Annotated in this window: 50 protein-coding genes and 2 tRNA genes (1 of these 52 only partly in view); 35 read left to right on the top strand and 17 right to left on the bottom strand. The window is 67.3% G+C overall.

Annotated features, from left to right (window positions below):
• The first annotated feature begins 40 nt into the window (after nt 1–40).
• The 19 genes from tolQ to ASG62_RS18260 all read left to right on the top strand — a co-directional run bounded on the left by tolQ (nt 41) and on the right by ASG62_RS18260 (nt 23627).
• Nucleotides 41–745 carry a protein TolQ gene (tolQ, locus tag ASG62_RS18170; protein WP_156382255.1) on the top strand — a complete coding sequence of 235 codons (705 nt, stop codon included), beginning with the start codon at nt 41–43 and terminating at the stop codon, nt 743–745.
• 39 nt (nt 746–784) lie between these two features.
• Complete coding sequence (gene tolR, locus ASG62_RS18175) at nt 785–1234, top strand: protein TolR (protein WP_056696923.1); 450 nt, start codon at nt 785–787, stop codon at nt 1232–1234.
• A 13-nt stretch (nt 1235–1247) separates the two neighbouring features.
• Entirely contained in the window at nt 1248–2369 is a 1122-nt protein-coding gene (locus tag ASG62_RS18180) for an energy transducer TonB (protein WP_056696925.1), read from the top strand.
• 50 nt (nt 2370–2419) lie between these two features.
• On the top strand, nt 2420–3733 hold the full coding sequence (gene tolB / locus ASG62_RS18185; protein ID WP_056696927.1) for a Tol-Pal system beta propeller repeat protein TolB: 1314 nt from the start codon (nt 2420–2422) through the stop codon (nt 3731–3733).
• A gap of 252 nt (nt 3734–3985) precedes the next feature.
• Entirely contained in the window at nt 3986–4534 is a 549-nt protein-coding gene (gene pal / locus ASG62_RS18190; protein ID WP_056696930.1) for a peptidoglycan-associated lipoprotein Pal, read from the top strand.
• Between the two features lie 211 nt (nt 4535–4745).
• Nucleotides 4746–5702, top strand: a complete 957-nt coding sequence (gene ybgF / locus ASG62_RS18195) for a tol-pal system protein YbgF (RefSeq protein ID WP_162246030.1) — start codon at nt 4746–4748, stop codon at nt 5700–5702.
• A 69-nt stretch (nt 5703–5771) separates the two neighbouring features.
• The gene (gene tilS, locus ASG62_RS18200; RefSeq protein ID WP_056696935.1) at nt 5772–7106 is read left to right on the top strand and encodes a tRNA lysidine(34) synthetase TilS; all 1335 of its coding nucleotides are present in this window, start codon (nt 5772–5774) and stop codon (nt 7104–7106) included.
• A 129-nt stretch (nt 7107–7235) separates the two neighbouring features.
• On the top strand, nt 7236–9164 hold the full coding sequence (ftsH, locus tag ASG62_RS18205) for an ATP-dependent zinc metalloprotease FtsH (protein ID WP_056696937.1): 1929 nt from the start codon (nt 7236–7238) through the stop codon (nt 9162–9164).
• 188 nt (nt 9165–9352) lie between these two features.
• Nucleotides 9353–10699: a phosphoglucosamine mutase gene (gene glmM / locus ASG62_RS18210; RefSeq protein WP_056696939.1), complete on the top strand. Its 1347-nt coding sequence runs from the start codon at nt 9353–9355 to the stop codon at nt 10697–10699.
• A gap of 99 nt (nt 10700–10798) precedes the next feature.
• Complete coding sequence (locus tag ASG62_RS18215) at nt 10799–11659, top strand: outer membrane protein (protein WP_056696940.1); 861 nt, start codon at nt 10799–10801, stop codon at nt 11657–11659.
• Nucleotides 11660–11867: 208 nt separating this feature from the next.
• Nucleotides 11868–12740: an outer membrane protein gene (locus ASG62_RS18220; RefSeq protein WP_056696943.1), complete on the top strand. Its 873-nt coding sequence runs from the start codon at nt 11868–11870 to the stop codon at nt 12738–12740.
• Nucleotides 12741–12939: 199 nt separating this feature from the next.
• The gene (locus ASG62_RS18225) at nt 12940–14115 is read left to right on the top strand and encodes a phosphoserine transaminase (protein ID WP_056696945.1); all 1176 of its coding nucleotides are present in this window, start codon (nt 12940–12942) and stop codon (nt 14113–14115) included.
• Nucleotides 14116–14338: 223 nt separating this feature from the next.
• On the top strand, nt 14339–15931 hold the full coding sequence (gene serA, locus ASG62_RS18230; protein WP_056696947.1) for a phosphoglycerate dehydrogenase: 1593 nt from the start codon (nt 14339–14341) through the stop codon (nt 15929–15931).
• A gap of 249 nt (nt 15932–16180) precedes the next feature.
• A complete protein-coding gene (locus ASG62_RS18235; protein WP_056696949.1) occupies nt 16181–16480 on the top strand; it encodes a hypothetical protein in 300 nt (99 codons plus the stop codon).
• A gap of 237 nt (nt 16481–16717) precedes the next feature.
• Nucleotides 16718–18457, top strand: coding sequence for a sensor histidine kinase (locus ASG62_RS18240; protein WP_162246031.1), 1740 nt, complete (start codon nt 16718–16720; stop codon nt 18455–18457).
• A complete protein-coding gene (locus ASG62_RS18245; protein ID WP_056696950.1) occupies nt 18454–19176 on the top strand; it encodes a response regulator in 723 nt (240 codons plus the stop codon). The genes ASG62_RS18240 and ASG62_RS18245 overlap by 4 nt, the downstream gene beginning before the upstream one ends.
• Before the next feature lie 140 nt (nt 19177–19316).
• Nucleotides 19317–21677, top strand: coding sequence for a sensor histidine kinase (locus ASG62_RS18250; RefSeq protein ID WP_056696952.1), 2361 nt, complete (start codon nt 19317–19319; stop codon nt 21675–21677).
• Between the two features lie 10 nt (nt 21678–21687).
• On the top strand, nt 21688–23301 hold the full coding sequence (locus tag ASG62_RS18255; RefSeq protein ID WP_056696955.1) for an ABC transporter substrate-binding protein: 1614 nt from the start codon (nt 21688–21690) through the stop codon (nt 23299–23301).
• Nucleotides 23298–23627, top strand: a complete 330-nt coding sequence (locus ASG62_RS18260) for a hypothetical protein (RefSeq protein ID WP_056696956.1) — start codon at nt 23298–23300, stop codon at nt 23625–23627. The genes ASG62_RS18255 and ASG62_RS18260 overlap by 4 nt, the downstream gene beginning before the upstream one ends.
• Nucleotides 23628–23705: 78 nt before the next feature.
• Here the strand turns inward: ASG62_RS18260 and ASG62_RS18265 are convergent.
• Together ASG62_RS18265 and ASG62_RS26690 are read right to left on the bottom strand one after the other, a co-directional pair.
• A tRNA-Glu gene (locus ASG62_RS18265) sits at nt 23706–23780 on the bottom strand.
• Between the two features lie 79 nt (nt 23781–23859).
• Nucleotides 23860–24321, bottom strand: a complete 462-nt coding sequence (locus tag ASG62_RS26690; protein ID WP_200944748.1) for a fimbrial protein — start codon at nt 24319–24321, stop codon at nt 23860–23862.
• 21 nt (nt 24322–24342) lie between these two features.
• Here ASG62_RS26690 and ASG62_RS18270 point away from each other — a divergent pair, with 21 nt between their 5' ends.
• Nucleotides 24343–25377: an RluA family pseudouridine synthase gene (locus tag ASG62_RS18270; RefSeq protein ID WP_056697342.1), complete on the top strand. Its 1035-nt coding sequence runs from the start codon at nt 24343–24345 to the stop codon at nt 25375–25377.
• 203 nt (nt 25378–25580) lie between these two features.
• Nucleotides 25581–26486: an RNA polymerase sigma factor RpoH gene (gene rpoH, locus ASG62_RS18275; RefSeq protein ID WP_056696958.1), complete on the top strand. Its 906-nt coding sequence runs from the start codon at nt 25581–25583 to the stop codon at nt 26484–26486.
• 198 nt (nt 26487–26684) lie between these two features.
• Here the strand turns inward: rpoH and ASG62_RS18280 are convergent, their stop codons facing one another.
• Both ASG62_RS18280 and ASG62_RS18285 read right to left on the bottom strand, forming a co-directional pair.
• Nucleotides 26685–28454 (bottom strand): hypothetical protein, encoded by a 1770-nt coding sequence (locus tag ASG62_RS18280; RefSeq protein ID WP_056696960.1) that lies wholly within the window; start codon nt 28452–28454, stop codon nt 26685–26687.
• 221 nt (nt 28455–28675) lie between these two features.
• Nucleotides 28676–29968 (bottom strand): adenylosuccinate synthase, encoded by a 1293-nt coding sequence (locus ASG62_RS18285; RefSeq protein WP_056697349.1) that lies wholly within the window; start codon nt 29966–29968, stop codon nt 28676–28678.
• 295 nt (nt 29969–30263) lie between these two features.
• On the opposite strand from ASG62_RS18285, the gene ASG62_RS18290 reads away from it, so the two are divergent.
• Nucleotides 30264–31181, top strand: a complete 918-nt coding sequence (locus ASG62_RS18290; protein WP_056696962.1) for a DMT family transporter — start codon at nt 30264–30266, stop codon at nt 31179–31181.
• 59 nt (nt 31182–31240) lie between these two features.
• Here ASG62_RS18290 and ASG62_RS18295 read toward each other — a convergent pair whose 3' ends face one another.
• On the bottom strand, nt 31241–31699 hold the full coding sequence (locus tag ASG62_RS18295) for a hypothetical protein (protein ID WP_056696963.1): 459 nt from the start codon (nt 31697–31699) through the stop codon (nt 31241–31243).
• A gap of 71 nt (nt 31700–31770) precedes the next feature.
• Here ASG62_RS18295 and ASG62_RS18300 point away from each other — a divergent pair, with 71 nt between their 5' ends.
• Nucleotides 31771–32625: a TrmH family RNA methyltransferase gene (locus ASG62_RS18300; protein ID WP_244487637.1), complete on the top strand. Its 855-nt coding sequence runs from the start codon at nt 31771–31773 to the stop codon at nt 32623–32625.
• 39 nt (nt 32626–32664) lie between these two features.
• On the opposite strand, the gene ASG62_RS18305 is transcribed toward ASG62_RS18300, so the two are convergent.
• Complete coding sequence (locus ASG62_RS18305; RefSeq protein WP_056696965.1) at nt 32665–33729, bottom strand: hypothetical protein; 1065 nt, start codon at nt 33727–33729, stop codon at nt 32665–32667.
• A gap of 140 nt (nt 33730–33869) precedes the next feature.
• A complete protein-coding gene (locus ASG62_RS18310; RefSeq protein ID WP_056696967.1) occupies nt 33870–34451 on the bottom strand; it encodes a DUF1134 domain-containing protein in 582 nt (193 codons plus the stop codon).
• 231 nt (nt 34452–34682) lie between these two features.
• Between ASG62_RS18310 and chpT the strand changes: the two genes are divergently transcribed.
• Together chpT and ASG62_RS18320 are read left to right on the top strand one after the other, a co-directional pair.
• Nucleotides 34683–35411 carry a histidine phosphotransferase ChpT gene (chpT, locus tag ASG62_RS18315; protein ID WP_082537374.1) on the top strand — a complete coding sequence of 243 codons (729 nt, stop codon included), beginning with the start codon at nt 34683–34685 and terminating at the stop codon, nt 35409–35411.
• Between the two features lie 170 nt (nt 35412–35581).
• A complete protein-coding gene (locus ASG62_RS18320; RefSeq protein WP_056696969.1) occupies nt 35582–35959 on the top strand; it encodes a response regulator in 378 nt (125 codons plus the stop codon).
• A 136-nt stretch (nt 35960–36095) separates the two neighbouring features.
• Here the strand turns inward: ASG62_RS18320 and ctrA are convergent, their stop codons facing one another.
• Entirely contained in the window at nt 36096–36791 is a 696-nt protein-coding gene (ctrA, locus tag ASG62_RS18325) for a response regulator transcription factor CtrA (RefSeq protein ID WP_056499452.1), read from the bottom strand.
• Nucleotides 36792–37169: 378 nt separating this feature from the next.
• Here ctrA and ASG62_RS18330 point away from each other — a divergent pair, with 378 nt between their 5' ends.
• On the top strand, nt 37170–37529 hold the full coding sequence (locus ASG62_RS18330) for a flagellar export protein FliJ (RefSeq protein ID WP_156382256.1): 360 nt from the start codon (nt 37170–37172) through the stop codon (nt 37527–37529).
• A gap of 220 nt (nt 37530–37749) precedes the next feature.
• Here the strand turns inward: ASG62_RS18330 and ASG62_RS18335 are convergent, their stop codons facing one another.
• Entirely contained in the window at nt 37750–38043 is a 294-nt protein-coding gene (locus tag ASG62_RS18335) for a DUF1153 domain-containing protein (protein WP_056499450.1), read from the bottom strand.
• Nucleotides 38044–38340: 297 nt separating this feature from the next.
• Here ASG62_RS18335 and mnmA point away from each other — a divergent pair, with 297 nt between their 5' ends.
• Nucleotides 38341–39519 carry a tRNA 2-thiouridine(34) synthase MnmA gene (gene mnmA / locus ASG62_RS18340; RefSeq protein WP_056697364.1) on the top strand — a complete coding sequence of 393 codons (1179 nt, stop codon included), beginning with the start codon at nt 38341–38343 and terminating at the stop codon, nt 39517–39519.
• A gap of 99 nt (nt 39520–39618) precedes the next feature.
• Here mnmA and ASG62_RS18345 read toward each other — a convergent pair whose 3' ends face one another.
• Nucleotides 39619–40563 (bottom strand): Gfo/Idh/MocA family protein, encoded by a 945-nt coding sequence (locus ASG62_RS18345; protein ID WP_056697366.1) that lies wholly within the window; start codon nt 40561–40563, stop codon nt 39619–39621.
• Between the two features lie 200 nt (nt 40564–40763).
• Between ASG62_RS18345 and ASG62_RS18350 the strand changes: the two genes are divergently transcribed.
• From ASG62_RS18350 to ASG62_RS18380, 8 genes are all read left to right on the top strand, one after another.
• Nucleotides 40764–40840: transfer RNA gene (locus tag ASG62_RS18350), tRNA-Met, on the top strand.
• A 552-nt stretch (nt 40841–41392) separates the two neighbouring features.
• Complete coding sequence (locus ASG62_RS26695) at nt 41393–41533, top strand: hypothetical protein (protein WP_156382237.1); 141 nt, start codon at nt 41393–41395, stop codon at nt 41531–41533.
• Between the two features lie 175 nt (nt 41534–41708).
• Nucleotides 41709–42182: a molybdopterin-dependent oxidoreductase gene (locus ASG62_RS18355; protein WP_056696973.1), complete on the top strand. Its 474-nt coding sequence runs from the start codon at nt 41709–41711 to the stop codon at nt 42180–42182.
• 26 nt (nt 42183–42208) lie between these two features.
• Nucleotides 42209–44440, top strand: coding sequence for an ATP-binding protein (locus ASG62_RS18360; protein WP_056696975.1), 2232 nt, complete (start codon nt 42209–42211; stop codon nt 44438–44440).
• Entirely contained in the window at nt 44437–45531 is a 1095-nt protein-coding gene (locus ASG62_RS18365; protein ID WP_156382238.1) for an HD domain-containing phosphohydrolase, read from the top strand. The genes ASG62_RS18360 and ASG62_RS18365 overlap by 4 nt, the downstream gene beginning before the upstream one ends.
• Before the next feature lie 123 nt (nt 45532–45654).
• Nucleotides 45655–47619 (top strand): PAS domain S-box protein, encoded by a 1965-nt coding sequence (locus ASG62_RS18370; RefSeq protein ID WP_056696977.1) that lies wholly within the window; start codon nt 45655–45657, stop codon nt 47617–47619.
• The gene (locus tag ASG62_RS18375; RefSeq protein ID WP_056696979.1) at nt 47609–48214 is read left to right on the top strand and encodes a response regulator transcription factor; all 606 of its coding nucleotides are present in this window, start codon (nt 47609–47611) and stop codon (nt 48212–48214) included. The genes ASG62_RS18370 and ASG62_RS18375 overlap by 11 nt, the downstream gene beginning before the upstream one ends.
• 312 nt (nt 48215–48526) lie before the next feature.
• Nucleotides 48527–48940, top strand: coding sequence for a DUF2721 domain-containing protein (locus tag ASG62_RS18380; protein ID WP_056696982.1), 414 nt, complete (start codon nt 48527–48529; stop codon nt 48938–48940).
• Nucleotides 48941–49023: 83 nt separating this feature from the next.
• Here the strand turns inward: ASG62_RS18380 and adhP are convergent, their stop codons facing one another.
• The 7 genes from adhP to ccoG form a co-directional block, all read right to left on the bottom strand.
• Nucleotides 49024–50109 carry an alcohol dehydrogenase AdhP gene (adhP, locus tag ASG62_RS18385; protein WP_056696983.1) on the bottom strand — a complete coding sequence of 362 codons (1086 nt, stop codon included), beginning with the start codon at nt 50107–50109 and terminating at the stop codon, nt 49024–49026.
• Nucleotides 50110–50364: 255 nt separating this feature from the next.
• Nucleotides 50365–52074, bottom strand: a complete 1710-nt coding sequence (locus ASG62_RS18390; RefSeq protein WP_244487638.1) for a methyl-accepting chemotaxis protein — start codon at nt 52072–52074, stop codon at nt 50365–50367.
• 599 nt (nt 52075–52673) lie between these two features.
• Entirely contained in the window at nt 52674–53096 is a 423-nt protein-coding gene (locus tag ASG62_RS18395; RefSeq protein ID WP_056696985.1) for a hypothetical protein, read from the bottom strand.
• Nucleotides 53089–53268 carry a cbb3-type cytochrome oxidase assembly protein CcoS gene (gene ccoS / locus ASG62_RS18400; protein ID WP_056696988.1) on the bottom strand — a complete coding sequence of 60 codons (180 nt, stop codon included), beginning with the start codon at nt 53266–53268 and terminating at the stop codon, nt 53089–53091. Before ccoS ends, ASG62_RS18395 begins: the two co-directional genes overlap by 8 nt.
• Nucleotides 53265–55544: a heavy metal translocating P-type ATPase gene (locus ASG62_RS18405; protein ID WP_082537376.1), complete on the bottom strand. Its 2280-nt coding sequence runs from the start codon at nt 55542–55544 to the stop codon at nt 53265–53267. Before ASG62_RS18405 ends, ccoS begins: the two co-directional genes overlap by 4 nt.
• A gap of 10 nt (nt 55545–55554) precedes the next feature.
• Nucleotides 55555–56037, bottom strand: coding sequence for a FixH family protein (locus ASG62_RS18410; RefSeq protein ID WP_057180548.1), 483 nt, complete (start codon nt 56035–56037; stop codon nt 55555–55557).
• Nucleotides 56034–57023, bottom strand: partial view of a cytochrome c oxidase accessory protein CcoG gene (gene ccoG / locus ASG62_RS18415; RefSeq protein ID WP_082537377.1) — the 3' portion only. The gene runs 573 nt beyond the window's last position; only the last 990 of its 1563 coding nucleotides appear in the window; the start codon falls outside the window, past its right edge — the gene reads right to left on this strand; its stop codon occupies nt 56034–56036. The genes ASG62_RS18410 and ccoG overlap by 4 nt, the downstream gene beginning before the upstream one ends.

Genomic DNA, 57023 nt, shown 5'->3' on the forward strand with positions numbered 1-57023 from the left:
CCGGCTCCGATTTCGAGGGTCTGAAGACAACATGAACGAGATCGCGCAAGGCGCCCTGGCCGCTCCGGATCACGGTGTCTCTCTTCTGGGACTGTTCTGGCAGGCCGGCTTCATCGTGAAGATGGTCATGCTCGGCCTGCTCGCGGCTTCGGTCTGGAGCTGGGCGATCATCGTCGACAAGACCATGCGCTACGGCGCCTTCCGGCGCCAGCTGAACACGTTCGAGAACAATTTCTGGTCCGGCCAGTCGCTGGAGGAGCTCTATCACACGCTCTCCGAGCGCAAGACGAACGGCATGGGTGCGCTCTTCGTGGCCGCCATGCGCGAGTGGAAGAAGTCGTTCGAGAAGGGCGCCCGCTCGCCGATCGGCCTCCACACGCGGATCGAGAAGGCGATGGACGTGACGCTCGCCCGCGAGATGGACCACCTGGAATCGCGCCTCGGCTTCCTTGCCACGATCGGCTCGGCGGCGCCCTTCATCGGCCTCTTCGGCACGGTCGTCGGCATCATGACCTCGTTCCAGGCGATCGCCGCCTCCAAGCAGACGAACCTTGCCGTCGTCGCACCCGGCATCGCGGAAGCGCTGCTTGCGACCGCCATCGGCCTCGTCGCCGCCATTCCGGCCGTCATCGCCTACAACAAGCTGTCCGCCGATGCCGGCAAGCTCGGCATGCGGCTCGAAGCCTTCGCGGACGAGTTCTCGGCCATCCTGTCCCGGCAGATCGATGAGAAGGCCGCGCGCTGAGCTTATCGGGCTTCGTGAGCTAGAGCTGAAGGAACTGACATGGGCATGTCCACGGGCGGAGGAGGCGGCGGCGGATCGCGGCGGGGCCGCAGGTCGCGTCGCGCGCCGATGAGCGAGATCAACGTGACGCCGATGGTCGACGTCATGCTGGTGTTGCTCATCATCTTCATGGTGGCCGCGCCCATGCTGACCGTCGGCGTGCCGCTCGATCTGCCGGAAACGCAGGCCAAGGCTCTCAATGCCGAGACGCAGCCCATCGAGATCTCGGTGAAGGCCGATGGAAACATCTTCATCGGCGAGAACCCGATCGAGATCGAGGACGTCGTGACCCAGCTGACGGCCGTCGCCAAGACCGGCTACAAGGAGCGCATCTTCGTCAAGGGCGACAAGGCCGCCGACTACGGGCGCGTCGCGCAGGTGATGGCGCTGATCTCGACGGCGGGCTTTACCAATATTGGCCTCGTCACCGCACCCGAAACCACGGGCTGACCGGCGCTAGCTCATGAAATCCGGCATCGTCGTCTCTTCCGGCATCCATCTCGTGGTCCTCACCTGGGGACTATGGGCGTTTTCGTCGCCGCCTCCGCTCGAGGTCGCCTATAGCGAGGCGCTGCCCGTCGAGATCGTCATGGCCGAGAGCTTCCAGGGCGTGAAGGGCGAGAAGGACGCGCCCAAGTCCGAGAAGCCTGCGCCCAAGCCGACGACCAAGCCCGAAAAGCTGCCGATGCCGGCGCAGAATGTCGGCGAGAACGAGACCGATCTCGACACGCCGCCGACGCCGGACAAGACGCGCAACCAGACGCCGCAGACGGGCGCGCCCAAGCCCTCCGCCCGGCCCGAGGCCGAGCCGGCGCCCGCCAAGGAGACGCCGAAGGTGGCCGAGGCCAAGCCGCCGGAGCCGACGCCCCCCGAGCCCAAGCCCGAGCCGGTGAAGGACGTGCCGAAGCCGGTGCCGCCCAAGGAGACGGCCGAGAAGATCGATCCGCTGGCCGAGATGATCGCCGAGGACAAGACCGAGCCGGTGCCGGAGCCCGTGAAGGAACCCGCGCCGAAGAAGGTGCCGACGCCGGCCGTCAAGCCGAAGCCCGCCGAGCCCGTGAAGGTCGCCGAGGCCAAGCCCGAGAAGCCGAAGACCGAGACGAAGAAGCCGGCGCCCAAGCCCCAGAAGCCTGCCAAGGCCGACACGTCCAACGAGGACGCGCCGGACAGCGACATGGATTTCGAGGCCATGGCGGCCGCGGCGATCAACAAGCAGAAGGCGGCTGGCGGCGGCGCGAAGCGCTCGCAGGAGGTCGCCTCGCTCGGCTCGAAGAAGACGACTGGCACCACCTTGTCGCGCGGCGAGACGGATGCGCTGCGCGATCAGCTTTCGGGCTGCTGGAGCATTCCGGCGGGCATCGAAGACGGTGCGGGCCTGAAGGTTTCCGTGCGGTTCAACCTCAATAGCGGCGGCAAACTCGACGGCCGCCCCGTTGTGGACACGTCGAGCGGCAATCGTGTCTTCGACGAAAGCGCCGTGCGCGCCGTACAGAAATGCGACCGCGAAGGCTTCAGCCTGCCACAGGACAAGGCGGACGTCTGGGCGGAGGTCGTCGTGAATTTCGATCCGAGCGAGATGTTCTGAGCCTACGGCCGGATCACGCTCCCTATGAAGATGCCAAGAGGCTCATTCGAATGAAGCATTTCACCAAGACGCTCGTCATGGCCTGTCTGGTTTTCGCAGGCGGGGCATTGCTGCAGGCGCCCGCGGCCCAGGCGGTTGTCCAGATCGACGTGACCAAGGGCAACGTCCAGCCGCTGCCGATCGCCATCACCAAGTTCCAGACGCAGAACCCGGTCGGCCGGCAGATCACGGACGTCGTCACTGCCGACCTTAAGCGCTCCGGCCTCTTCGCGCCGATCGATCCGGCGGCCTTCGTGCAGAAGGACATCAGCCCGGACGTCGCGCCGCGCTTCGCCGACTGGACGGTGATCAACGCGCAGGCCCTCGTCACCGGCAAGGTCACGCCGGAGGCGGATGGGCGGCTGCGCGTGGAGTTCCGCCTCTGGGACAGCTTCGCCGGCCAGCAGCTGGACGGCCAACAGTTCTACACGACGCCGGAGAACTGGCGCCGCGTCGCCCATATCATCGCCGACGCGATCTACGAGCGGCTGACCGGCGAGAAGGGCTATTTCGACACGCGCGTCGTCTTCGTCTCGGAAACCGGCGCCAAGCAGAGCCGCGTGAAGCGTCTGGCGATCATGGATCAGGACGGCGCCAACGTGAACTATCTCTCGGACGGCAGCGACCTCGTGCTGACGCCGCGCTTCTCGCCGAACCGGCAGGAAATCACCTATATGTCCTTCGGCAAGGGCGAGCCGCGGGTCTATCTCCTGCAGCTCGAGACAGGCCAGCGCGAGGTCGTCGGCAATTTCCCCGGCATGACCTTCTCGCCGCGCTTCTCGCCGGACGGGCAGAAGGTGGTGATGAGCCTCCAGCAGGACGGCAACGCCAATATCTACGCGATGGACCTTCGCTCGCGCGCCACGACGCGCCTGACCTCGACGGCGGCCATCGACACCTCGCCCTCCTTCTCCCCCGACGGCGCGCGGATCGTCTTCGAAAGCGATCGCGGCGGGCGTCCGCAGCTCTACACGATGGGAGCGGACGGCTCGGGCCAGAACCGCATCTCCTTCGGCGACGGTTCCTACTCGACGCCGGTGTGGTCGCCCCGCGGCGACCTCATCGCCTTCACCAAGCAGACGGGCGGCCAGTTCCAGATCGGCGTCATGCGGCCGGACGGCTCGGGCGAGCGCATCCTCACCTCGGGCTTCCACAACGAGGGGCCGACCTGGGCGCCGAACGGGCGGGTGATCATGTTCTTCCGCGACCAGCGCGGCGGCGGCGGCCCGCAGCTCTTCTCGATCGACCTCACGGGCACGAACGAGCAGCGGGTTGCGACGCCGGGCTTCGCATCCGACCCGGCCTGGTCGCCGGCGCGCGAATAGTCGATCTCGCTGCAACGACCTGGGGCGATTTCGCCACAGGTCGACGGGGAAGTTCGAGAGGCGCGCTCCGGGACCGGGGCGCGCCTCTTTCGCGACTCAATCCCGGCCGAGGCGAAGCTTCGGAAAACATTGTCGTTCCGATGTCGCAGCCGGAGCCCGACGCTCGTTTCGGCCGATATGTTTACTCGGCTTTAAGTCTGAGCAGGGTAAACGTCGCCTTACGGAATTCATTCGAAATCGAAGGAGCTGGCCATGCGCCGGATGTCTGTTTTGGCTCATAGCCGTATCGCTCTCGCTCTCGTCGCCGCCATGGCGGTCGCCGGTTGCGCGAAGAAGAACAACGCACTGCCCGACAATGCGGCCGGCCTCGGCCTCGGCGGCGCGGGTGGCCTCGGCGGCGCCGGCGGCGCGGGCGGTGCCGGAAGCGCGGCTCCGGGCACGAGCCAGGACTTCACCGTCAATGTCGGCGACCGCATCTTCTTCGACACGGACTCCTCGGTCGTGCGCGCCGACGCGCAGCAGACCCTCTCCGCGCAGGCCCAGTGGCTGAACCAGTATTCGCAGTATTCGATCACGGTCGAGGGCCATGCCGACGAGCGCGGCACCCGCGAGTACAACCTCGCGCTCGGCGCCCGCCGCGCCGCCGCCACCCGCGAATTCCTGGCCTCGCGCGGCGTCGCCTCCGGCCGGATGCGCACGATTTCCTACGGCAAGGAACGCCCCGTCGCGGTCTGCGACGACATTTCCTGCTGGTCGCAGAACCGCCGCGCGGTCACCGTGCTCAACGGCGCCGGCAGCTGATCGACCGATCCCGTTCGAGACTTCGGAAAAGGCGGCCCCGCGAACGGGCCGCCTTTTTTCGTTCGCGCTGATCGTTTTCGTCCGCGCTTGTCTTCGCATCTGCGAACGAGCAGTTGACGGCCCCAATTTGGCCGAGGAATCTGCTAAGGCCATGGCAGCGGACCGGCGCTGCCGGCCGCTTGGGGTATCGGAAGACGAAAGAGGAATGACCATGGCACTTTCCGCCCGCTGGACGGCCGCCGCTGCGATGCTGCTGGCGATCACCGCGCCCGCTTCGGCGCTGAACCTGCCATTCGGGCTCGGGCAGGAGACGGCGCGCCCGGCGCCGAGCCGCGAGCCGGCACCCGTGCGGATGGCCCAGGCGAGCGACGCCGGCCAGCGGGTGATGCAGCTCGAAGAGGAGAACCGCCGGCTGAACGGCAAGGTGGAGGAACTGTCCTTCCAGATGCTCCAGATCCAGGAGCAGATGCGCAAGATGCAGGAGGACAACGACTTCCGCTTCCAGGAGCTGGAAGGCGCGGCCTCCGCGGGCGGCGGAGCCGGCAAGAAGCGCTCGGAGGCGGCACCTGCGACGGCTGCGCCGGGCACTGCTGCCTCCGCCGCGCCCGGCAGCGGCGATGCCGAGTACAGCGCGGCCGCGCCGTCTTCGACCGCGACGCCGCCGGCCGCCGGCGGCGACGAGATCGGCAGCCTTCTCGGCGGCGGTCAGCTCGACGTCGGGTCGATCTCCTCCGCGCCGGCTGCGCCCTCGTCGGGTTCGGGAACCGTGGCGAGCGTGCTGCCGAAGGGCGCGGGCGATCTCTACGCGCTCGCCTACAACTATCTCCTGGCGGGCGACTACCAGCTGGCGGAGAACTCCTTCCGCCAATATGCGCAGACCTATCCTGACGCGAAGGACGTGCCGGACGCCCAGTACTGGCTTGGCGAGAGCCTCTTCGCACAGGCGAAATATGCCGATGCGGCCGAGACCTTCCTCAATGCGCAGAAGGCCCATCCCAAGAGCGGCAAGGCGCCCGAGATGATGCTGAAGCTCGGCATGTCCCTATCCAAGCTCGACAATCGCGAGACGGCCTGCGTGACCTTCAAGGAAGTGGCCCGCCGCTATCCGCAGATGAGTGCCAATGTGAAGCGCAAGCTCGACGCCGAGACCAAGGCCACCAGCTGCTGAACGGGACGCCTTTGACGCTCCCCCGACCCCGCCATGTCGGCATGGCCTGAAGCTCCTATCGAGACCCGCGTGCTGACGCCCGGCGATGCTCGGCCGATCGCCCTCGAAGAGGCGCTTGCGCTCTGGGTCCGAGCTTTCCGCTGCGCTTCTCATCCGCCGATCACCGGCCCCGTCGTGCTCGCCGTGTCGGGCGGACCGGACTCCATGGCGATGCTCTGGCTCGCCGCAGAGAACAAGGTCGAGCTTTCCCGGCTCGGCATCGAACTCCACGTTGCGACCATCGACCACGGGCTGCGCGAAGCGGCCATTCACGAAGCCGAAGAGGTGGCGCGTGTCTGCGGCGCTCTCGGGCTCCCGCACCGCACGCTTCGATGGGAGGGCGAGAAGCCCGCCTCGAACCTGCAGGGCGCCGCGCGCCGCGCGCGCTATCGGCTGCTCGAAGCGGCGGCGGAGGCTGTCGGCGCCGCGGCTGTTCTGACGGCGCATCATCAGGACGACCAGATCGAGACGCATCTCCTGGCCCGCGGGCGCCATGCCGGCGACCGGGGCCTCGCCGCCATGCGGCCGCGCCGGGCGCTGGCGCCGGGGCTCGATCTCTTGCGCCCTTTTCTCGCCCTGCCCGGCCGCCGCATGCGCTTGACCGCCGAGGCGTCGGGGCTCCCCTTTTTCGACGATCCCAGCAACGACGACGACCGCTTCGATCGCGTCCGCTTGCGTGGCCGTGTTCGCTCGATGGGGGAGGGCGAACGCACGGGACGGATGGCCGAGATCGCAGGCCATCGCCGGGCGACGGATCGCGCGGACCAACTCGTTGCGGAGGTGTTGAAGGAGAGCTTGGCGAGCGTCGACGATTTCGGCCGTGTTCGACTGGAGGCCGAGCGATTTCGCGATCGGCCCTTCGATGTTTGCGCCGAGACCCTTGGGCGTGTTCTCGCAGCCGTCTCCGGTGGCGAGCACATGCCGGAGCGGGCAGCCCTGGAGCGGTTGTGCCGAGAGCTGGCGAGGACGGGCGCGGGTGCCTTGACGCTCGGCGGCGTGCGGGTCGAGCCCGGTCCGACTCTGGTCTTCGCTCGGGAATATGGTCGCACGGGGCCGTCGATCGTTCCCTTCAACCGACAGAAGGCTCGCGCGCTCTTCGACGGGCGGTTCGACGTGTCGCTCGGGGAGGGGGGAGGACTCGGCGAACCGGGCCTCGAAGGCGCCCATCTCGTGCCGTTCGGCCGGCTCGGCCGAGGCAATGCGGCCGAGCGGACACTTCCGATCTTGATGGGGGAGGGCGAGACGGTGCTGGCAGCGCCGGCCCTCCTTGCGGACAAGTTGCCCGATGTTTCCAGGCGACTCGTGATCGCCGGCCGGGTTTCCTGGCGGCTCTGGGCCGATTTGCCGCGCGGTCGAAGATCATGACGGCAGGTTAACCGCCCGACCCCTTATTGCCGCAAAAGCGTGCGAGATGGTTGGCAAGGAATATAGAGGCACCTATCTTCGGCGCATGCGCCGAGAGAGTGACGTGGTCGCTCGTATGCAGGACAACCTATGAACCAGAATTTTCGCAACTTCGCGCTCTGGGCGATCATCGCGCTTCTGCTCATCGCCCTGTTCCAGCTCTTTTCCAGCGGGACCCAGGGCGCCGCATCGCGGGAGATCCCCTATTCGCAGTTCCTGTCGGACGTCGACTCCGGCCGGGTGCGGGCGGTGACGATCCAGGGTCCGCGAATCACGGGCAACTATTCCGACGGCTCGAACGGTTTCCAGACCTATTCGCCGGGCGATCCGAACGTCGTCTCGCGCCTCGAAGGCAAGGGCGTCACCATCACGGCGAGCCCGCCTTCCGACAATTCGAACCCGATCTGGTCGATGCTGCTCTCCTTCGGGCCCATCCTCCTCATCCTCGGCGTCTGGATCTTCCTGATGCGCCAGATGCAGGGCGGCGCGGGCGGCAAGGCGATGGGCTTCGGCAAGTCCAAGGCCAAGCTTCTGACCGAGGCGCATGGCCGCGTCACCTTCGGCGACGTCGCCGGCGTCGACGAGGCCAAGCAGGATCTGGAAGAGATCGTGGAATTCCTGCGCGAGCCGCAGAAGTTCCAGCGCCTCGGCGGCAAGATCCCGCGCGGCGTGCTCCTCGTCGGACCTCCCGGCACCGGTAAGACGCTGCTCGCGCGATCCGTCGCGGGAGAGGCGAACGTGCCCTTCTTCACGATCTCGGGTTCCGACTTCGTCGAGATGTTCGTCGGCGTCGGCGCCAGCCGCGTGCGCGACATGTTCGAGCAGGCCAAGAAGAACAGCCCCTGCATCATCTTCATCGACGAAATCGACGCGGTCGGTCGCCATCGCGGCGCGGGCCTCGGCGGCGGCAACGACGAGCGCGAGCAGACGCTGAACCAGCTTCTCGTCGAGATGGACGGGTTCGAGGCGAACGAGGGCATCATCCTCATCGCCGCGACCAACCGTCCGGACGTGCTCGATCCCGCGCTCCTGCGCCCGGGCCGCTTCGACCGTCAGGTCATGGTGCCGAACCCGGACGTCGGCGGTCGCGAGAAGATCCTGAAGGTTCACGTCCGCAACGTTCCGCTGGCGCCGAACGTCGATCTGAAGACGATCGCGCGGGGAACGCCGGGCTTCTCGGGCGCCGATCTCGCCAACCTCGTCAACGAGGCGGCCCTCATGGCCGCGCGTCGCTCCAAGCGGCTCGTCACGATGCTGGAGTTCGAGGATGCCAAGGACAAGGTCATGATGGGCGCCGAGCGCCGGTCGATGGCCATGACCGAGGACGAGAAGGCTCTGACCGCCTATCACGAGGCCGGTCACGCCCTGGTCGGCATTCACGAGCCCTTCAACGATCCGCTGCACAAGGTCACGATCATTCCGCGCGGTCGTGCGCTGGGCGTCACGATGAACCTGCCGGAGCGCGATCGCTACGGCATGCGCAAGAACGAGATGGAAGCCCGCCTCGTCATGATCTTCGGCGGCCGCGCCGCGGAAGAGATCATCTACGGCCTCGACAACGTAACGACGGGTGCTTCCAACGACATCCAGCAGGCCACCAACATGGCCCGCGCGATGGTCATGGAATACGGCATGAGCGACAAGCTCGGCCGCCTTCGCTACCGCCAGAACCAGGAGGAGATCTTCCTCGGCCATTCGGTCTCGCAGCAGCAGAACATGTCGGAAGACACGGCCCGACTGATCGATTCCGAAGTGCGCGGCATCGTCGAGGTCGCCGAGAACAAGGCGCGCAAGATTCTGAACGAGCGGATCGACGAGCTTCACATCGTTGCCAAGGGTCTGCTCGAATACGAGACCCTGTCGGGCGACGAAGTGCGCGATCTCATCGCCGGCAAGACGCTGGCCCGCGACATGGGCGACGACACGCCGCCCTCGCGCGGCTCGGCCGTGCCGAAGACCGGGTCGATCAAGCCTTCGGGTTCGCAGGAAGGCGGCCTGGAGCCGCAGCCCTCCGTCTGAGGCAGGACGCTCTTCGACTGAACACAAAAAAGGGCGGCCCCGTCGGGTCGCCCTTTTCGTTTGTGCGAGCCTGTGACAAGGGACATGCCGAAATGCGGTCCGCGGCAGGGCCGGACGAGATGGTCTTCGCATTCTCGTGCGCGTGCCGGCCGCCCGAGCCCAATCTCCATCGCCTGCGGGGAAACGCCATGGCCAAGAAGTTCTTCGGCACCGACGGTATTCGCGGGCGCGCCAACACCTATCCGATGACGGCCGAGATCGCGATGAAGGTCGGCATGGCCGCCGGCCTGTCCTTCCAGCGCGGCGACTATCGCCACCGGGTCGTGATCGGCAAGGACACGCGCCTGTCCAGCTACATGATCGAGAATGCGATGGTGGCGGGCTTCACCTCCGCCGGGATGGACGTATTCCTGCTCGGGCCGATGCCGACCCCGGCCGTCGCGATGCTGACGCGCTCATTGCGCGCCGATATCGGCGTCATGATCTCGGCCTCGCACAATCCCTTCGAGGACAACGGCATCAAGCTCTTCGGCCCCGACGGCTACAAGCTCTCCGACGAGAACGAGGCCGAGATCGAGTCGCTGATCGAGCAGGATCTGTCGCGGCGTCTGGCGGATTCCGGCAAGCTCGGACGCGCCAAGCGCGTCGACGGCGTCCACGACCGCTACATCGAGTTCGCCAAGCGCACGCTGCCGCGCGCTCTGTCGCTGGAGGGCATGCGCATTGCCATCGATTGCGCCAATGGTGCGGCCTACAAGGTGGCCCCGGAGGTTCTGTGGGAGCTCGGCGCCGATGTCGTGAAGATCGGCGTCGATCCGAACGGCACAAACATCAATCTCAATTGCGGCTCGACTAGCCCGGCCGCCCTCTGCGCCAAGGTGCGCGAGGTGCGTGCCGATATCGGCATTGCCCTCGACGGCGATGCGGACCGCGTGATCATCGTGGACGAGGACGGCACGGTCGTCGACGGGGACCAGATCATGGCGGTGATCGCCGAATCCTGGGCCGATGACGGCCGTCTCGCCGCCGGCGGGATCGTCGCCACCATCATGTCCAATCTCGGGCTGGAGCGGTTTCTGGAGGGCAAGGGCCTGCAACTCGCGCGCACCAAGGTCGGCGACCGGCACGTCGTCGAGCATATGCGCGAGCACGGCTACAATGTCGGCGGCGAGCAGTCGGGCCACGTCATCCTGTCCGACTACGGCACGACGGGGGACGGCCTCGTCTCGGCCCTTCAGGTTCTCGCGGTCGTGCGCAAGAGCGGGCTGCCGGTCTCGGAGGTCTGCCGCAAGTTCGAGCCGGTTCCGCAGGTCCTGAAGAACATTCGCTTTTCCGGCGGCGAGCCTTTGGAAATGTCGAGCGTTCAGGACGCGATCAGCGCCGGGCGCGATCGGCTGGGTGCGTCGGGGCGTCTGGTGATCCGCCCCTCCGGCACGGAGCCGCTGATCCGCGTCATGGCGGAGGGCGACGATCCCATCCTCGTGCGCACCGTCGTCGACGACATTATCGGCGCCCTCGGGCGCGTGACCGCATAGGGACAACTTCTGGCTTTAAGCCTCGGTTAACCATAGCGACATATAAACTCCGGGACATTCGAAGCGGCATCGACCGCCTGTCCTGGAGAGACCGAAGCCATGCGCGCGATCACGTCCCTTTCCCTTCTGGCCCTTGGCCTGCTTGTCGGGACCGCGCCCGTTCGGGCAGCCGACATCATCGATCCGATCGTCGAGGTGCCGATCGCGACCACCGGCTGGTATCTGCGTGGCGACGTCGGCTACGTCACGAGGTCGAAGACGAGCGGCGACTACGAGTTCTGGAACCAGGGCTACGACAAGGACGGCAATCGCGATCTGTCGGCGATCGGCAAGGACGAGACCGTTCACTACGACGAGATCAAGCTCCGCGACGGCGCGTCCGTCGGCGCTGGCGCCGGCTATCGCTTCAGCGATCAGTTCCGCGCGGACGTGACGGCGGACTACTTCAAGACCGACGTCGACGGCCGCAGCGACTGCGCCTACCTCGTCGAGATCGGTTACAATATCAGCCCCGTCGACAGCGGCTGCCGCTACAACGACAGCTCGGAAGCCACGATCTGGACGTTGATGGCCAACGCCTATGTGGACATCGCCCATTTCGGCCCGATCACGCCCTATATCGGTGCCGGCGCCGGCTTTGCCCATGTCTCCTACGATACGATGAACAGCTCGACCCAGTGCGGCACCCAGCCCGGCTGCAACGGCCGACCGGACGATCAGGGCAGCCATCCCGGCTACGACAGCTGGCGCTTTGCCGGTTCGTTGATGGCGGGTGCCACGATCGACATCACGCAGCAGCTGAAGCTCGACGCCGGCTATCGCTACACCCGCATTTCCGAGGGTGACGCCTTCGGCTTCGACGACGCGGATGCGGCAACCGGCGCCAGCGGCGTCCAGGGCCGCGACCACGGTTTCGATCTCCACACGATCCGCGCCGGCCTGCGCTACGACTTCTTCTGATCCGACCGGTTCATAGACTGGAAAGGCCGCCCTCGCGTCAGCGAGGGCGGCCTTTCGCGTTTCCGGGCCGGACACGGACATCATTAAAATCGTGTTGCGGGACGTGGTTAACGAACAGGGTTAACCGTCGGTTAAGCCTCTTGCGGCAGTGTCTGCGCAGACCGTTCCATCCTTTCTGTTCGATGGGCTCAAACGAGGAAGCGCAGTCATGAAAGCCATCGTCCGAAGCCTTCTTCTCGGCGCCGTCAGCCTGGTCTCGGTCTCCTCCGCGACGCTCGCCGCCGACATGGACGGGCCGTTCTACGAAGCCCCGCCGGAGATCGAGCCGGTCGAGGTCGGCAATGGCTGGTACTTGCGCGGCGACGTCGCCTACGACTTCAAGACCGATGTCGATGTGGATTATCAGACCTTCTCTCGCGCCCTCGAGCCGAACTTCTACCCGCTCGTCCCGATCAGCTACGGCGCCGAGAGCTACGACGAGTTCGAGATCAAGGACGGACCGGCCTTCAGCCTCGGCGCCGGCTATCAGTTCACCGACATGTTCCGCGGCGACCTGACCGCGCACTACTGGAAGCAGGACGTCGACGGCAGCGATCTGCGCGCCGGACCCTGCGCTCCTCTTTCCAGCCCGCTGGGAACCGGCTGTCTCGCGTCGGACACGGGCGATGTCCGCGCGTGGGAACTGATGGCCAACGCCTATGTCGACCTCGGCAATTTCGCGGGCTTCACGCCTTATGTCGGTGCCGGCGCCGGCGCCGTTCATCTCGACTACAGCTCCCTTCGAAGCGAGAATGCCTGCGTCGGCGGCGTCGCCGCCTGCGGCAACACGGGGAACGTCACGATCGCGCAGGAAGGCCTCGATTCCTGGCGCTTCGCCTACGCCGCCATGGCCGGCGTCTCCTACGACATCAACCAGACGCTCAAGCTCGACATCGGCTACCGCTATCTGAACGTCGATGGCGGCGATGCCTACAGCTTCGCCACCACCAGCATCAACCGCGGAGCGTCCGGCCTGCAGGCCACGGACGACGGCTTCGATCGTCACACGATCCAGGCGGGCCTTCGCTACTCGCTGTTCTAAGCCTCTGGCTTTCAAAGACCTCACCGGAAAGGGCGGCGGAGCTGGGCTTCGCCGCCCTTTTTCGTGCGCCCGCCTTGTCATCGCGATGTCGCAAAACGTCCCTGGAAATGTCGCTTGACGGCCCGCGTGCGGAGGAATACCAGCACCGACGGGACACATCCCCCCAACGGGATGCAAACTATCTGTGAGGATAGAACTGATGGCGAATTTCGCAAAACCGGACCTGCGTCCGGCCAATCCCCGTTTCTCGTCCGGCCCCTGCGCCAAGCGCCCCGGCTGGTCGCTCGATGCTCTCGCCGACGCGCCGCTCGGCCGCTCGCATCGCGCCAAGGCCGGCAAGGCCAAGCTCCAGCTCGCCATCGACGAGACCCGCGCCATTCTCGGCGTGCCCGCCGACTATCGCATCGCCATCGTTCCGGCCTCCGACACCGGTGCCGTCGAGATGGCCATGTGGTCGCTGCTCGGCGCCCGCGGCGTCGATCTCCTCGCCTGGGAAAGCTTCGGCGCCGGCTGGGTGACGGATGCCGTCAAGCAGCTGAAGCTCGCCGACGTGCGCACGTTCGAGGCCGGATACGGCGACATCGTCGATCTGGCGAAGGTCGATTTCGACCGCGACGTCGTCTTCACCTGGAACGGCACGACCTCCGGCGTGCGCCTGCCGAACGGCGATGCGATCCCGGCCGGTCGCGCCGGCCTCACCATCTGCGACGCGACCTCGGCCGCCTTCGCGCAGGACCTGCCCTACGACAAGCTCGATGTCGTGACCTTCTCCTGGCAGAAGGTGCTGGGCGGCGAGGCCGCGCACGGCATGCTGATCCTCAGCCCGCGCGCCGTCGAGCGTCTCCTGACCTACAAGCCGGCCTGGCCGCTGCCGAAGATCTTCCGCATGACATCCGGCGGCAAGCTGATCGAGGGTCTCTTCAAGGGCGAGACGATCAACACGCCCTCGATGCTCTGCGTCGAGGACTATCTCGACGCGCTCGCCTGGGCGAAGTCGATCGGCGGTCTCGAGGGGCTGAAGGCCCGCGCGAACGCCAATCTGGCGGTCGTCGAGCGCTTCGTCGAGGCCAATCCGTGGCTCGGTTTCCTCGCCACGTCGAAGGACATCCGGTCGAACACGTCGGTCTGCCTCCAGTTCGTCGATCCCGCCGTCTCGGCGCTCGCGCCGGACGCGCAGGAAGCCTTCGCCAAGGGCGTCGTCGCGCTTCTGGAGAAGGAGGGCGTCGCCCTCGACATCGGCGCCTATCGCGACGCGCCTCCCGGCCTTCGCATCTGGTGCGGCGCGACCGTCGAGGCCTCCGACCTCGAAGCGCTGATGCCTTGGCTCGGCCACGCCTATGTGGCGCAGAAGGCGACGCTCGCAAAGGCGGCCTGAAGCCGTTCTGCCTGTCCGTCGCGACGGGGCACGGATGAGACGCCGTTCTTCTCCCGAACGGGGAGAAGAACGGCGCGAAGCGCCGGACGGACGAGGGGGCTTGGCGCCCTATCCGTCCGCCCCTCATCCGACCCTTCGCGGCACCTTTTCCCCCCGGAGGGGAGAAGAATGGCGTCTCGGCTTGCCGCCCTCATTTTCCTTTTCAGATCGTCAGGATCATCCCATGGCACCCCGCGTTCTCGTTTCCGACCAGCTTTCCACCACGGCCGTCCAGATCTTCAAGGATCGGGGCGTCGAGGTCGACTACCTGCCCGATCTCGGCAAGGACAAGGACCAGCTCCTCGCCGTCATCGATCAGTATGACGGCCTTGCCATCCGCTCGGCCACCAAAGTCACCGAGAAGCTGATCGCCGCCGCGACCAAGCTGAAGGTCATCGGCCGCGCCGGCATCGGCGTCGACAATGTCGACATTCCGGCCGCCAGCCGGAAGGGCATCATCGTGATGAACACGCCCTTCGGCAATTCCATCACCACGGCCGAGCACGCGATCGCGCTGATGTTCGCCGTCGCCCGCCAGCTTCCCGCGGCCGACGTCTCGACGCAGGCCGGCAAGTGGGAGAAGAACCGCTTCATGGGCGTCGAGATCACCGGCAAGGTGCTCGGCATCATCGGCTGCGGCAATATCGGCGCCATCGTCGCCACGCGCGGCGTCGGACTGAAGATGAAGGTCATCGCCTTCGATCCGTTCCTGTCGGCCGAGCGGGCCGCCAATCTCGGCATCGAGAAGGTCGAGCTGGACCAGCTCTTCAAGCGCTCCGACTTCATCACCCTGCACACGCCGATGACGGAGAAGACCAAGGGCATCATCGACGCCAAGGCGATCGCCCAGATGAAGGACGGCGTGCGCATCATCAACTGCGCGCGCGGCGGTCTCGTCGTCGAGGCCGATCTCGCCGAAGCCATCAAGTCCGGCAAGGTCGCGGGCGCGGGCTTCGACGTGTTCGAGACCGAGCCGGCCAAGGAGAGCCCGCTCTTCAACCTGCCCAACGTCGTCTGCACGCCCCATCTCGGCGCCTCTACGGAAGAGGCGCAGGAGAACGTCGCGCTCCAGGTGGCCGAGCAGATGTCGGACTACCTGATTTCCGGCGCCGTGCAGAACGCTTTGAACATGCCCTCGATCTCGGCCGAGGAAGCGCCGCTGCTGACGCCCTTCGTCAAGCTCGCGGAAGTGCTCGGCGCCTTCGTCGGTCAGGTCACGGAAGATCCGATCAAGTCGGTCGAGATCGTCTATGACGGCCTGCCCGGCACGCTGAACACGCGCGCGCTCACCAGCGCCGCCATCACCGGCCTCCTGAAGCCGCTGATGCAGTCGGTGAACATGGTCTCCGCGCCGCTGATGGCCAAGGAGCGCGGCATCATCGTGTCCGAGGTTCGGCGCGACAAGTCGGGCGTCTTCGACGGCTACATCAAGCTGACCGTCGAGACCGAGAAGTTCACGCGTTCGGTCGCCGGCACGTCCTTCTCCGACGGCAAGCCGCGCTTCATCCAGATCAAGGACATCAACATGGAGGCCGAGGTCGGCCGCCATATGCTCTACACGACGAACAAGGACGAGCCCGGCGTCATCGGCGAGCTCGGCGCCATGTGCGGCAAGAACGACGTGAACATCGCGAACTTCCATCTCGGCCGCAACGAGAAGGGCGGCGATGCGATCGCCATCCTCTATCTCGACGAGCCGCTGGACGAGCGCGTGATGAACGAAATCCGCAGCCTGAAGAAGATCGGTCAGGCCAAGCTTTTGTCCTTCGACATCTGACGGCCAGGATCGGCCGGCGGAATCTCGCGAGACCGCCGATCGAGAGCATCACGACATGAAGGAGGCGGCGCGGCGAAAGCCGGCCGCCTTCGTCGTTTGGCGGTCCCGATATGGGACGGATGCGAAGCCAAACGAAACCGTCGAGTAACCATTTCGCGCCGAAGCGAACGGTCCTCGAAACAGCGCCTGGCCTAAGCACGGCCCCGAAAGACGCCCGGCTCCGTTGGCCGGGCCGTTCGGGAGAGAGCCATGCCGTCCTTCGCCACCGCCTTCGCCGAGACCGCAGACGACGAGTTGTCGCCGCACGAGGTTTTCGGGGCACCCGCCCTGCCGTCCGCGCGGCTGCTCTTCGGCGCGCGGCTCCTGTCCAAGCTTGCCTGGATCGCGGGCGCAGCGAACGAGGACCGGGCTGCGAGTCGCCCGGCCGCCCGCCGCTCCCCGCCGAATCACTGCGAGTTCGACTACGACTACTACGTCGCCCTGCAGAGCCGGCGCCGGCATCAACCCAGCCGATTGCACCGCCGCGAGACCCTCGACGGTAAGATGTAGGCCGCTTTCGGCCGGGGATCGTGAGTCCATCATGTTCATCTTGAACCGGATGGGCTCACGATCTCTCTGATCTCGTTTGTCTCTTCGGGATAACCGGCTTCCGCTTATCCCTGACAAACTTCGGCGCCTTCTACGAAGCGCCTGCGGCTCCACCCCTCCCCATACGTCAGAAGATGTGTTTCACTTACGTGTCCACGCGCCCGGGGGATGGGCGCGGACGGGCCGGGAACCCGCGTGATGTCGATCGAGTACATGACCTTTGCCGAGCCGGCCGAGGTTCCGCCGGCGGCGATCGGCGGGTCTCGGACCGCCGGCTGGAAGCTGGCCGTGATCGACGACGATCAGGCGGTGCATGACGGCACGCGCTATGCCCTTCGCAACTACCGCCTGAACGGGCGAGGCTTCGAGCTGCTCGGCGCGCATTCGGGCTCGGAGGGTTTCGAGCTTCTGCGCGACCATCCGGACACCGCGATCGTGCTTCTCGACGTGGTGATGGAGACGGAGGATGCCGGGCTGAGGCTGGCGCGCCGCATCCGCGAGGAGCTGGGCAACGAATTCGTTCGCATCATCCTGCGCACGGGCCAGCCGGGACAGGCCCCGGAGCAGCGCATCGTGATCGACTACGACATCAACGACTACAAGGCGAAGACCGAGCTGACCGCCGAGCGCCTGTTCACGACGCTGACCTCCTCGCTGCGCTCCTACGAGCAGCTTCGGCGGCTCGACGACATGCGCTCGGGGCTGGAGACGATCGTCGGCTGCGCCGTCCAGCTCGGCGAGACGCGGTGCCTGACCTCCCTGGCGGAGGGCGTTCTGATGCAGCTGAACGCCGTGCTGACCATCGAGGCCGGCGGCATGCTCGTTCTTCGCGAGACGCTCGACGGCGCCCATGCGGTGCTGGCGCGCACGGGCAGCTTCGTCTCGCCGGAGCCCGGCGCCGTCGATCTTCACGCGCTCTTCGCGGAGGCCGCGCTTGCCGGGCACTCGCTGGCGGGGGAGGGCCACAAGCGGCTCTATGTGCGAACCGGCGGCGGCTCGGAACTGCTCGTCATCCTCGATCCACCGGCCGCCCTGACGCCGACGCAGATCTCGCTCGCCGGCGTCTTCGCCGCCCGGCTCGGCGTCGCCTTCGACAATGTGCGCCTGCACGAAAGCCTCGCCCGCGCCAATGCCGATCTCGAACGGCGCGTGGAGGCGCGCACGGCCGAACTCGGCGCCGCCAATGCGAGGCTGGAGGCGCAAGGGGCGCAGCTGAAGCGGGTCAACGCCTTCAAGAACGAGATCCTCGGCACGATCGCCCACGACCTCAAGAACCCTCTCGCCGTGATCCTCGGCCGGACGGAGATGATGACGACGCTGGCGGCGAAGCTGGGCGAGCCGGTCCTGTCGTCGCTCGATCCCCAGATCGGCCACGTGCGCGCGGCCGCCCTGCGGATGAACCGCATCGTGGACGTCTCCGTCGCCGACGCGATGGCGGATGCCTTCGACATTTCCGTCGCCCGCCGGTCCGTCGATCTCGGCGCGATCGTGCGCTCCGTCGCCGAGCTGAACGAAGGTCTGGCGGAGGCCAAGGGCCAAGTGCTGGAGATCGAGGCGGAGACCGGTCTTCACATATCCGGCGATCCCGACCGCCTGATGGAGGCGGTGGACAATCTCGTCAGCAACGCGGTCAAGTACACGCCGGCCGGCGGTCGCATCCGCGTGTCCGCGCGGCTCGTCGGCGGCGAGGCGGAGGCGGCGGTCGCCGATTCCGGGCCGGGCCTGAAGCCCGAGGACGTCTCGCGTCTCTTCGGCCGCTTCCAGCGCCTTTCCGCCCAGCCGACCGGGGGCGAAAGCTCGACCGGGCTCGGCCTCTCCATCGTGCGCAAGATCGTCGATCTGCATGGCGGGCGCATCCACATCGCGGAGACGGGGCCGCTCGGCGGCGCGTGTTTCGCGCTCGTCTTCTCTCTCCTGGAACGAAGGCTCGAGCCATGAGCTCCGACCCCCTGATCATCGTGGTCGACGACGAAGCCGCCACACGCGAGATGATCGGCGACTACGTGGGGATGAACGGCTTTCGCGTGAAGCTCTGCGACGGCGGCGCCAGCTTTCGCGAGGTGCTGCCGGAGGAGGAGCCGGCCCTCGTCGTGCTCGACCTCAACATGCCGGGCGAGGACGGGCTGTCGATCGTGCGCTTCCTGAAGAGCGAGCATCCCGTGCCGGTGATCATGCTGACGGCGACGGCAAGCCTGATCGACCGCGTGGTCGGGCTGGAACTCGGGGCCGACGACTATCTGGCGAAACCCTGCGAGCTGCGCGAGCTTCTGGCCCGCATCCGCTCGGTCATCCGGCGCAGCCAGCCGGCCGCCGGCGCGGTGGCGCCGGGCCCGCCCGCGCTGCCGCGCCGGGAGGTGCGCTTCGGGGCCAAGGTGCTCGACCTCGACACGCAGCTTCTGCGCGACGAGGAGGGCAACGAACTGCAGCTCGTGCCGAGCGAGTTCAACCTTCTGAAGGCCTTTGCCGAGAACCCGCGCCGCGTCCTGACGCGGGAGCGGCTGCTGACGCTCGCCAATGCCCGCGACACCGATCCGTTCGACCGCTCGATCGACGTTCGCATCACGCGCATCCGCCGAAAGATCGAGGCGGACCCGGCGCATCCGACGATCATCCGCACGATCCGCGGCTCGGGCTATCTCTTCACGCCGGACGGATGAACACCGTCGCGATCTTGTGCGCTGCAGCAGTTGGAACGCGGCGCGAAATCCTACGGAAACATAGCCGCTCCATGCTCGGCGACGACATCACGAGGGGCGGACGGACGATATGAGGGGCAGGACCAGAGGGAGGACAGAGCTTGCGCCATGAGTCTCCGGCCGCCCTTTCCGCGCGCGCGGAACGAAGGTCTCGACGGAGATGGCCCCGGCTTCTCCCGCTTCGCATCCGCCACTCCATCCTGCTCGTCGGCGCCATTCCGATCGCCATCGCCACCGCGCTCGCCATCGCCTCCTTCGGTCTCCTGAAAGGGGCCGACGACGCGCATGACGGGGCCTTGCGGGTGGCGACGATCTATCGGCAGATCGTCTCGGCCATGAGCGCGCGGGACGCTTATCTCGCTTCCGGCTCGGCGGCGCGGGCGCGCTACTTCGCGGCCTTCGACGCATCCCTCTCCTCGGCGGACGAGGGGCTGGAGGCCCTGCAGGGCCGAAGCTTCGGGGCGGACAACGACGGCGCGATCGACTCGATCCGGGAGAATGCCGGCCGCTATCTCGCCGGGATGCGGGATCTGGCACGCATGACGGCCCGCAACGACATGCTCTTCGCCGAAATGGACGAGCGGCTGAGCAGCCTGATCGAACTCACCGACGAGGCACGCCGCCGCCAGCACGATTCGAACGCGGACGTCGTTCGGACGCTGACCGACCGGGACGGAGCGCTTCGCTCGGCACAGGCGATCGTGGACACGGCGAGCGCCGCGCGCATGGCCATCACCGATGCCAGCCGCGGGCCGGCCGGTGCTGGCGGCGGACAATCCTTCGCCAATGTCCGGCTGACCCATGCGACCGACGATCTCGGCATCGCCCTCCAGACCTCCGGTGCCGGCGGCGATGCCGAAGACTTCCGCACGCTGGCGGCCGGGCTGCTCGCGGGGCAGCCGGCGGACAAGGCGCTGGACTGGCTGGACCGGCTCTTGAAGATCAAATCCACCGAGCAGCGCTCGCTCCACGACCAGGTGGCCGAACTCCTGACCTACACGGTGCAGGCGCACGAGACCGAGCAGGCGACGCAGAACATCGCCATCGCCACGCTAAAGCTCGGCGACCGGACGCTCTCGGCCTTTTCCGAGCGCGATTCCAAGGAGGTCGCCGAGATCATCGCGGAAAGCACGCGCCTCAGCGACACGATCGGCTCGCTGCCGATCTCGCCCCTGATCCAGACGGAGATGCTGGACGCGCTCGAAATGTGGCGGGACGGGCTCGCCAAGATCGAGCGGGGCCTGTCCGACCAGAACGCCATTCTCGGCTCCATGGGCGACATCGCGGCGATCATGCTCCTGGAAGTCGCCTCGCTGAACACGACGCTCTCGGCCAATGCCGAGGAGATCGGCGCGACAGTGCGGCAGATCCTTCTGATCGGCGCGGTGATCGGCCTCGTCATCGGCGCGGCGACGGCGCTCTTCGTCGCCCGGTCGATCTCGACGCCGCTGAAGCGCCTGGAGAACGGCATGCTCGACCGCGCCGCCCACGGCGCGAGCGGCCCGCTGCCCGACGAGGACCGGCGCGACGAGATCGGCTCCATGGCGCGCGCGACGAACCATTTTCTGCGCGAACTCGGCAAGCGCGAGGGCGCGCTGCGCGGCGCCAAGGAGCGGACGGAGGAGGCGCTGCGCCAGCTGAAGCAGACGCAGTGGGAGCTGATCCAGGCCGAGAAGCTCGCCTCGCTCGGCCAGCTCGTCGCGGGCGTCGCCCACGAGATCAACACGCCGCTCGGCGTCGCGCTGACCACCGCGACCGTGATGAGCGAAGAGGTCCGCCGCTTCGAGGCCGAGGCACGGGCGGGCCGCGTGACGCGCGCGGCCTTCGACGATTTCGTGGAGCGGACCGGGGAGGGCGCCCGGCTGGTCTTCGCCAATCTCGAACGCTCCGCCAATCTCGTGCAGAGCTTCAAGCAGGTGGCCGTGGATCAGGCGAGCGGCGAGCGGCGGAGCTTCGAACTCGGCGAGTTCACCGAGGAGCTGTTCGTCAGCCTCGGACCCCTGATCAAGCGGGCGGGGCACCGGACCGAGATCCTCTGCGAGCCCGGCATCACGATGGACAGCTATCCCGGCGCGCTGGCGCAGGTCCTGACCAACCTCTTGTCCAACGCCTTCGCCCATGCCTTCGAACCGGGCCGCCAGGGGCTGGTCCGCCTGGAGATCGCGCGCCGGGAGGCGGGCCTGCAGCTGATCTTTTCCGACGACGGGCGGGGCATCGCCCCGCACCACCGGCGCCGGGTCTTCGACCCCTTCTTCACGACGGGGCGCGGCAACGGCTCGACCGGGCTTGGACTGCATATCGTGTTCAACCTCGTGACGGCGACGCTCGGCGGTACGATCGCCATGGACGCGCCGGAGACGATCCGCTTCGGCAGAACGCCGCTGCCCGGCGCGCGCTTTGCCATCGACCTGCCGCTCGCGGCTCCCCAGCACGGCGCACTCGGCGAGGCGGGACATTCATGAGGCATCCACGATGATCCGGCCGATCCTGCGCCTTCTCGCAATCGTGGCGGCGATCTCCGCGCTGGCCTCGCCCGCCGAAGGCAAGACGCTCGTCTTCTGCTCGGAGGGCAATCCCGAGACGCTGAACCCGCAGCTCGCCGTTACCGGGACGGCGATGGATGCCGCGCATCCGATCTTCAACAATCTCGTCCAATACCGGCTGGGGACGACGGAGATCGTGCCGAGCCTCGCCGAGAGCTGGACCGTCTCCGAGGACGGGCGTGACTACGTCTTCAAGCTGCGCCGCGGCGTGCGCTTCCATTCCAACGCGCTCTTCACGCCGACACGCGAGTTCGACGCGCGCGACGTCATCTTCTCGCTGATGCGGCAGTGGAAGAGCGACCATCCCTATCACGCGACGGAGGGCGGCGGATTCGCCTATTTCCAGGACATGGGCATGGCCGACCTCCTGGAAAGCGTCGAAGCGCCCGATCCCTATACGGTCCACATTCGCCTGACGCGGGCCGAGGCGCCGTTCCTGGCGGACCTCGCCATGCCCTTCAACTCGATCCTCTCGGCGGAATATGCCGATACGCTGCTGGCGACGGGCCGTAAGGAGCTCTTCGACACGCAGCCGATCGGCACGGGGCCCTTCATGTTCGCGAGCTATCGCGAGAACGTGACGATCCGCTACCGGGTCTTTCCCGACTATTGGCGCGGGCGCCAGCCGGTGGACACGCTGGTCTTCTCCATCACGCCGACGGCGGCGGCGAGATTGACCAAGCTGAAGGCGGGCGAGTGCCACATCTCGGCCTATCCGGCCCCGGAGGACACCGCCGAAATCCGCGCCGATCCGCGGCTGGAGCTGCATCGGTCGGAGGGCGTCAATATCGGCTATCTCGCCATGAACACGACGCGGCCGCCCTTCGACGATGCGCGCGTGCGCCGGGCGATCAACCTTGCCGTGGACAAGGCGACGATCCTCTCCGCCGTCTATCCCGGCACGGGCGTCGCCGCGACCAATCCCATGCCGCCGACGCTCTGGGGCTACAATCGCGGCATCGAGCCCTATCCTTACGACCCCGAGGCCGCGCGGCAGCTCTTCACGCAGGCCGGCATCACGGGCGGTCTGACCGTCGATCTCTGGTATCCGCTGGTCGACCGGCCCTACACGCCGAACGGCAAGCGCGTCGCGGAGATGCTGCAGACCGATCTCGGCAAGCTCGGCATCAAGCTGGAGCTGAAGACCGACGAATGGACGGCCTATCGCGACCGCATGCAGCGCGGGGACTTCACGCTGGCGATCTACGGCTGGGCCGCCGATATCGGCGATCCCGACAACTTCCTGCACACGCTGCTCGGCTGCCTCGCCGCCCGGATCGGTGGCAACAACATCGCCCGCTGGTGCGACAAGGACTACAACGCGCTGGTGACGGAGGCGAAGACGACGGCCAACCGCAAGCGGCGCATCGACCTCTACGACAAGGCGCAGGAGATCTTCCACCGAGAGGCGCCCTGGGTGCCCATCGCCCATTCCATCTTCATGGTCGCAACGCGCAAGGAGGTTCGGGGCTTCCAGATCGACCCGCTCGGCTACCATGTGGTCGAAAACGTGGATGTGGCCGAGGATGCCAAGGCGCGATGACCGGAAAAACGCCGCCCCCGAGGACGCCGGACGGCCGCTACATCGTGGTGCGCGGCCGGCTCTGGCGCGCCAGCAATCCCGGCCTCGATGCCGCCGACCGCGAGCGCTACGTCGGCGACCTCATGTCCGCCCGCCGCGCCGTCCGGGATGCGGGCGAGGACATTGCTGCCGAAAAGGCCGCCCGCGCCCGCGTGGAGACGGCCAAACGCGGCCTCGGGGAGCGAGGCCCCGTCTGGTGGACGGACGGCTCGCCCGACCTCAATCGCCATCTCGTGAAGAACACCGATTACGCGGCGTGGTTCGAGGCGTTGGAAGAGGGCTCTTAAACCCAGTCGAGCACGGATGCGAGCAGGTCACGACCTGCGCTCACGCCTTCAACATGCTCATGTCTCGGAGAGGCCGAGTGGTACGCCCAAGGGGAATCGAACCCCTGTTTGCGCCGTGAGAGGGCGCCGTCCTAACCGCTAGACGATGGGCGCCCGGTCGGTGAAGCGGCTTATAGGTGGGGTTTTCGGGGTTGGCAAGCGGGTTTTTGAATGGGCATCGCGGAAAAATGCATCAGGGCGTCTTGTAGAGGTCGAGCATGGGCGTGGGCGCGCCGGAGCCGGTCGTGGCCGGAGCGGGGCGGGGGGCGGGAGCCGGGCTCTCGGGGGAGGCCGGGGATTGGGCGAGGCCGTCGAGGCGGTAGCGGGCGATGACGGCGCCGGTCGCCAGGTCGATCCGCAGGAGCGAGGCGGGGGCGCCGTCGTTCGGAGCGAGACGAAGAAGAGCGGTGTCGCCGGAGGTCGCCATGTCGAGAAGGATGGAGCCTGCGGGAAGCGCGATCGCGAGATCGGCGGCCTCGGTCCCACTCGGCGGCGCGTCGCGGTTCAGCTTGTAGACAATGGCCCCGAGCACGGCCATAACGCCGATGAACAGCGTCGAGACCGAGAGCGCCAGAAGGCGCACCATCTTGCGTCGCAGCCGTTCGGTGGCCGGATCGAGCGGCTTCTCCGCCGCGTCGTCGCCGATTTCCGTCATGATCCGTCCCTGGAGGCTGCCATCTCCCCCGCTCCTACAGGTGATGAAGAAGCCGAGTCCAGCCGCTTTGCCGTCGAGAGCGACGAAGCGGGTGCGCGGCTCGACCAGTTTCTGGGCGCGAAGTTGGCCGGCGAGCTCTCGCGAAGCCGCATTCAGGCTCTGATCGCGGCGGGCGAGGTGCTGGTCGACGGCGTGGCGGCGACGGCCACCAAGCAGAAGGTCGTGGCCGGTTCGGTGATCGAGCTCTTCGTGCCCGAGCCCGTCGACGCCGATCCCAGGCCCGAGAACATTCCGCTCGCCGTTCTCTACGAGGACGACGCGCTGATCGTGATCGACAAGCCGGCGGGGCTCGTCGTGCATCCCGGTCCCGGCAACTGGACGGGTACGCTCGTCAATGCGCTGCTCCACCATTGCGTGGACAGCCTGTCGGGCATCGGCGGCGTGAAGCGGCCGGGGATCGTCCATCGGCTGGACAAGGACACGAGCGGGGTCATGGTCGTCGCCAAGACCGACGCGGCCCATCGCGACCTCGCCGACCAGTTCGCGGCCCATGGCCGGGACGGACGCATGGAGCGCGCCTATCGGGCGATCGTCTGGGGTGTGCCGGAGCGGCCGGCGGGTGTGATCGACGCGCCGCTCGGGCGCTCCACGACGGACCGGGTGAAGCGGCAGGTCGTGCCGGCCACGCGGTCGGACGCGCGCGAAGCCGTGACGCACTATGCCGTGAGGGCGCGCTCCAGCGGCGAGGGGGCGCCGTCGGCGCTCGTCGACTGCGTGCTGGAGACGGGTCGAACCCACCAGATCCGCGTCCACATGGCCCATATCGGCCACCCGCTGATCGGCGACGAGGTCTATGGCGCGGGGTTCCGCACGAAGGCGCGCACGCTGCCGCCAGAGGCCCAGTCCGTCATCGAAACCTTTCGGCGTCAGGCGCTGCATGCCTTCCGGCTCGGCTTCGAACACCCCTCGACGGGCGAGCCGATGAGCTTCGAGACGCCGATCCCGGAGGATCTCCAGCGCCTTGCCTCCGCGCTCGGGATTGATGCGGCGAATTAACCGATTGCCGGCTGCCGCGCATCCGATCGCGCCCCCGTGCATTGAACCGTTGACGATCCGTAACCAAACGCGCCCACATTCCGTCGTGAAGTTCTGCGACGGAATGTCTACATTGGACGTGGCGGGATCGGCGCAACGCGGTCCCTGTCGCCGGCCGGCTCGAAAATCAGAGCGGCCGACCAGCAAGGAAGGGGTGCTCAACCATGGCCCAAGCCAATCTGCCCAGCATCGCCTCGGGCGAAGGCGGCCTCAGCCGCTACCTCGAGGAGATACGTCGGTTTCCCATGTTGGAACCGCAAGAGGAATACATGCTTGCCAAGCGTTATGCCGAGCATGACGACCGCGCCGCCGCACACAAGCTCGTGACCAGCCATCTGCGCCTCGTGGCGAAGATCGCCATGGGCTATCGCGGCTACGGCCTGCCCATCGGCGAGGTTGTGTCGGAAGGCAATGTCGGACTGATGCAGGCCGTGAAACGCTTCGAGGCGGATCGCGGCTTCCGGCTCGCGACCTATGCCATGTGGTGGATCAAGGCCTCGATCCAGGAATACATCCTGCGTTCGTGGAGCCTCGTGAAGATGGGGACGACCGCCAACCAGAAGCGGCTGTTCTTCAATCTGCGCAAGATGAAGAGCAAGATCCAGGCGCTGGACGAGGGCGATCTGAAGCCTGATCAGGTCAACCACATCGCGACCCAACTCGGCGTTTCCGAGGAAGAGGTGATCTCGATGAACCGCCGCCTCTCCGGCGACGCCTCGCTGAACGCGCCGATCCGCGCGACCGAGGGCGAATCCGGCGAGTGGCAGGACTGGCTGGTCGATCAGTCCGAGAGCCAGGAGGCCCGGCTCGTCGAGCAGGACGAGTTGGACCAGCGGCGCGGCATGCTGAAATCGGCGATGGACGTCCTGAATGACCGCGAGCGGCGCATCTTCGAGGCGCGGCGTCTGTCGGAGGACCCGCTGACTCTGGAGGCGCTTTCAGGCGAGTTCGACATCAGCCGCGAGCGCGTGCGCCAGATCGAGGTGCGCGCCTTCGAGAAGGTCCAGAAGGCCGTGAAGGACACGGCCGAGGCGGCCCGCAAGCAGCTCCGGGTGTTGGAAGACGCGTAAGGCGTCCTCCGGCGCTGTGGGGGAATCCGCCGGGGTCGGGGCGCTCGACCTGAGGCGGTGTGCGCTGCCCTTCGGCAACGGGAACGGCATCGGCGGTGATGTCCGCCAGATGTCCGACGGAAGCCGATCTCATACCAAAACGGCCCCGCATCGCTGCGGGGCCGTTTTGCTTTCAGTCTTCGTCGTCGATCGCTTCGATCAGGTCTTGCCGGCCCAGGCGTCCATCGCCTGCTTGAAGACGCGGTCACCGGGAATGCCCTTCTCGATCGACATGAGCGCACGGCGGCCGGTCGCGTAGGCGATCGGAATGTCGATCCACTGCTCGCGGCCGAGAAGGTCGAGATTGGCGGTCACGGCTTCCGAGAGATTGTTGAGGGCGATAATGAAGAAGCCATCCGAGATCTTGCCGGCGACGCCGGTCAGCGGCTCGCCCCGCGCCTGCTCCGTGGGCTTCAGGGCCAGACGCTGGACGTTGGCGATGGAGCCGCCGGGGAAATCGGCCGGCGTGTCGAACATCAGCTCGATCACATGGCTCGCAGGCAAAGTCGCGTCGGTGTTGCGGCGGATGGTCAGTGTGAGCTTGATGTTCTCTTCCGGCACGTCGGCGACGGCGCGGATGGCCGGCTCTGCCGGCTGGCCGTCGGCCGGGGGCTCGTTCACGACGCTCCAGACGACGTTTCCGGCGCGCTGGGTGCCGGCCTCGGTCTCCGAGCGCTCCTCGTAGAAGACGGCCTTCTGCGCGACGGCGGGCGCCGTGGCCGAGCCGGGCTGCGTCGGCTGCACGGCGGCGGTCTGTGCCGGCGGCGTGGCCGCCGGAGCCGCGTCGGCGGCTGGCGCGGTAGTGCCCGCGGCGCCCGGGGTCGGGGACATGGCGCTCGGCTGGGTCTCGGCCGTCGGCGGCGATGCGGCCGCGACGTTCGTGCCCTCGTCGAAGGCATTGGCGACGACCGGGGCAGGCCCTTCGTCGACCTCCGTGCCGTCCGGCAGGAGGCGCTGCGTGAAGCGACGCTTCGGCGCCGCCGTCGCGGCCGGCGTCTCTCCAGCCGGCGCGGTCGCGCCCTCGGCGCCCTCTTCGCCTTCCGCGGCATCCGGCTCGTCCGTGCCGGCTTCGTCCGTCGCGGCGGGCGTGTCGGTGCTGGCGACGGTCGAGCTGCCCGAAATGTTCAGGGCCGAGCGGATGTCGTCGAGGTAGACATAGGCGGCGGTGGCGGCGCCCGCGAAGAGGATGACGGCAAGGCCGACGAGAACGGGCGAGCGGCTGCCGCTGCTCTTCTTGGCGCGGCGTGCGCCGTTCGGCTGACGCGGCGCCCGGACGTCGGCGGCCGGAATGGCGCCCTCGTCGAGCCCGACATCCGGCTCGGTCGATCCGATGCGCGGCGGCTCCAGGCGCGACGTGTCGCGCCGTTCGCGAACGGCGGGCCGGCTCGTCGGGAACGGCGCCTCGACGGGATCGGGCAGATCGCGGGGCTCGATGCCGACCGGAACCACCGGCGGCAAGGACCGCTCGGTTCGGCCGACGGGGCTCGGCGACGGCGCCCGCTGATCGCCGATCGACGGCTCGACGCGTTCGCGCTCCGGCGGGCGCGGCGTCGCGCGCGGCGGCGTCGGCGGGGCGGCCTGCACGGGTGGCGCGGCGCGGGGCGCGGGAATCTCGTCCTGCGGCGCCGGAGCGCGCGGGGGCTCCGAGCGCGGCGGCGGCGGGGCAAGCGCTTCGTCGCGGACGGGCTGCGGCGCGGGGGCATCGCCGCCCGCATCGATGGCGGAATAATAGGCTTCCGTCTGGGTGATCGCGCTTTCCAGCGCGTGGCGCCGGGCCGTCACGACCTCGTCCGCCAGCGGCGGGTTGGCCGTGTCGATCTGGCGGGAGATGGCGGCGCGCGCCTTCTCGTAGACCTTGGCGCGCATGGAGGGCGTCGCCCGGGGCAGTCCGTCAATCGTCTTGCGCAGAACCGCGCTCAAATCCGCCATGGATCGCAGACACCAGTCTCGTTGTCGTCGCTAGTGGCCAGCGCCGAACCGTTCACCCTTCGATCCTAAACCATCCGCGCGGGGCGGAAAAGTCGAGGAACACTGTTCCGTCAGAGCCTTGCGTCGGCAGGCTTGCGCGGACCCGTGGTCGTTCTGGACGAGGCGTCGCGCCGGCGCAAGAGAGGGGCTCGCGCGCCGGCCGCCGAAAGGGTTCGGACCCGTCAATCCTGGAAGGGATCGCGAACCAGGATCGTGTCGTCCCGCTCGGGCGAGGTCGACAGGAGCGTCACGGGCGCGGAGACGAGCTCCTCGATCTGGCGCACGTACTTGACCGCCTGCGCCGGAAGGTCGCTCCAGCGGCGCGCGCCGGCGGTCGTGTCCTTCCAGCCTTCGAGCGTCTCGTAGATCGGCTCCACCTCCTTCTGGGCGGCATAGCCCGCGGGGAGATAGTCGATGACCTTGCCGTTCAGCTTGTAGCCGACCGCGATCTTGATCTCGTCGAGCCCGTCGAGAACGTCGAGCTTGGTGAGGGCGAGGCCGTGAATGCCGTTGATGGCGACGGCCTGGCGCACCAGCACCGCGTCGAACCAGCCGCAGCGGCGCTTTCGGCCTGTCACGGTGCCGTATTCATGGCCCTTCTCGCCGAGGAACCGGCCGACCTCGTTTTCCTGCTCCGTCGGGAAGGGGCCTTCGCCGACGCGCGTCGTATAGGCCTTTGTGATGCCGAGGACGAAGCCGGAGCTGGCCGGGCCGAGGCCGGAGCCCGTCGCCGCCTGTCCCGCGACCGTGTTGGACGAGGTCACGAAGGGATAAGTGCCGTGGTCGATGTCGAGCAGCGTCCCTTGCGCGCCCTCGAAGAGGATGCGCGCGCCGGCCTTGCGCTTCTCGTCGAGAAGACGCCAGACGCGGTCGATATAGGGGGTGATCTCGTCGGCGACCGAGGTCAGTTCGTCGAGGATCGTCTGCGGCTCGATCTCGGCCTTGCCGAGGCCGCGGCGCAGCGGATTGTGATGGGCCAGAAGCCGCTCGATGCGCTCGGGGAGGACCGAGAGGTCGGCGAGATCCATCACGCGGATCGCGCGCCGGCCGACCTTGTCCTCGTAGGCCGGGCCGATGCCGCGACGCGTCGTGCCGATCTTGGTGCCGCTCGAGGAGTTCTCGCGGATCGCGTCGAGTTCGCGGTGGAGCGAGAGGATGAGCGAGGCGTTGTCGGCGATTCGCAGCGACTGCGGCGTCACCACGACGCCCTGGTCGGCCAGACGCTTCTTCTCGGCGACGAAGGCATGGGGGTCGAACACGACGCCGTTGCCGATGACCGACAGCTTGCCCGAGCGCACGACGCCCGAGGGCAGGAGGGACAGCTTGTAGGACACGCCGTCCACGACGAGCGTATGGCCGGCATTGTGGCCGCCCTGGAAGCGCACGACGACGTCGGCACGCTCCGACAGCCAGTCCACGATCTTGCCCTTCCCTTCGTCTCCCCACTGGGACCCGACGACGACGACATTGGCCATGCGATCTCCTTGCAGGCAGAGGCGGGCGAAAGGGCCCATGCGAAGCGCGGCGGCGCGGCGGAGAGCCGCGCGCCCATGATCGATCGGCGCGGAGACGAAGCCGCCACGCAAAACGGCTGGACTATAGTCGGAGCCTCGACAGGATGCGAGGCCCGGCGGCGTCGTTTCCACCGACGATGGCGCCCGTTGCGCAACGAGACGCGACCGGGTCCGTGGCGAGATGTGAACGACGCGTTCGTCCGCTCGCCCTCCGGCGCTCTATCCCATTCGACGCGGCCCGCGTAAAGGAACGCGGATGCGCCGGATCATCGCCCACCCTTACGCCTTCCTCGCCTGCGCATCCTTCATCTGGGGTGCGAACGCCGTGGCGGGAAAGCTCGCGGTCGGCCACGTCTCGCCGATGATCCTGACCTGTCTGAGATGGGGCCTGACGCTCGTCCTGCTCGCGCCCTTCGCGCTCGGCCACGTCCGGCGCGACTGGCCGCTGATCCGGCCGCGTCTGGGCTTCCTGCTCGGGCTCGGCTTTCTCGGCTTCACGGGCTTCAACGCGCTGTTCTATCTGGCGCTGAACACGACGAGCGCTCTGAACGTCGTGATCGAGCAGGCGTCGATGCCGCTCTTCGTCTTCGCCGCGAGCCTCGTCCTCTACGGCACGCCCGTCTCGCGCTTCCAGATCGTGGGCTTTCTCCTGACGCTCGCGGGCGTCGCGCTGACAGCCTCGCACGGCGATCCGACCACGCTGCTGGACCTCCATCTGAACCGGGGCGACGCGATGATGCTGGTCGCGGTGCTCTTCTACTCGGCCTTCACGGTCGGCATCCGCCGAAAGCCCGACATCCACTGGCTGAGTCTGATCTTCATCCTGTCGATCAGCGCCTTTGCCACCTCGATCCCGATCGCCTTTGTGGAGAACGCCTTCGGCGCGACGCGCTGGCCGGACGGACGCGGCATGGCGATCATCGCCTTCACCGCGATCTTCGCCTCCATCGCCTCGCAGTCTCTCTATATCCGGGGCATCGAGATGATCGGCGCGAACAGGGCCAATCTCTTCACCAATCTCACGCCCGTCTTCGGCGCGATCCTCGCGATCCTGATCGTCGGCGAGCGCCCCTATCTCTACCACGCGGTGGCGCTGACCCTGGTGCTGATCGGGATTCTCGTTGCGGAACAGCGTCTGGGATGGCGCAGCCGAACGACACGGACGCTGCCGTGAGCGATCTGCGCGAGGCAAAACCGCTCGTCGTCATGCCCCGGTTTTCGAGGGTCGGTCGGTCAGATCAGGCCGGCGTCGCGGCAGCCGATATAGACGTCCATGCTCGGCGCGTTGCGGCCGGCGATGCGGCGCGGCTCGAAGGCCAGGGTGCCGTCGTCCTGACGGCGGCTGCTGCCATCGAAGAGGCTCATGCCGGTATAGGTGCCCGTGGCGGTCGGAACGTCGACGAGGCCGCAGACGACGAGCGAATTGTCCGCCGAACGGCGCGCGGAGATCGGGCCGAAGCGCAGGACCCGGCCATCCTTGTAGGCGGCCGACAGCGTGCTCTTGATGAGGTCGGCCTCGGCCGGCGTCAGCGTATAGGGCTCCGTCGGGATGGAGCGGTCGGGAATGGCATAATTGAAGACGTCCACCCGCGGGAGCTGCAGCTCCGAAAAGCCGAGGGTCGGAATCGCCGGGGACGCACAGCCGGAAAGGCCGAGCGCGATCGACATGAGAAGGGGCGCGCGATACGTCATGGCCGAATGGTTGGTCTGAATCGAAGCCTTTGTAAAGAAGTGTATAACGGAGCGGCAAACACTTTGATGACATGCTTCTGTCTCATTGCGTGATGAGCGCTCCCTCCGCCCCGCAGACGATCCCGATCGACGACGCCGCAGACGGCCGGATCGAGGTCTATCGCGACATCCGCGAGCGCGACGTGACCGGCCGCGGCGGTCTGATCGCGGAAGGAACGGTGGTCGTCGAGCAGCTGCTGCGCTCGTCCCGGTTCGAGGCGACCTCGCTCTTCATCCTCCGGAATCGTCTGGCCGGCCTTGCCGATCTGCTGGCGACGGTGCCGCCGAACGTGCCGATCTACGTCGCCGAGCGCGCGGTCATGGACGAGATCGCCGGCTTTGCCATCCATCGCGGCGTGCTCGCCCATGGAAGGCGGCGCCAGCCGGCTGCGGGCACCAATCTTGCGGGGAGGCTGACGGATGTCGCTTTGACCGGCGCGCCGGTGATCGTGGCGGTCGGCATCGCTAATCACGACAATATCGGCGCGATCTTCCGCAACGCGGCGGCCTTCGGCGCGGGAATGGTCCTGCTCGACGGGACGTCCTGCGATCCGCTCTATCGCAAGGCGATCCGGGTCTCCGCCGGGAGCATCCTCCACGTTCCCTTCGAGCGCATCGACGGCGCGCTGGAGGCGAGAGCGCTCCTGGCGCAGGCCGGGTTCTCCTGCCTGGCCCTCACGCCCTCGGGCGGGACGGGACTCCTCGATTGCCGGTCGACAGGGCCGGTCGCGCTGTTTCTCGGTGCGGAGGGGCCGGGCCTGCCGGGTGACGTGATCGAGGCCATGACCGGCGTTCGGATCGAAATGGCCGGCGGCTTCGACAGTCTGAACGTCGCGACGGCCGGCGCCATCGCGCTCCATCATCTGGCGGGCCGACGGCTGCGGTAGCTGGCCGCGGGCGGCCGAGCGTCGCCGGGCACTGACGCGTCAGGAGGCGGTCTTGCGCTCGGCCTCCGCGAGAAGGCGCACGCGATCGGCAAGGGTCGGCTTCCCGCCCGCCATCTCGCTCGCGCCGCCGGAGGCGGGTGCCGCGAGGAGAGAGGCGAGGGGAGAGTCGGGACCTTCCGCAAGGGCGGTCATGCGGATCACGCGGGCCGCGACATCGGAGATGCGCTCGCGAATGTCGGCCTCGGCTTTGGGATCGAGGGCGCTAAGCTCGCGCCGGCCGAGCACGGCCTCGAAGCGCGGGGAGCCGCTGCGCGGCGGCTCGCCCGTCGCCTTGGCGGTCCCTGCCGCCGCAAGCCGCTTCTTCGGCGTGGGTTCGCGGGAGGTCCGCGCGGCCGCCGCGTCGGCCTTGGCGAGCTGTGCGGTGAGGGCGGAGATCCGGTTCTCGCGAACGGTGGCCGCGGCGCGCTCCTGTCGCAGCTTGTGCTGGAGACCGGCGACCTCGACGGCGAGGCTTTCGATCCGGCTGTCCTCGCCCTCCGCCTCCTCGGGCGAGCCGAGGCGAAAGTCCAGGTGCTCGATCTTCGCCTTGGCGGCGGCGAGTTCGATCGCCTGCTCCTCCGCGGTCTGCTCGAGTTCGCTCGAACGGGCGACGAGCGCCTCCAGCTCCTCCGCCGTCCGGTCGGCGGCGAGATCTCTCTCCGCCAGATCCTCGATCAGAGCGCGGATCGTGGCTTCGCGCTCGGCGAGTGCGGCTCTCGTCGCCTCCAGCTCGGCATCCTGTTCTTCGATGGTCTGCGTCAGGCGGCGATTGCGCTTCTGAAGCTCGGCGGCCTCGACGACGGCCCGGCCGCGATCGGCCTCGGCCAAGGCCGCCTTTTCCCGCGTCTCGGCGGACAGCACCTCCTGGCGGCGCACGGAGACCGCGGCCTCGGCGCGCACGCGGTCGAACTCGGCGCGGATCTCGTTGGCCGAGATCGGGATCGTCGCCTCGAATTCGCGGCGGGCGAGGCTCTGGGCCTTGCGCCAGAAGACCGGCGCCAGAATCAGGGCGATCAGCGCCGTGACGAGCACGCCCAGGAAGAAGATCAGCGTGTTGGCGATCATGGCCGTCCTTGCAACCCGTGCGACGCAGAAGGCCCGCCCGCTTCCCCGGTTGAGAGTGCGCGGCGGGCCGATCGCCTCGTCGAGGCTCCTTTTATGTCATTATGAAGGGCGGCGGAACCGCCGCCCCGACGACATGTCGTTCAGAAGGGGTTCCAGGTCGGCATCGGCGTCAGCTTCAGGTAGCCGAGATTGACGCCGAGCCGCGCGCCGAGTCCGGTCTTCACCGGGACGATCGTCACGTCGCCGCGCTTGAGATAGGTCATGCCGAGCCCGCCCACGAGATAGGCCGAGCCCGTCACGCCGCCGAAGCGCCCGTAGACGCCGTCCACGGAGGGCAGGTTGTAGACCAGCATCATCGTGCGCGCGCCGTCGCCGCCGGCATCGAGGCCGAGCGTCGGCCCCTGCCAGAAGATGCGGTGCTCGCCGGCATTCTTGGTGAAGAGCGTGCCCTCGCCGAAGCGCAGGCCGCCGATGAAGGCGCCGGAGGCTTCCTCGCCGAGGATGTAGCCGTTGGGCAGGCCGTTGTCCGAGAAGGCCTTCTCGATCAGCGAGGCGAGACCGCCGGAGGTCGAGCCGAAGAACTGATGACCCTTCGCGACGATCTCCTCCATCGTGTAGCCGCTCTCCTGCGCCGAGGCGGGCGCGGACGAGCCGATGAACAGGAGGCAGGCGGCGAAGACGGCGATGACGAGGCGGCCGAAGCCCGGCTTGTCGCGGTGCATGGGGTTGATTCCTCTCCGGAGGGATGGGTGTGCGGAACCTCGATCGTCGCCGAACGCCGCATGGTTTCCAGATTCCAACAGAACAGGGTTCCCAAACTCCTAACGTCGCACCCTCATCGCGGCCCAGCGGTTGACGGCCCGCCGACGCCGACTCATGGTTCCGCCACATGCCCGTGCTCGCGAATCGCCGCGGGACTCCCTGATGACGCCCAGTTTTCCGAACGGACATCGATGACGACCCTTCCCGAAGTTTCGGCGCCGGACCTTGCCGCGCTCCTCGCCAGCCGGCTCTGCCACGACATCATCTCGCCCGTCGGCGCGGTGCAGAGCGGGCTCGAGCTGCTCGACGAGATGCCGAACGATCCGGAATCGATGGCTCTCGTGCGCAATTCCACCAAGAGCGCGGTCGCCAAGCTTCAGTTCGCCCGCATCGCCTACGGCGCTTCCGGCTCGTCGGTGGCGCAGATCGATCTCGGCGACGCCAAGCAGGTCGCGGAGGGCTTCATGGGCTTCGAGCGGGCCGAACTCGCCTGGTCCGGCCAGCGCGCCTACGTGCCGAAGAACATCGCCAAGCTGCTCCTCAATCTCGTCGTCGTCGCCAATGCCTCCGTGCCGCGCGGGCGCGAGGTCGCGGTGGAAATCGCCTCGCTGGAGCCCGAGGTCCATGCCGTCGTGCGCGCGACCGGGACGCCGCTTCGCGTTCCCGCCAAGTTCCGCGCGCTTCTATCGGGCGAGGCACTGGCCGAGCCGATCGATGCGCACGGCGTCCAGCCCTATTACACGCTGCTTCTGGCGCGCGAGGCCGGCCTCTCCATCACGCTCGAGATGAAGGACGATTCCGCCATCTTCACCATCGCGCCGATCGGAGCGGAGACGGTTGCGCCCGAGGCCGAGGTCGAGGCCCGGCCGGAGGCCGCCCTCGCCGCGGAGACGGTCGCGACGGCCGACCCGAAGGTCTGATCGATCGCTTGTGCCGCCTGCTTTCGAAAGGTTGAGGCCTCGCTAGCCTCGCCTTTCCGTCTTCATGCAATTTTTCCCATCCTTGGCAAGGATGCGGAAAAGTCGTCCGGCTAGGGTGACGGCAGCCGGGACGCAAGGGTCCGGCGCCATGCCGCCGGAGACCCGCGCTGATGAGAACCTGCCTGATCGTCGACGAGTCCAGCGTCATCCGCAAGGTTGCCGGGCGCATCCTCTTCCAGCTCGGCTTCGAGGCGCGGAGCGCATCCACCGGCGCCGAGGCCATGGAGATCTTCGGGGAGGGCGAGCCGCTCGATCTGGTGATCACGGCCGCCGTGCTGCCGGACATGAGCGGGGAAGACCTCGTGCGCCTCGTGCGCGGGCAGAAGGGCGGCAACGGCGTCGTCATCCTCGGCTCGCTGGTCGAAGCCAATCTCGGCCAGATGACGCGCCTGAAGCGCTCGGGCGCAAACGGCTTCGTCTACAAGCCCTTCAACCGCGAGACGCTGTCGGGCTGGGTGGACACCTATTTCCACCGGGAAGCCGCCTGACCTCTCGTTGCACGTGCGACGTGACGCGTCCGGCTTGCGCCGATCCAGCTATCCCGCCGACCTGAGAACGCGAAACGACCTCGAAGGCCGGCCAGCCGTCGAGGTCGTTTTCGATGGAGCGGAGAGGGACCGTCGATCAGGCGGCGCGCGTGTCGGCTTCCGGCTCGCGCAGAACGTAGCCGCGTCCCCAGACGGTCTCGATGTAGTTCTTGCCCTCGGTCGCGGTCGCGAGCTTCTTGCGCAGCTTGCAGATGAAGACGTCGATGATCTTCAGCTCGGGCTCGTCCATGCCGCCATAGAGGTGGTTGAGGAACATTTCCTTCGTCAAGGTCGTGCCCTTGCGGAGCGACAGCAGCTCCAGCATTGCGTATTCCTTGCCGGTCAGGTGGACCCGCTGGCCGTTCACTTCGACCGTCTTGGCGTCGAGATTGACGGTGAGGTCGCCGGTGATGATGACCGACTGGGCATGGCCCTTGGAGCGGCGGACGATCGCATGGATGCGGGCGACCAGCTCGTCCTTGTGGAAGGGTTTGGTCATATAGTCGTCGGCGCCGAAGCCGAGACCGCGAACCTTGTCCTCGATGCCGGCCATGCCGGACAGGATGAGGATCGGCGTCTTCACCTTGGAGAGGCGGAGTGTGCGAAGGACCTCGTAACCCGACATGTCGGGAAGGTTCAGGTCCAAGAGAATGATATCGTAGTCGTAGAGCTTTCCAAGGTCGACGCCTTCCTCACCGAGGTCGGTCGTGTAGACGTTGAAGCTCTCCGATTTGAGCATCAATTCGATGCTCTGCGCGACGGCGCTATCATCCTCGATCAAAAGAACGCGCATCAGGTAGTCCTCTCCGGAGAGCTCGCCGTCAACAGGATGATGGCAAGTCTGTCGTTCGTGCGGTGGCCGTTCTCAAAATATGGCACGGAGTGGTTAACAAACCTTGTCACCCGTTCTGGCCACAATCTGAAGCGATGTTTCATGGCATTTCGAACCCGGTGTCTTCATTTCAAGTGCCCGGGGGAACGACCTGGAAAGGCTGCCCTCGATTTCCCGCAACTCTTTGATCCGATTTACCGTGCCTTAAATCCTCGTGCCTATGATTAACGGTGCGCGTAAACAGACGGTTAAAGCGATAGCCCGCGAGGCTTGCCTGAAACCGCCGCTGCGCCAGCGAACAGGCGGCCGGACACGGTCGCTGGAACGACCGGGGATGAGATCATGAAGCGGGACAATCTCGTGCGCTTGACGCGCTTCAAAGTGAACGAGAAGCGCAGGCAGGTCGAACAGCTCGAACTGATGATGACGGAATTTGCCCGGATGGCGGCCGATCTCGACGCCCAGATCATGAACGAGGAGAAGAAGGCGGGGATCACCGACATCGCCCACTTCGCTTATCCCACCTTCGCCAAGGCGGCCCGCGCCCGGCGCGACAATCTGACCAACTCGGTGAAGGACCTGAAGGTCCAGCTCAACGCCGCCCGCATCGTGCAGGAAGAAGCCGAAGCCGAACTGGTGAACGCCGAAAAGCTCGAACAGCGCGACGAAGCCGAAGAACGCCGCGCCGCCAGCGCCTGAGATTTGAGTACGGCGCCGCTTCGAAGCGGCGCCTGCATAGTCTTTGATGCGACGATGATGAGGATTGTCCCGCCGAGCCTCACTGGCCGCGCGGGATATTTTGCGTTTGGGACACCGGCAAAGAATTGAAGTCGACTTAACTCTCTGGGCCATTTAGCTTCAAGAAGCAAAAAAGCCGGCGCGAGCCGGCTGATTTGTCGATTCTGGTTGGCCTATCCCCTTAGTGGTGGAGATCGACCTTCTTGCGGTACTCCTGCAGCTGCGTCGTGCGCAGACCTGCAAGGCCGTGGCTGTCGATGGAGATCTGCCAGGACAGGAATTCCTCGACAGTCAACGTGTATCGCGTGCAGGCTTCCTCCAGACTGAGGAGGCCGCCCCGCACGGCCGCGACGACTTCCGCCTTGCGGCGGATGACCCAGCGGCGGGTGTTCGACGGCGGAAGGTCTGCAACCGTCAATGGGCTACCGTCAGGGCCGATGACGTACTTCACTCGTGGTCTAACCTGATCGGTCATTGTACTCTCTACTACACTCAAAGACCTAATCGTTCCCGACCCTAGCGCGCCGCTTTTAAAAATCCGCTAAACCCACTGTAATGATTTGATAAGATGCGGAACTATCGGCAGGGAACCCTTGCTTTGCCCCCGCCTTCGCACCTCATTTCGCGTCGATTCGTGCGTCATTACAGGGGATTGGCGTCAAGCCGGCGAATGGGAGCCGCACGTCGCGCGCCTTGGTAATTTTGCGGCGAGGCTCTAAAAGCAGTCTGTCCCGGACCCGATATCGGCGGGATGCACCAGGGTTCGACCATGATGAACAGCCTCGATCTCCAGAAGGCGCCCTCAGAGACGCGCATCGTCGTCGCCATGTCGGGCGGCGTGGACTCCTCTGTCGCCGCCGCGCTGCTCGCCTCCGAAGGCTACGACGTCGTCGGCATCACGTTGCAGCTCTACGACAGCGGCAGCGCTCCCAAGCGTGCGGGCGCCTGCTGCGCGGGGCAGGACATCCACGATGCGCGGCGCGTGGCCGAAGCGCTCGGCATCCCGCATTACGTGCTCGACTACGAAGCCGTCTTCCGCGCATCGGTGATCGAGCCCTTCGCGGAAAGCTACATGGCCGGCGAGACGCCGATCCCTTGCGTTTCCTGCAATCAGACGGTCAAGTTTCGCGATCTTCTCGCGGTGGCGCGCGATCTCGGCGCCGAGGCGCTGGCGACGGGGCACTATATCGAGAGCCGGGCCGGGGAGGGCGGGCATCGCACGCTGCACCGGCCGGCCGATCTCGACCGGGACCAGAGCTATTTCCTCTACGCCACGACCCAGGAGCAGCTGGATTTCCTGCGCTTTCCGCTGGGACGCCTCGACAAGGCCGAGACCCGCGCCATCGCGGCACGGCACGGCCTTTCCGTGGCCGACAAGCCCGACAGCCAGGATATCTGCTTCGTTCCCAAGGGGCGCTACGGCGACATCATCGAGCGCCTGAAGCCGGGGGCCGGCATTCCCGGCGACATCGTCCATCTCGACGGGCGCCGGCTCGGGCGGCATGCCGGCGTGCTGCACTATACGGTCGGCCAGAGGCGAGGCCTCGGCGTGGCGGCGGCAGAGCCGCTCTATGTGGTGTCGATCAACGCGGCGACGGCCGAGGTCGTGGTCGGTCCGCGCGAGGCGCTGGAAACGCGCCGGCTTCTGCTGCGCTCCGTCAACTGGCTCGGCGCCGGCTCGCTCGAGGACGGCGCGCCGCGCGAGATCGTCGTGAAGGTCCGCTCCGCGCGGCCGCCCCTTCCGGCCGTGCTGCGATCGTCCGAAGCGGGCGTGGTGGTGGATCTCGCCATCGGCGAAGAGGGCGTCGCGCCCGGCCAGGCCTGCGTCTTCTACGAGGGGGAGAGGGCGGGCAGCCGCGTGCTCGGCGGCGGCATCATCATGCGAGGCGAGCGGGCCGCTCTGCCTGCGGCATCGGCCGGGAGCGCGGCGCCTCTTCGCGCCGTCGGCTGACGTTCAGGCGCGGGCCGTTTCGCCAACCGCAGCTGTGGCAGGACGATGCGTTGCGACCGCAGGGCTGAGCGCCGCTTCGATGCCGGGTGTTCATGACCATTAAGGAGGCGAGGCGGCGGCCAGGATGCGAACCGTCTCGATGGCCTCCAGGGCGCCGGTTTCCGGCGGCTCGCGGGTCTCGATGCAGCGGATGAAGTGGCGAAGCTCGGCCTCCAGCGGGGGCTCGGACACGAAGGGCAGATAATCCGGCTCCGCCGCCTGGAAGGTGAAGACCGCCCCTTCGCGCCGCACGGCATGCGCATAGAAGGCGAGCTTCCGGCCCTCGGCTTCCAGGTCGTCGAGCACGAGCATGCCTTCGGTTCCGATCACGGAAAACCGGCGGTCGCGATAGGGCGAGACCCGCGATACATGAATGCCCGCCGTCAGCCCCGACGGGAAGGCCAGGGCGATATCCGCCAGATCGGTCGCATCCGACAGGACGGTCCGCCGCGTGGTCTCGACCGTTTCGGGTGCCTCCTTGGCGAGATGGAGCACCATGGAGAGATCGTGCGGGGCGAGATCCCAGACCGCGTCCATGCCGAGAAACCGGCCGAGACCCTGCCGGTTGGAGATGAGGTGGCGCATCCGCCCGACCTTTCCGGCCGCGACGAGCCGCACGACCTCGCGGAAGCCCGTGTGGAAGCGCATGAGGTGGCCGACCATGAGTAGCCGTCCCGCCTTCGCCGCCGCATCCGCTGTCGCGCGCGCATCCTCCGGATCGAGCGCGATCGGCTTTTCGATCAGCACGTCCTTACCCGCGGCGAAGGCCTTTCGCGCGAACGGACCGTGCAGGACAGCCGGCAGCGCGAGGACGAGCGCATCGATCCCCTCCGCTGCGATCGCCGCTTCCGGATCGAGCGCCGGCACGCCGAACCGCTCGGCCAGCGCCGCGCTGCGGGACGCGTTCCCGTCGGCCACGGCGGCGAGGACGCCGATGCCCGCCAGCGTGCGCACATGGTTCTGCCCCCACTGCCCGCAACCGATCACGGCGATCCGAGGTGTCATGAGAGGCTCCCTGAAGGCGAGGCGAACGAACATCCTCCGACATGCGGGGACGGTGCCGCCGCAGGACTAAAGCGCATGCGCCACCGGAGCAACCACCGGGTGGAACTCCCGTCACATCCGCCATTCCACGCCTTGACAGCCGCGCCCCACCCCATCTATATCCGCCCGGCCTGAGCGCGATCGATCGACCGCGCTCCCGGGGCGGGGTAGCTCAGTTGGTTAGAGCAGCGGAATCATAATCCGCGTGTCGGGGGTTCGAGTCCCTCTCCCGCTACCACTTGTTCTCCATGCGCTTTCTGCTTCTGGATCGCCTGGCACTTACAGCACGGTCGGGCGTTCAGTTGGGAGGTTTTCTTCCCGTTTCATGCTCTTCGCGCTTGCGGATCGCCTCGTCTCCATCAGACGACGGATGGCGGCTTAACCCCTGCTTGGCTTCATCAGCGGATGCCGAGGCAGAGGGCTCCGATCGTCGCGGCCGGTGCGAGCATGCTCAGCAGTCCCAACGCCGTCAACGACCAACCCAAGGGGTGCGGAACCTCGCTGAAGCGTTGCGGAAGCGTGATGTCGCCCGTGCCGATCCGTACAGCGCCAGGGCGGAGATGTGACCCGCGATCTCCTGCGCCACTCGGCATGTCTTTGCCTGCGGTCCCACTGACCGTTCGAAAGGTCGGAGCTGCGGCAACGGGCTTGAGATCCGTCAATGCGAGCGGCCGCCCGAGGGTGGACAGTGAAGTCGAGACAGGCGGCGGGCTGGGCTCGTGCGCGAACGATCGGGCGCTGCGGGCTCGACTAGAACCGTCGCATTTCCCTTCCGCCAGGCGAGGCTGAGATGATTGCCATCACGATCGTGCTCTGCCGCCCGACCGGGTGCCCGGACCTCGCGGTTCCGCGTGGTGCGCCACGTCTGCGCAAGAACGAAGCGGCGCGACCCGTGGTCCCGCTCGATGCGTCGCCGATCGGCCCGCCGTGACCCCGTTCGGCTCCCGGCAACGCCGTCGAAGCCGTTTCGAGCAGGGCGGCTCGTCTGCGGTCGTACGTAAAAGCACTTAGGCAGTCGATTCAAAGTAGAACTTAACATTATGCGGTCGGAAATCTTGGTCGTGCCACCTCTCGAGTCACGCAAAACGACTTGGATCGGACTGCAGATGAACAGGCTCGAAGCGGCGCTCGTCGTCGCCCTTCTCGCTCCCGGCGTCGCTGGTGCTGCGGATTTGCCGTCCCCGACCGGTGCCGTGGTGCTGACGGTCAGCGGCGACATCGCGAACACCAACAACGGTTCCGAGGCGGACTTCGACATGGCCGCCCTGGAAGCCATGCCGGGCCGTGCCGCGAGCATGAAGACGCCTTGGACGGAGGGGAAGACCGCGTTCAGCGGACCGCTCCTTCGCAGCATCCTCTCGGCGGTCGGCGCCCGAGGCCGGACCATCCGGCTCGTCGCCCTCAACGATTATGCCGCCGACATCCCCGTCGGCGACGCGACCGATCTCGACACGATGGTGGCGACGCGCATGAACGGCAAGGCGATGTCGGTGCGGGACAGAGGTCCGCTCTTCCTGATCTACCCCTTCGACCAGTCGTCCGACCTCTACAACGAGAAGTACTTCTCCCGGTCGGTCTGACAGATCAAGGAGGTCAAGGTCCTGCCATGACACCCGAGCTCGCCAAGGGACAGGACATGGTCCGGAGGACGACACGTTCGACCTGGACGCTGCTGGCGACCTCGCTCGTCCTTCTCGGGCTTCTGGCGGCGGCCTACGCCAATCTTTGGACCCGCCAGACCGACATGCAGGACGGTATCCGGGAGGACGCGTTGTGGGCGGTCTATCAGCTGGGGCGCGAAGCGCGAACGCTGATGGGGAGCCTCGAAGCGATCGGGAGCGGAGGGGAGCTTTCACGGACGGCGCGTGACCAGATTCTCCTCCGCTATGACATCCTCTACTCGCGCGCGTCGATCATCGAGACCGCCCAATACGGCGCCTCCTTCGCTGACGACCTCGGTATCAGCGCGGCGCGGACAGGGTTGCGGGACCTCATTGGACGAATGGAGTCCGATCTCGAGCGATTGCGAGATCCGGTCGTGGCCGTGCGGGCGCTGGAGGCGCTGCGAGGAGCCGGCGGGGAGCTTCTCGACGTGTCGGAGGACCTGCTGGTTCGAACGAACGCCGTCGTTTCCGCCACGCGTGCGGACGCGCGTGCGGAGGTCATGCGTCTCCAGTCGATCACCGCCTGGATCGTTCTGGCGCTCGCTCTGTCGGCGGTGATGCTGGTCGCCAGCCTGATCCGGCGGGTTGCGGCCACCCGTGAGGTCGGCGACCAGATCCAGGTGGTCGCCGACCAGCTCGCCGCGGCCTTCACTGCGGCCGATGCCGGCAACCGCGCCAAGTCGGAGTTCATGGCCGTGATGAGCCACGAGATCCGCACGCCGCTCAACGCGATCCTCGGCATGGCCGAGCTGCTTTCGCATTCGGATCTCGACGAGGGGGACGCCGATAGCGTCCGCGCGATCGGCGCGTCCGGTTCCGCGCTTCTCGAGGTCATCAACGAGATCCTCGATTTCGCCAAGATCGAGCATGGGGACGAGTTGCCGGAGCTCATCGCCTTCGATCCCGCCGAGGTCGTGAGACAGGCTGCCGGCATCGTGGAGGGTCGGGCTCGCGAACGCGGCAACACGCTCGAGTTTGCCGAGACCGAGGTTGCCGGCTGGTTTCTCGGCGACCCCACCAGACTGCGGCGCGTCCTGCTGAACCTTCTCAGCAACGCGGTGAAGTTCACCGAGAACGGGTCGATCCGGGTCGTCCTGGAAAACGTCGGCACGGTGGAGGAGCCCCGCCTTCGCTTCGTCGTCTCGGACACGGGCATCGGCATCCATCAGGATTCCCGGCACGTCCTGTTCCGGGCGTTCAGTCAGGTCGACGGGACCATCGGCCGTCGCTACGGCGGGACGGGGCTGGGCCTTGCCATCTGCAAACGCGTCGTCGAGGCGATGGACGGGACGATCGGCGTCGACAGCGAACCCGGGATGGGCAGCCGGTTCTGGTTCGAGCTCCCCGCCGCCCGGACGGAGCACCGGGCCTCGGAGGCTGCCGATACGGTCGAGGACGCGAAGGCCTTTCCAAAGCTCGATATCCTCGTGGTCGAAGACAATGCCTTCAACAGGACGGTCGCGGGCCGCTTCCTCGCCACCCTCGGCCAGTCCGTGACCTTCGCCGCGGATGAGGCCGCCGCCGTCCGCACGGCCGGGGAGCGGCGGTTCGACCTCGTCCTCATGGACATGCAGATGCCCGTCATGGACGGCGTCGAGGCGACGCGCCGCATTCGCGAGCCCGGCAATCCGAACGCGGTGACGCCGATCGTCGCCTTGACCGCCAACGCCTCGGACGAGGACCGCCGGCGTTGCATGGACGTCGGGATGAGCGGCTTCGAGACCAAGCCCGTCTCGCTGGCTCGCCTGCGCGCCCTGGTCGTCCGGTGCTCGCCGGACCTTGCCGCCCGAGCGGTGAGCGTCGGCCACGAGCGTGCGCCAAGGCCGACGTCCGGCGACCTTGCCGCGCCGCCCGACATCGACGAGCGCCGGGTCGCCGCCCTTCTCGACGCGATCGGCGAGGACGGCCTCGATGAGCTGCGCGAGGCCTTCGTCGAGGATAGCTCGACGCTCCTCGCCGACCTTGCCGAGGCCATGCGGCGCAACGATCCCGAGCGGACCGACAGGGTGCTGCACACGATCAAAGGGGCGGGCTCCAATGTCGGTTACGCCGGCTTGGCCTTTCTGGCGGAGTCCCTTCGCCAGACGTCCGTCACACCGGACGACATCGAGACGATCGCCGCCGGGTTCCGGCGCCTGGAAGCAACCCAATCCCGCCCGGCGAGGACTGCATGACCCAAAAGTTGAAAGTTCTCCTCGTCGACGACAACCGGACCAGCCTGATGCTGATGGGCAAGCTCGTCGAACAGACGGGGACATGCTGCCCCGTTTCCTTCTCAAGTCCCGTCGCGGTGGTCGAGGCGCTGGCGCATCTCGAATTCGATCTGGCTGTGTTCGACTACCAGATGCCCGGCATGAGCGGGATCGAGCTGATCGCCGAAATCCGGCGCCATCCGGGAAACGACGACAAGCCGATCGTCATCGTGACGGGGGACCATCACGCGGAGCTGCGGATCGCCGCCTTGCAGGCCGGCGCCATGGAGTTCCTGACCAAGCCCATCGACCCCGTCGAGTTCACCACGCGGGTGCGCAACCTCGCGCGTCTCTGCGACGCCCAGCGCAAGCTGTCCGACCGGGCCGCGTGGCTGCGCGCCGAGGTCGACGCTGCGACCGGCCAGCTGCGCCGGCGGGAGGAGGAGATCATCCATCGCCTGACACTCGCCGCAGGCTACAAGGACGAGGACACGGCCCTCCACACGGTCCGGATGGCCCGGATGTGCGGAGACATCGCACGCGAGCTGGGCCTCGCCCGCGATGTCTGCCGCGACATCGAGCTTGCCGCCCCCATGCACGATATCGGCAAGGTCGGCATCCGCGACGACGTGCTCCTCAAGCGCGGACGGCTCGACGGCCCGGAGATGGAGCACATGCGCGAGCACGCGCGCATCGGTTGCGACATCCTCGAAGGATCGAACTGCGACCTTCTCCAACTCGCGTCCGTCATCGCCATGACCCATCACGAGCGCTGGGACGGCACCGGCTACCCGAACAATCTCGCCGGGGAGGGCATCCCGATCGTCGGCCGAATTGCGGCCGTTGCGGACGTCTTCGATGCCCTGATCAGTTCCCGGCCCTACAAGCGCGCGTGGTCCGAGGAGGAAGCGACGCACTACATCGCCGCCCAGTCCGGGCGACAATTCGACCCGGCATGCGTCGGCGCCTTTCTGCGCGTCGCGACCCGTGCACGCCATGCGCGGGGGGATGCCGTCGATGCCGTTCCGGACGAAGACCGAGCCCAGGCAAGGCTGGCTTGCAATTCTCGCTGACGATACGACGGTCTTGCCATTCGCCCAGATCACAACCCGCCGTCACGGTACCTCGAAATGCCATTGAACGCCGCGCGAGCGGGATATGCAGAGTCCGGATCGGCGAGGACGGGCCGCCTTGCGATGGCGGATGCCGTCGCCCGGCACGACTGGTCGGCGACGTCGTTGGGGAGGCGGGATGCCTGGCCGAACGGCGCGGCCACCATGATCGCCATGATCCTCGAATCGCAGCAGCCGATGTTCCTGCTCTGGGGGCCGGAGCGGACGTTGGTCTACAACGACGCCTACGCGCCCCTTCTCGGGTCCAAGCAGGCCTGGGCGCTTGGCTCGCCCTTCCTCGATGTCTGGGCCGAGGCCGCCGAGAGCATTCGACCGCTGATCGACCGCGTGTTCGCGGGCGGCGCGAACTTCATGGACGACATTGAGCTCGTGCTCGACCGCGGCGAGGGCATGAAGACGGCTCACTTCGCCTTTTCCCACAGCCCCGTTCGAGGTGGCGACGGCGCCGTCGCCGGCTTGCTCTGCGTCTGCACCGAGACGACGTCGGTCGTCGTCTCCGAGCGGAACCGCAAGCTGGCGGAGGAGCGCCTGCGCGAAAGCGAGGACAACTATCGCCACGCGGTGGAGCTGAACCCCCAGGTCGCCTGGACGGCGGATGTCGATGGCCAGCTCGACCGGGTGTCGGAGCGCTGGATGGAACTGACGGGGCAATCCGGGCTCGGCGGTACATGGGCGGAGGCGATCCATCCCGACGACTTGCAGATCTCGATCGATGCCTGGACCGCCTCCGTGGGCAGCGGCGTCGCCTACTGGGTCGAACACAGGGTCCGGTTGCGGTCGGGCGAGCATCGCTGGTTCCAGTCGCGGGCCTATCCGCGGCGCGACGCGAAGGGGTGCATCGTTCGATGGTACGGGTCGACGGAGGACATCCACGACCGAAAAATCGGCGAGGAGCACATGCGCTCCATTCTGGAGGTCGTTCCGGACGCCATGATCGTCACCGACCGATGGGGCAGCATCCATTCGTTCAGCAAGGCCGCGGAGCTCTTGTTCGGCTATGCCGCGCCCGAGGTCGTCGCGCGCAATGTGCGGATTCTCATGCCGGAACCCCATCGCACCGCGCATGACGGCTATCTCGCCGACTACCGGGACACCGGCGAGAAGAAGGTGATCGGGGTCGGACGTGTGGTTCTCGGCCGCCGCAAGGACGGCTCGACCTTTCCGATGGAACTGTCGGTCGGCGAGACGCGTGCCGGGACGAACAGCTTCTTCACCGGGTTCATCCGCGACCTCACCGAAAAGAGGGAGGCGGAGCGGCGTATCGAGGCCGTGAACGCCGAACTCGTCCACATGTCCCGGTTCAGCGCCCTAGGCGAGATGGCGTCGGCCTTGGCGCACGAGCTGAACCAGCCGCTGACGGCCATCGCGAGCTATCTCGGCGCAGGCTCCAAGGTGACGGAGCGACTGCCGGAGCCTCTCGATGCCGAGGACAGCCTGTTCTTGCGCGAAGCCATGAAGGGGGCGAGCGAGCAGGCCATGCGGGCGGGGAAGATCATCCGGTCCCTGCGAACGTTCGTCTCGCGGACGGAGGGCCGGAAGCGGGACGAGGCGCTCGACAAGCTCGTCGAAGAAGCGTGCGCTCTGGCACTGATCGGATCGCGGGAGGCGGGCGTGACGCTGAGGCTCGCCGTGGACCCGTCGTCCCGCGTGTTCGTCGACCGCATCCAGATCCAGCAGGTGATCCTGAACCTCGTTCGGAACGCTATCGAGGCGATGCGCGACGGCCCGGTCCGAGAGCTTTCGATCAGCACCGAACGCTTGTCGATCGGGTCGTTCGTGGAGGTCGCCGTCGAGGATACGGGACCGGGCCTTGCCCCCGAGATCGAGACGAATCTCTTCCAACCTTTTCTGACCACCAAGCCGAACGGCATGGGGGTCGGGCTGTCGATCTGCCGCACCATCGTGGAGGTCCACGGCGGGCGGATCAGCGCCAGCCGGAACCGGGCGGGGGGTACGACCTTTCGGTTCACGTTGCCCGAGTCCGCTGGTGCGGAGGACGATTGCGCGGAGGAAACAGATGGCGAATGAGGCGACGGTTCACGTCATCGACGACGACGACGCCGTCCTGCGCTCGCTCGCGTTCCTCTTGCGTGCGCATCGGATCCCGGTTGCGACCTATGCAGGCGGACGCGAGTTTCTGGACACCGGCCTTAATGCGAGCGGCTGCATTCTCAGCGATGTTCGGATGCCGGGCATGGACGGGATCGAACTCCTGCGCGCGCTCCGGGCGCAAGGATCGTCGCTGCCGTTCCTCGTGATGACGGGGCACGCCGACGTCGCCATGGCGGTCGAGGCGATGAAGTCCGGCGCGATCGATTTCATCGAGAAGCCGTTCGGCGACGACGGCATCCTCGCCATGGTGCGCCGGGGTCTGCAGCTGAACGAGGCCCAACAGGCAAAGGGCGAGCGGGTCCGGGACGCGCGCGAGAGACTGGCCTTGCTCAGTCTTCGGGAGAAAGAGGTCTTGGTCGCGGTTGCCGAGGGGAAGGCCAGCAAGGCGATCGCGCACGAGCTCGGGCTCAGTGTCCGCACCGTGGAGGTCCACCGCAGCAATCTGATGACGAAGTTGAAGGTGGAGAACGCCGCCTCCGCTATCGCCCTGCTCCGCAAGGCGGAGGGATAGGGGCATCGCGCCGGCGGCAATGGCGCAGACCGACCTGGCCGAGCGCCTTCGCCGACGTCCGGTGCGCGCCGCTTTCTGAGAGGTGATGCAAGGGCCGGGCGCAGCATTCGACCCCGATGCCCCTGTCTTGCGCTTGTCTTGCGCTCTCGATGGTGAACGTCCAGACCGGGGAACGGGGACGGAGACCCGCGGAGACGGATGGATGCGGTCTCGTCGCGAGCGCGGTATTGGCCGCGGGTGAGGGGCGAGGTGAGACATGCCAGAGACAGATGCGACCGGCGCGGCCGGGTTCCGCTTTCATATCCCGGCACGATGAACCCGTCGCTCGCGTCCGCCGCGCAGGTCGTGCAACTCGCCTTGACGCCGATCTTCCTTCTCGCGGGCCTCGCCTCGCTCCTGAACGTGTTCACCATCAGGCTCAACCGGATCGCCGACCGCGTCGACCGGTTGCTGGTCGATCCACTCGGAAAGGAACTCCAACTCTCCCGGCTTCGCCTGCGCTCTCGCCTGCTGGATGCGGCCGTGCTGCTCTGCGCCCTGGCCGGGGCGCTCACCTGCTGCGCGGCATTGGCCCTCTTTGTCGGAGCCTTGACCGATCGCGGCGGTGCAATCCTGCTGTTCGGCCTTTTCGGCGCCGCGCTCGTCTGTGCGATCGGCGCCCTGGGGGCCTACGCGGTCGAGACAGTCCTGTCTGGGCGCACGATCCGCGATCAGGCTCGCTCCTGAACTGACGTCCTCCGGCTGAGAACCTTGCGGACGCGACGTCGATCATGTCCGACAAGCGGCCGGGATCGACGTGCCGAAGGTGGCTAAAGAACCGGAAGCGCGGACCGACGGGTGTGACCTGTTCGGAGATCGCCGCGCCGCCCAGCGAGATCGAGGACCATGCGGCCTTGGACCCGACCGGCCTTCAGATCATCGAGAACGTGATTGATGTCCTCGAGCGTCGCCGTCTCGATGTCTGCCTTGATCTTCCCCTCGACCGCGAAGGCGATCGCTTCCTCGAGGTCGCGGCGCGTGCCGACGATGGAGCCGCGGAGAGTGATGCGCTTCAGCACGACGTCGAAGATCGGGGTCGGGAACTCGCCGGGCGGCAGGCCGACGAAGACGACCGTTCCCCTTCGGCGGACGAAGGTCATCGCCTGCGCGAAGGCGGAGGGCGAGACCGCCGTGACGAGGACGCCGTGGGCACCGCCGCCCGTCGCGGCGACGATCCGGTCCGCCGCATCCGCGTCGCGGGCGTCGACCGCGATCTCCGCGCCCGCGGCCATCGCGAGCGCGAGCTTGTCAGCCGAGACGTCCAGTGCGGCGACGCGCAGGCCCATCGCCTTCGCATATTGGATCGCGACGTGGCCGAGCCCGCCGATGCCCGAGATCGCGACCCACTGGCCCGGCTGCGCCTCGGTTTCCTTCAAACCCTTGTAGGTCGTCACCCCGGCGCAGAGTATGGGAGCGAGAGCGGCGAAGTCGGGATCCTTCGGCAGGCGCGCCAGGAAGGCCGCCGAGGCGATCACGTATTCGGCAAAGCCGCCGTTGCAGTTGTAGCCGGTGTTGTGCTGGTGTTCGCAGAGGGTTTCCCAGCCCGTTTCGCAGTACTCGCAGCGCAGGCACGCATCGTGCAGCCAGGCGACACCGACCGGATCGCCCACATGGAAGTCGGTCACGTCGGGCCCGAGCGCGGAGACGATGCCCGTCACCTCGTGACCGGGGATGAAGGGAAGGCTCGGCTTGACCGGCCAGTCGCCCTCAGCTGCGTGGAGGTCCGTATGGCAGACGCCGCAGGCCATGACGCGGACGAGAACCTCCCCTTTTCCGGGCTTCGGAACTTCCACACGTTCGATCGCCAAGGGCTGACCGAACTGGCGGACCACCGCGGCTTTCATCGTTCTCGTCATGGCGCACTCTCCATTGGGGGGGCGGGAAGCCGCCTCTTGGACCATGAGTGCCGATCCTTGGACGCGGGCGCATTGATCCACCGCAAACGGTGCGACGTTCAGCTTTGAGCTCCGTCGGCCCCTTCCGGCACCGAAGGGCGAGGGGATGGCCCCTTCCGATCACGACGATCCTTCACCCCGGCGCCGCAGCCGCCCCAAGCGGAAAGTCCGGTTCGGGTCGGCGTTCGCGTGTCGTCGACCCGCAAACGCTCGATGTCAGAACTCGCCCCAGCCCTCTTCCGGCGCCTCGTCGACGCGGTCGGCGAGCGCCATGGAGCCGCGGCCCGTGCGTCGTGCAGGCATCGGTCGGGGAGGCACCGCCCGTCGCCGTGGGGACGGGGCGGCGTCCGGCGCCGAGCCGGCTCCGAACCGATCCATCATCCGGGTCAGGGTGTTGGTCTCGTGCTGGAGCGACTGGGCGGCTGCCGTCGCCTCCTCGACCATCGCGGCGTTCTGCTGCGTGATCTTGTCCATCTGGTCCGCGGCCGCCGTGACCTCGCGCAGGCTCACGGCCTGCTCCTTCGAGCTCCGGGCGATGTCGTCGGCCATCTCGTGCATCGCCGTGACGCCCGAGACGATCTCTTCCAGGCTCTTTCCCGAGGCGACGGCGAGCTTCACGCCTTGCGCAACCTGGGCCGAGGACGTCGAGATCAGTCCCTTGATCTCCTTGGCAGCGTCCGCCGAGCGCTGCGCAAGCCCGCGAACCTCCTGCGCGACGACGGCGAAGCCGCGTCCGGCCTCGCCGGCCCGGGCCGCCTCGACGCCGGCGTTTAACGCGAGGAGGTTGGTTTGGAAGGCGATCTCGTCGATGACCCCGATGATGTTTCCGATCTTCACGGACGATGTCTCGATCTGGTCCATCGCGGCGATCGCTTCGGTGACGACCGTCACTCCGTTCTCGGCGCATTTCATGGCGTCCGCAGCGCGTGTCCGGGCGTTGCCGGCCGCGTTCGCCGTTCCCGTCACGCCGCGCATGACCTCGGCCAGCGCGGCGACGGTCTCCTCGAGGGTCGCCGCCTGTTGCTCGGTGCGTTGCGCCAGGTCCGCCGAGGCGACGTTGATCTCCTCAAGGCCCGTCCGGATGACACCGGAGGTCTCGCCGACCTGCGAGATGGCGTCGCCGAGCGTTTCGGCGGCGCGGTTGAAGTCGACCCGGATCGCGTCGAGCTCTCGCGGGAACTGGGAGGTGATGCGTCGCCCGAGCTTGCCGTCGGCGAGGTCCACCAGCGCCGCCCCGACCTCCGACACCGCGTTCCGCCGCGCGGTCACGTCGATGGCGAACTTCACGACCTTGGCGACCTTGCCGGCGGCGTCGTAGATCGGCGCGTAGGAGCCCTGTACCCAGATCTCGCGTCCACCCTTGCCGATCCGCCTGTACTCGCCGGTCATCTCGTGGCCCTCGCGCAGGCCCTTCCAGAAGTCGCGATAGGCTTCGGTGGCCGTCTCCGCCCGGTCGACGAACAGGCTGTGATGCTTGCCGACGATCTCGGCCAGTTCGTACCCGATCACCTTGAGGAAGTTCTCGTTCGCGGCAACGATCGTTCCGTCCGGGGTGAACTCGATCATCGCCTGCGACCGCCCGATCGCCGCGATCTGCGCGCCGTAGTCCGAGGCGAGAAGGCGCGCCTCAGCATCGGACCATTCCACGACGAAGCCGGTGGTCGTGCCCTTTTCCTTGAGCGGGCAGACGTGGAGGTCGAAGGAACGGGTCCCGATGCGGATCGTCGCCCTATGCGGCTTCGTCAGCTTCGACAGGAGGTTCTGCTGGTGGCTCGGCGTCTTGTGAAAGATGTCGATGTTGCTGCCGACGAGGCGCGCCATATCGAAGCCCGGAAGCTCCCGCTTCAGCTCCGACTCGGCCTCCCTCAACAGGTCCCGGAGCGAGGAATTCAGGTAGCGGATGACGAGATCGGCGTCCGCCAGCATGACCATGGTCCCCATCGCATCGAGGGCGAGGTCGCGTCGGCGAGACCTGCCGCTCCTGAACAACTGCATAGCCACCTTGTCGTCTCCGGATCTGAAAAGGGAAAAGGCCGAAGGGTGTCCGGTCCTTTCGTCGCTCGACCTGGCGCATCGTTCTCGATGCTGTCGGCACCCGTACACTTCGCCATGCACTGCTGAATATAATATGGACGTCTCGTGCAGATTTGCAGCAAGTCCGTAAGTAGTTTTACGTATCTTCAGCGTGGGTGCTGCATCGGATAAATATTTTTTCGTAGCGACCATGTGTGGCAGTCGAGTGCAGCGTCTTGGGAAGGCGTCGGCGGCGAGGCGGCGAGGCGGCGCAGTCGGAAGCCGTCTATGTCCTTACGCTTCGACCCGAGCCTTCCAGGTTCATGATCGACGACCGTCGCACGGCGACGCGCGACGGCACGGCTGTCGGAGGTCTTGTCGGCTGAAACGACCTATCGTGCTGTCCGTCGGCGTGTGGTGGTTGCCGGCATCCGTCCTGCGTGCCGACCGTGGATGAACGGTCTGCGGGAGCGTCGCGTCCGTCTGGATCGCGAGACGTTTTCTCGGAATGATCAGCCGAACGAAACCACCGCCAACGTGATCGCGAGGAGCGACATCAGCCATGCCACCGAAGCCCACCGCTCCGCCGCGCGTCGCACCGCGGTCCGGTCGTCCGAGGTGCGCAGGCGCGCTCCCTTGGCGCGCTGCACGAAGTGGGCGACCGAGAACAGCAGGACGAAGCCGACCTTCGCGTGGAACCAGGCGGTCACGCCCGGGCCGTCGGCGCCGAGGCGGCTCCAGAGCAGAAGGACGCCGCTTACCCACACGAAGACGACGGCGAAGGTGGCGAGGTCGGCGAGCGTCCGACGTGCCATGTCGAGGCCGGCCTCCTCCTCGCGTCCGACGCTCGCGCGCAGCGTGACGTATTGGGCAAGGGTCAGCCCAGACGCCATCGCGATCATGACGAGGTGCGCGATCTTGAGGAGCTCACGCATTCCGGTTTCCGCCGTCCCGCGGCTCCCCGTCGTCCCATTCGTCGACCAGGATGCGGGCGCCCGCGCCTTCGAGGTCCTCGTACTGGCCCGACTTCAGGGACCACATGAAGGCCGCAAGGCTCGCGAGCCCCAGTCCCAGCGCGACCGGGATGAGGTAGACGAGGGCGCTCATGCCAGTTCCCCGCTGAGGCGCATGGGGCCGAGGCGGGACACCGTACGGCGCATCCGTGACAGGGACAGGGGAAGCGTCAGCGCGTTCGCGACGACGAGGATCGACGACGCCGACATCGCCACGGCCGCCACCAGCGGCGTCGCGGACCCCATGATGGCGATCGGGACGGCGACGACGTTGTAACCGATGGCGAGGACGAGGTTCTCGACGATCTTGCGGCGAGAAGCCCTTGCCGAGAGAAGCGCCTCCACCACGGGATCGAGCTTCTCCCCGGTGAAGACGAGATCGGCCGCTGCCTGCGCGATGTCGGCGCCGGTGGCGGGCGACATCGAGACGTGCGCGGCCGCAAGCGCCGGGGCGTCGTTCATCCCGTCGCCCACCATCAGAACGCGTCGGCCACGGTGCGCGAGATCCTCGAGCGCGGCGACCTTGCCGCCCGGCAGGCATGCTCCCTCGAAGCGCTCGATGCCTGTCTCACCGGCGACGCGCCCGACCGTGGCGCTGGCGTCGCCGGACAGGAGATGAACCTCGAGGCCGAGAGCCATGAGCTTCCGGACCGTCTCGGCCGCATCCGTGCGCGGGTCGTCCGCGAAGGCGAAACGGCAGATCAGGCCGTCCTCGCAGCGCAGCCACACCTCCGTTCCCGGCAGGCCGCGGGTCAGTTCATCGGCGATCCAGTGCGGCCGGCCGAGCCGGACCTCGCGGCCTTCGAACGTTGCGACGACACCGGAGCCGGGAACCTCGCGCGCGTTCTCGACCGTTGCCGGGCGGACGCCCTTCGCCCGTCCCGCCGCCGCGATCGCCATCGACAGGGGATGGCGGCTGGCGCCCGCGAGCGCGGCGGCGAGGGCCCATGCTCCCGCGTCCGAGGGCTCGGACACGAGCCGGGGGCGGCCGAGGGTGAGGGTGCCGGTCTTGTCGAGGACGACCGTGTCGACCTCGCTCAGCTTCTCCAGCGCCGCGCCGTCCTTCAGGATAATCCCCTTGGCGAGCAGGCGCCCCGCCGCCGTCACCTGGACAGCCGGAACGGCCAGCCCGAGGGCGCAGGGGCAGGTGATGATGAGGACGGCGACCGCCGTCGTCAGGGCCGTATGGAAGCCGTATCCTGCCAGCATCCAGCCGCAGAACGTCAGGAAGGCCGTCGCGTGCACCGCCGGCGCGTACAGGCGCGCGGCCCGGTCCGCGATCCGGACGAAGCGGCCGTCCGGGCGCTCGGCCGCCTCCATCAGGCGGACGATGCCCGCCAGCAGGGTGTCGCCGGGCTGGGAGGTCACCGCGACGTCGATGAGGCCCGTCAGGTTCAGCGCGCCGGCATGGACGGCGTCGCCGTCGCCGACCGCTTCCGGCAGGGATTCGCCCGTCAGGAGCGAACGGTCGATGTCGCTCGCTCCCGAAACGACGCGTCCGTCCACGGGAATGCGCTCCCCCGCGACGATCCTCACCGTGTCGCCCACCCGCAGCGAGGCGACGGGCAGGCGCGAGGTGCGCCCGTCGGGCCCGAGGAGCGTCGCCGTCTCCGGCGTGAGCGAAAGGAGCCGGGCGGCGTTGTTTCGGGCGACGTCGCGCATGCGCTCGTCGAGAACGCGGCCGACGAGGAGGAAGAAGAGCAGCGTCACCGAACCGTCGAACCAGGCATGGGGTCCGCCCGTGGCCGTCTCGTAGAGGCTGAGAAGAGTGGCGACGAGGACCCCGATGGAGATCGGCACGTCCATGTTGGTCGTGCCGTGCCGCAGCGCCTTCCACGCGGAACGGAAGAACGGGCGCCCGGCATAGATCACCGCGGGGATCGCGATGGCGGCGGAGAGCCAGTGGAAAAGGTCGCGTGTCGCGCCTTCCGCGCCCGACCAGACCGAGACGGAAAGGAGCATGACGTTGGCCGAGGCGAAGCCGGCCACGGCCATGCAGCGGATCAGGTCGCTCTGGGTCCTCGATCCCTCCTTCTCGAACGCCGAGGCGTCGAACGGCCGCGCCTCGCGCCCGATGGCGGTGAGCGCGTCGAGAACCGCCTCCGCGGAGCCGGTCTCTCCCAGCGCCACGCTGAGCCGCTTCGTCGTGAGGTTGGCCCGCGCGCGCTCCACCCCGGAGACGGCCGCAGCCGTCCGCTCGACCTTGCCGAGGCATCCGGCGCAGTGCATGTCGGCGACGAGGAACTCGACATGACGCGAGCCGTCGGGAGCCAAGCGTACCGCGATGGGATCCAGCGGCTGCGTCCTTAGACCGAACGTTGCCGCCGACGGATCGGGAAAGAGCTTGGCCGGTGCTGTTGCTGCGGACATCGTTCCCACCTCAGTCTGCCGTCACCGGGCGCGTCTCGCGCCACACGAGTTCGCCGTTCCGACGCGCGACGATCTCGGCGAGCCACTTGCCGCGTTCGAGGGTCGCCGGCGTCTCGTAACCCCGCGGCGTCGGCAGGAGCGCCAGTTCCCGATCGGTGCTCGCGCTGGCGGGGCGTCCGACGAGGGCGCGCACGTCCAGCCCCTCGACGGACTTCTTTCCGGCATCGAGCAACGTCAGTGCGAGGTGACCGTCCCTCGTCTCCACGACGGAGGTCCATCCGCGTCCGTCCTGCTCGGCCGCGTCTTGGAGGAGGCGGTCGTAGGTCTGGCTCGCGACGTAGCCGTTCTTGGCGTTGAGGCCCGGGAAGGTCGATATCGCCTTGTAGGCCATAAGGACATTCACTGCGATGACCGTGCCGAAGAACAATCCGACGACGGCGGCCATGTGCCACCCCTTGAACGTGTTCCCGGGAGCCGAATGTCCGGTGCTCATCTGCGTGGTCTTTCCTTGGCTTCGAAGCGCGCGATCTCGCGGGTGGCTTCCCCGCCCTCCGTATCGGCGACGAAGAACTTGAACTCGGTGGATGTGGCCGCCTCGGCAGGGCGCAGGACGAAGACCCGGACGTCGAGGACGGCGTCCGGCGGCACGACGACGTCCGTCGTCCTGCCGCGCCGCTCGTCCCCCGCCGTCCACATGACGGCATCGGCAAGCCCCTCGATGCCGACGGTCATGGTCCGGGCGAGGGTGGCCTTGTTAACGATCTTCAGATCGTAGCCGTTGCGCACGCTCCCGTCGGACAGCGTCGTGAAGAGCGGCGCGCGGTCGTGGATGACGGTGAGCGAGGTGTCGGCGCGCGTGGCCAGCGACACCGTCATGGCGACGCCGATGGCGCTCCAAAGGGCGAAGTACACGAGCACACGAGGTCTCAGGATCGTCGAGAGCGCCGGCCCCTTCTGCTCGGCCGTCGCCGCGATCCGTCCGTCCGTCCAGGCCGTCTCGGCGTGGCGCTGATAGTCGGCGAGGGTGGAATAGGACACGAGCCCCTGGGGCTTGCCGACCTTGGTCATGACGCTGTCGCAGGCGTCGATGCAGAGCGCACACGTGATGCACTCGAGCTGCTGTCCGTTGCGGATATCGATGCCCATGGGGCAGGCCGCGACGCAGGCGTCGCAGTCGACGCAGTCGCCGACGTCGTGTCCGGCGGCGAGCTCCTTCTTGGCGTGTCGGGAGCGGGGCTCTCCGCGCCAGTCGTTGTAGGTGACGATCAGCGAGTTCACGTCGAGCATGGAGCCCTGGATGCGGGGCCACGGGCACATGTAGGTGCAGACCTGTTCCCGCATGAAACCTGCGAGCCAGAAGGTCGTCGCGGTCAGGAGCGCGACCGTCGTGTAGGCGACGGGCGCCGCGGTCCCGGAAACCAGGTCGAACAGGAGCGTCGGCGCGTCGTCGAAGTAGAACACCCAGGCCCCGCCCGTCGC

Source organism: Aureimonas sp. Leaf427 (genome assembly GCF_001425485.1).
Lineage (GTDB): Bacteria > Pseudomonadota > Alphaproteobacteria > Rhizobiales > Rhizobiaceae > Plantimonas.

Excerpts from the sequence above, each read along its gene's own strand:
- tolR (WP_056696923.1), top strand. The coding sequence starts at position 785 with ATGGGCATGTCCACGGGCGGAGGAGGCGGCGGCGGATCGCGGCGGGGC.
- ASG62_RS18180 (WP_056696925.1), top strand. The coding sequence starts at position 1,248 with ATGAAATCCGGCATCGTCGTCTCTTCCGGCATCCATCTCGTGGTCCTC.
- tolB (WP_056696927.1), top strand. The coding sequence starts at position 2,420 with ATGAAGCATTTCACCAAGACGCTCGTCATGGCCTGTCTGGTTTTCGCA.
- pal (WP_056696930.1), top strand. The coding sequence starts at position 3,986 with ATGCGCCGGATGTCTGTTTTGGCTCATAGCCGTATCGCTCTCGCTCTC.
- ybgF (WP_162246030.1), top strand. The coding sequence starts at position 4,746 with ATGGCACTTTCCGCCCGCTGGACGGCCGCCGCTGCGATGCTGCTGGCG.
- ftsH (WP_056696937.1), top strand. The coding sequence starts at position 7,236 with ATGAACCAGAATTTTCGCAACTTCGCGCTCTGGGCGATCATCGCGCTT.
- glmM (WP_056696939.1), top strand. The coding sequence starts at position 9,353 with ATGGCCAAGAAGTTCTTCGGCACCGACGGTATTCGCGGGCGCGCCAAC.
- ASG62_RS18215 (WP_056696940.1), top strand. The coding sequence starts at position 10,799 with ATGCGCGCGATCACGTCCCTTTCCCTTCTGGCCCTTGGCCTGCTTGTC.
- ASG62_RS18220 (WP_056696943.1), top strand. The coding sequence starts at position 11,868 with ATGAAAGCCATCGTCCGAAGCCTTCTTCTCGGCGCCGTCAGCCTGGTC.
- ASG62_RS18225 (WP_056696945.1), top strand. The coding sequence starts at position 12,940 with ATGGCGAATTTCGCAAAACCGGACCTGCGTCCGGCCAATCCCCGTTTC.
- serA (WP_056696947.1), top strand. The coding sequence starts at position 14,339 with ATGGCACCCCGCGTTCTCGTTTCCGACCAGCTTTCCACCACGGCCGTC.
- ASG62_RS18235 (WP_056696949.1), top strand. The coding sequence starts at position 16,181 with ATGCCGTCCTTCGCCACCGCCTTCGCCGAGACCGCAGACGACGAGTTG.
- ASG62_RS18240 (WP_162246031.1), top strand. The coding sequence starts at position 16,718 with ATGTCGATCGAGTACATGACCTTTGCCGAGCCGGCCGAGGTTCCGCCG.
- ASG62_RS18245 (WP_056696950.1), top strand. The coding sequence starts at position 18,454 with ATGAGCTCCGACCCCCTGATCATCGTGGTCGACGACGAAGCCGCCACA.
- ASG62_RS18255 (WP_056696955.1), top strand. The coding sequence starts at position 21,688 with ATGATCCGGCCGATCCTGCGCCTTCTCGCAATCGTGGCGGCGATCTCC.
- ASG62_RS18260 (WP_056696956.1), top strand. The coding sequence starts at position 23,298 with ATGACCGGAAAAACGCCGCCCCCGAGGACGCCGGACGGCCGCTACATC.
- ASG62_RS26690 (WP_200944748.1), bottom strand. The coding sequence starts at position 24,321 with ATGACGGAAATCGGCGACGACGCGGCGGAGAAGCCGCTCGATCCGGCC.
- rpoH (WP_056696958.1), top strand. The coding sequence starts at position 25,581 with ATGGCCCAAGCCAATCTGCCCAGCATCGCCTCGGGCGAAGGCGGCCTC.
- ASG62_RS18280 (WP_056696960.1), bottom strand. The coding sequence starts at position 28,454 with ATGGCGGATTTGAGCGCGGTTCTGCGCAAGACGATTGACGGACTGCCC.
- ASG62_RS18285 (WP_056697349.1), bottom strand. The coding sequence starts at position 29,968 with ATGGCCAATGTCGTCGTCGTCGGGTCCCAGTGGGGAGACGAAGGGAAG.
- ASG62_RS18290 (WP_056696962.1), top strand. The coding sequence starts at position 30,264 with ATGCGCCGGATCATCGCCCACCCTTACGCCTTCCTCGCCTGCGCATCC.
- ASG62_RS18295 (WP_056696963.1), bottom strand. The coding sequence starts at position 31,699 with ATGACGTATCGCGCGCCCCTTCTCATGTCGATCGCGCTCGGCCTTTCC.
- ASG62_RS18300 (WP_244487637.1), top strand. The coding sequence starts at position 31,771 with ATGCTTCTGTCTCATTGCGTGATGAGCGCTCCCTCCGCCCCGCAGACG.
- ASG62_RS18305 (WP_056696965.1), bottom strand. The coding sequence starts at position 33,729 with ATGATCGCCAACACGCTGATCTTCTTCCTGGGCGTGCTCGTCACGGCG.
- ASG62_RS18310 (WP_056696967.1), bottom strand. The coding sequence starts at position 34,451 with ATGCACCGCGACAAGCCGGGCTTCGGCCGCCTCGTCATCGCCGTCTTC.
- chpT (WP_082537374.1), top strand. The coding sequence starts at position 34,683 with ATGACGACCCTTCCCGAAGTTTCGGCGCCGGACCTTGCCGCGCTCCTC.
- ASG62_RS18320 (WP_056696969.1), top strand. The coding sequence starts at position 35,582 with ATGAGAACCTGCCTGATCGTCGACGAGTCCAGCGTCATCCGCAAGGTT.
- ctrA (WP_056499452.1), bottom strand. The coding sequence starts at position 36,791 with ATGCGCGTTCTTTTGATCGAGGATGATAGCGCCGTCGCGCAGAGCATC.
- ASG62_RS18335 (WP_056499450.1), bottom strand. The coding sequence starts at position 38,043 with ATGACCGATCAGGTTAGACCACGAGTGAAGTACGTCATCGGCCCTGAC.
- mnmA (WP_056697364.1), top strand. The coding sequence starts at position 38,341 with ATGAACAGCCTCGATCTCCAGAAGGCGCCCTCAGAGACGCGCATCGTC.
- ASG62_RS18345 (WP_056697366.1), bottom strand. The coding sequence starts at position 40,563 with ATGACACCTCGGATCGCCGTGATCGGTTGCGGGCAGTGGGGGCAGAAC.
- ASG62_RS26695 (WP_156382237.1), top strand. The coding sequence starts at position 41,393 with ATGATTGCCATCACGATCGTGCTCTGCCGCCCGACCGGGTGCCCGGAC.
- ASG62_RS18355 (WP_056696973.1), top strand. The coding sequence starts at position 41,709 with ATGAACAGGCTCGAAGCGGCGCTCGTCGTCGCCCTTCTCGCTCCCGGC.
- ASG62_RS18360 (WP_056696975.1), top strand. The coding sequence starts at position 42,209 with ATGACACCCGAGCTCGCCAAGGGACAGGACATGGTCCGGAGGACGACA.
- ASG62_RS18365 (WP_156382238.1), top strand. The coding sequence starts at position 44,437 with ATGACCCAAAAGTTGAAAGTTCTCCTCGTCGACGACAACCGGACCAGC.
- ASG62_RS18370 (WP_056696977.1), top strand. The coding sequence starts at position 45,655 with ATGGCGGATGCCGTCGCCCGGCACGACTGGTCGGCGACGTCGTTGGGG.
- ASG62_RS18375 (WP_056696979.1), top strand. The coding sequence starts at position 47,609 with ATGGCGAATGAGGCGACGGTTCACGTCATCGACGACGACGACGCCGTC.
- ASG62_RS18380 (WP_056696982.1), top strand. The coding sequence starts at position 48,527 with ATGAACCCGTCGCTCGCGTCCGCCGCGCAGGTCGTGCAACTCGCCTTG.
- adhP (WP_056696983.1), bottom strand. The coding sequence starts at position 50,109 with ATGACGAGAACGATGAAAGCCGCGGTGGTCCGCCAGTTCGGTCAGCCC.
- ASG62_RS18390 (WP_244487638.1), bottom strand. The coding sequence starts at position 52,074 with ATGCTGGCGGACGCCGATCTCGTCATCCGCTACCTGAATTCCTCGCTC.
- ASG62_RS18395 (WP_056696985.1), bottom strand. The coding sequence starts at position 53,096 with ATGCGTGAGCTCCTCAAGATCGCGCACCTCGTCATGATCGCGATGGCG.
- ccoS (WP_056696988.1), bottom strand. The coding sequence starts at position 53,268 with ATGAGCGCCCTCGTCTACCTCATCCCGGTCGCGCTGGGACTGGGGCTC.
- ASG62_RS18405 (WP_082537376.1), bottom strand. The coding sequence starts at position 55,544 with ATGTCCGCAGCAACAGCACCGGCCAAGCTCTTTCCCGATCCGTCGGCG.
- ASG62_RS18410 (WP_057180548.1), bottom strand. The coding sequence starts at position 56,037 with ATGAGCACCGGACATTCGGCTCCCGGGAACACGTTCAAGGGGTGGCAC.